Source organism: Accumulibacter sp. (assembly GCF_036625195.1).
In the GTDB taxonomy this organism is placed as follows: Bacteria; Pseudomonadota; Gammaproteobacteria; order Burkholderiales; family Rhodocyclaceae; genus Accumulibacter.
Genome location: NZ_JAZKUG010000001.1, coordinates 2,916,379 through 2,974,049, shown reverse-complemented (window position 1 = coordinate 2,974,049; position 57,671 = coordinate 2,916,379). Strand labels below are relative to the sequence as shown.

38 protein-coding genes and 2 pseudogenes (2 of these 40 only partly in view) are annotated in these 57,671 nt (G+C 66.3%); 16 read left to right on the top strand and 24 right to left on the bottom strand.

The genetic code is table 11. The features are described 5' to 3' along the window. The 5 genes from V5B60_RS13200 to ppk2 form a co-directional block, all read left to right on the top strand. A protein-coding gene (locus V5B60_RS13200; protein ID WP_332347492.1) for a VOC family protein crosses the window boundary here: on the top strand, nucleotides 1–279 show its 3' portion. It extends 195 nt beyond the left edge of the window; only the last 279 of its 474 coding nucleotides appear in the window; the start codon falls outside the window, past its left edge; the stop codon is at nucleotides 277–279. A 239-nt stretch (nucleotides 280–518) separates the two neighbouring features. Next, nucleotides 519–3,965 carry a bacteriohemerythrin gene (locus V5B60_RS13195; RefSeq protein ID WP_332347491.1) on the top strand — a complete coding sequence of 1,149 codons (3,447 nt, stop codon included), beginning with the start codon at nucleotides 519–521 and terminating at the stop codon, nucleotides 3,963–3,965. Then, a complete protein-coding gene (locus V5B60_RS13190) occupies nucleotides 3,962–6,373 on the top strand; it encodes a sensor histidine kinase (protein ID WP_332347490.1) in 2,412 nt (803 codons plus the stop codon). The genes V5B60_RS13195 and V5B60_RS13190 overlap by 4 nt, the downstream gene beginning before the upstream one ends. Beyond that, on the top strand, nucleotides 6,370–7,434 hold the full coding sequence (locus tag V5B60_RS13185) for an HD domain-containing phosphohydrolase (RefSeq protein ID WP_332347489.1): 1,065 nt from the start codon (nucleotides 6,370–6,372) through the stop codon (nucleotides 7,432–7,434). The genes V5B60_RS13190 and V5B60_RS13185 overlap by 4 nt, the downstream gene beginning before the upstream one ends. Before the next feature lie 275 nt (nucleotides 7,435–7,709). Continuing rightward, nucleotides 7,710–8,777, top strand: coding sequence for a polyphosphate kinase 2 (ppk2, locus tag V5B60_RS13180; RefSeq protein WP_434735331.1), 1,068 nt, complete (start codon nucleotides 7,710–7,712; stop codon nucleotides 8,775–8,777). 135 nt (nucleotides 8,778–8,912) lie between these two features. Here the strand turns inward: ppk2 and V5B60_RS13175 are convergent, their stop codons facing one another. Further along, nucleotides 8,913–9,338: a cache domain-containing protein gene (locus V5B60_RS13175; protein ID WP_434735378.1), complete on the bottom strand. Its 426-nt coding sequence runs from the start codon at nucleotides 9,336–9,338 to the stop codon at nucleotides 8,913–8,915. A 264-nt stretch (nucleotides 9,339–9,602) separates the two neighbouring features. Here V5B60_RS13175 and V5B60_RS13170 point away from each other — a divergent pair, with 264 nt between their 5' ends. Both V5B60_RS13170 and V5B60_RS13165 read left to right on the top strand, forming a co-directional pair. Next, nucleotides 9,603–10,037 (top strand): hypothetical protein, encoded by a 435-nt coding sequence (locus tag V5B60_RS13170; RefSeq protein WP_332345299.1) that lies wholly within the window; start codon nucleotides 9,603–9,605, stop codon nucleotides 10,035–10,037. After that, nucleotides 9,991–10,959 carry an ISKra4 family transposase gene (locus V5B60_RS13165; RefSeq protein WP_332345952.1) on the top strand — a complete coding sequence of 323 codons (969 nt, stop codon included), beginning with the start codon at nucleotides 9,991–9,993 and terminating at the stop codon, nucleotides 10,957–10,959. The genes V5B60_RS13170 and V5B60_RS13165 overlap by 47 nt, the downstream gene beginning before the upstream one ends. 94 nt (nucleotides 10,960–11,053) lie before the next feature. Here the strand turns inward: V5B60_RS13165 and V5B60_RS13160 are convergent, their stop codons facing one another. The 6 genes from V5B60_RS13160 to V5B60_RS13135 form a co-directional block, all read right to left on the bottom strand. Next, the gene (locus tag V5B60_RS13160; protein WP_332347487.1) at nucleotides 11,054–11,809 is read right to left on the bottom strand and encodes a helix-turn-helix domain-containing protein; all 756 of its coding nucleotides are present in this window, start codon (nucleotides 11,807–11,809) and stop codon (nucleotides 11,054–11,056) included. Nucleotides 11,810–11,920: 111 nt separating this feature from the next. Continuing rightward, complete coding sequence (locus V5B60_RS13155) at nucleotides 11,921–12,829, bottom strand: efflux RND transporter periplasmic adaptor subunit (protein WP_332347486.1); 909 nt, start codon at nucleotides 12,827–12,829, stop codon at nucleotides 11,921–11,923. 3 nt (nucleotides 12,830–12,832) lie between these two features. Continuing rightward, nucleotides 12,833–14,842: a preprotein translocase subunit SecA gene (locus tag V5B60_RS13150; protein WP_332347485.1), complete on the bottom strand. Its 2,010-nt coding sequence runs from the start codon at nucleotides 14,840–14,842 to the stop codon at nucleotides 12,833–12,835. Next, nucleotides 14,835–16,982 carry a PqqD family peptide modification chaperone gene (locus V5B60_RS13145; RefSeq protein WP_332347484.1) on the bottom strand — a complete coding sequence of 716 codons (2,148 nt, stop codon included), beginning with the start codon at nucleotides 16,980–16,982 and terminating at the stop codon, nucleotides 14,835–14,837. The genes V5B60_RS13150 and V5B60_RS13145 overlap by 8 nt, the downstream gene beginning before the upstream one ends. Before the next feature lie 9 nt (nucleotides 16,983–16,991). After that, nucleotides 16,992–18,851, bottom strand: a complete 1,860-nt coding sequence (locus tag V5B60_RS13140; RefSeq protein WP_332347483.1) for an efflux RND transporter periplasmic adaptor subunit — start codon at nucleotides 18,849–18,851, stop codon at nucleotides 16,992–16,994. A 111-nt stretch (nucleotides 18,852–18,962) separates the two neighbouring features. Further along, nucleotides 18,963–20,126: a helix-turn-helix transcriptional regulator gene (locus V5B60_RS13135; RefSeq protein WP_332347482.1), complete on the bottom strand. Its 1,164-nt coding sequence runs from the start codon at nucleotides 20,124–20,126 to the stop codon at nucleotides 18,963–18,965. Between the two features lie 238 nt (nucleotides 20,127–20,364). On the opposite strand from V5B60_RS13135, the gene V5B60_RS13130 reads away from it, so the two are divergent. Both V5B60_RS13130 and V5B60_RS22260 read left to right on the top strand, forming a co-directional pair. Then, on the top strand, nucleotides 20,365–20,907 hold the full coding sequence (locus tag V5B60_RS13130) for a hypothetical protein (RefSeq protein WP_332347481.1): 543 nt from the start codon (nucleotides 20,365–20,367) through the stop codon (nucleotides 20,905–20,907). Nucleotides 20,908–21,024: 117 nt separating this feature from the next. Continuing rightward, a pseudogene (locus V5B60_RS22260) lies at nucleotides 21,025–21,234 on the top strand (LEPR-XLL domain-containing protein); the annotation flags it as partial. Between the two features lie 476 nt (nucleotides 21,235–21,710). Here the strand turns inward: V5B60_RS22260 and V5B60_RS13125 are convergent. Then, entirely contained in the window at nucleotides 21,711–22,226 is a 516-nt protein-coding gene (locus tag V5B60_RS13125) for a hypothetical protein (RefSeq protein WP_332347480.1), read from the bottom strand. Between the two features lie 679 nt (nucleotides 22,227–22,905). Between V5B60_RS13125 and V5B60_RS13120 the strand changes: the two genes are divergently transcribed. Beyond that, nucleotides 22,906–34,953, top strand: a complete 12,048-nt coding sequence (locus V5B60_RS13120; protein WP_332347479.1) for an FG-GAP-like repeat-containing protein — start codon at nucleotides 22,906–22,908, stop codon at nucleotides 34,951–34,953. A 134-nt stretch (nucleotides 34,954–35,087) separates the two neighbouring features. Next, nucleotides 35,088–36,218 carry a TIGR03032 family protein gene (locus V5B60_RS13115; protein ID WP_332347478.1) on the top strand — a complete coding sequence of 377 codons (1,131 nt, stop codon included), beginning with the start codon at nucleotides 35,088–35,090 and terminating at the stop codon, nucleotides 36,216–36,218. A gap of 146 nt (nucleotides 36,219–36,364) precedes the next feature. Here the strand turns inward: V5B60_RS13115 and cysC are convergent. The 4 genes and pseudogenes from cysC to V5B60_RS13095 form a co-directional block, all read right to left on the bottom strand. Continuing rightward, nucleotides 36,365–36,916 (bottom strand): annotated as a pseudogene (gene cysC, locus V5B60_RS13110) (adenylyl-sulfate kinase); the annotation flags it as partial. Between the two features lie 96 nt (nucleotides 36,917–37,012). Next, nucleotides 37,013–37,801: an IS21-like element helper ATPase IstB gene (gene istB, locus V5B60_RS13105; protein WP_332347477.1), complete on the bottom strand. Its 789-nt coding sequence runs from the start codon at nucleotides 37,799–37,801 to the stop codon at nucleotides 37,013–37,015. Between the two features lie 173 nt (nucleotides 37,802–37,974). Beyond that, nucleotides 37,975–39,501, bottom strand: a complete 1,527-nt coding sequence (gene istA / locus V5B60_RS13100) for an IS21 family transposase (protein ID WP_434735377.1) — start codon at nucleotides 39,499–39,501, stop codon at nucleotides 37,975–37,977. A 424-nt stretch (nucleotides 39,502–39,925) separates the two neighbouring features. Beyond that, nucleotides 39,926–40,894 (bottom strand): Rpn family recombination-promoting nuclease/putative transposase, encoded by a 969-nt coding sequence (locus tag V5B60_RS13095; protein ID WP_332347475.1) that lies wholly within the window; start codon nucleotides 40,892–40,894, stop codon nucleotides 39,926–39,928. Between the two features lie 52 nt (nucleotides 40,895–40,946). On the opposite strand from V5B60_RS13095, the gene V5B60_RS13090 reads away from it, so the two are divergent. Together V5B60_RS13090 and V5B60_RS13085 are read left to right on the top strand one after the other, a co-directional pair. Then, nucleotides 40,947–41,252, top strand: coding sequence for an adenylyl-sulfate kinase (locus V5B60_RS13090; RefSeq protein WP_332347474.1), 306 nt, complete (start codon nucleotides 40,947–40,949; stop codon nucleotides 41,250–41,252). Between the two features lie 252 nt (nucleotides 41,253–41,504). Further along, the gene (locus tag V5B60_RS13085; protein WP_332347473.1) at nucleotides 41,505–41,930 is read left to right on the top strand and encodes a hypothetical protein; all 426 of its coding nucleotides are present in this window, start codon (nucleotides 41,505–41,507) and stop codon (nucleotides 41,928–41,930) included. 31 nt (nucleotides 41,931–41,961) lie between these two features. On the opposite strand, the gene V5B60_RS13080 is transcribed toward V5B60_RS13085, so the two are convergent. The 3 genes from V5B60_RS13080 to istA (V5B60_RS13070) are packed head-to-tail and all read right to left on the bottom strand — an operon-like array spanning nucleotide 41,962 to nucleotide 44,448. Further along, nucleotides 41,962–42,204, bottom strand: a complete 243-nt coding sequence (locus V5B60_RS13080; RefSeq protein WP_332346452.1) for a hypothetical protein — start codon at nucleotides 42,202–42,204, stop codon at nucleotides 41,962–41,964. After that, a complete protein-coding gene (istB, locus tag V5B60_RS13075; RefSeq protein WP_332347472.1) occupies nucleotides 42,201–42,962 on the bottom strand; it encodes an IS21-like element helper ATPase IstB in 762 nt (253 codons plus the stop codon). Before istB (V5B60_RS13075) ends, V5B60_RS13080 begins: the two co-directional genes overlap by 4 nt. Beyond that, nucleotides 42,949–44,448: an IS21 family transposase gene (gene istA / locus V5B60_RS13070; RefSeq protein WP_332346455.1), complete on the bottom strand. Its 1,500-nt coding sequence runs from the start codon at nucleotides 44,446–44,448 to the stop codon at nucleotides 42,949–42,951. The genes istB (V5B60_RS13075) and istA (V5B60_RS13070) overlap by 14 nt, the downstream gene beginning before the upstream one ends. Before the next feature lie 208 nt (nucleotides 44,449–44,656). Here istA (V5B60_RS13070) and V5B60_RS13065 point away from each other — a divergent pair, with 208 nt between their 5' ends. Then, nucleotides 44,657–44,908 carry a hypothetical protein gene (locus V5B60_RS13065; RefSeq protein WP_332347471.1) on the top strand — a complete coding sequence of 84 codons (252 nt, stop codon included), beginning with the start codon at nucleotides 44,657–44,659 and terminating at the stop codon, nucleotides 44,906–44,908. A 387-nt stretch (nucleotides 44,909–45,295) separates the two neighbouring features. Continuing rightward, nucleotides 45,296–46,330, top strand: a complete 1,035-nt coding sequence (locus V5B60_RS13060) for an ISKra4 family transposase (RefSeq protein WP_332347470.1) — start codon at nucleotides 45,296–45,298, stop codon at nucleotides 46,328–46,330. Nucleotides 46,331–46,800: 470 nt separating this feature from the next. Here V5B60_RS13060 and V5B60_RS13055 read toward each other — a convergent pair whose 3' ends face one another. The 8 genes from V5B60_RS13055 to hfq all read right to left on the bottom strand — a co-directional run bounded on the left by V5B60_RS13055 (nucleotide 46,801) and on the right by hfq (nucleotide 54,632). Further along, nucleotides 46,801–48,204, bottom strand: a complete 1,404-nt coding sequence (locus V5B60_RS13055) for a dihydrolipoyl dehydrogenase (protein WP_332347469.1) — start codon at nucleotides 48,202–48,204, stop codon at nucleotides 46,801–46,803. Nucleotides 48,205–48,278: 74 nt separating this feature from the next. Further along, complete coding sequence (locus V5B60_RS13050) at nucleotides 48,279–49,586, bottom strand: adenylosuccinate synthase (RefSeq protein ID WP_332347468.1); 1,308 nt, start codon at nucleotides 49,584–49,586, stop codon at nucleotides 48,279–48,281. Then, nucleotides 49,586–50,749, bottom strand: coding sequence for an ATP phosphoribosyltransferase regulatory subunit (locus tag V5B60_RS13045; RefSeq protein ID WP_332347467.1), 1,164 nt, complete (start codon nucleotides 50,747–50,749; stop codon nucleotides 49,586–49,588). Before V5B60_RS13045 ends, V5B60_RS13050 begins: the two co-directional genes overlap by 1 nt. Further along, entirely contained in the window at nucleotides 50,746–50,931 is a 186-nt protein-coding gene (locus V5B60_RS13040) for a DUF2065 domain-containing protein (RefSeq protein WP_034939233.1), read from the bottom strand. Before V5B60_RS13040 ends, V5B60_RS13045 begins: the two co-directional genes overlap by 4 nt. Beyond that, nucleotides 50,928–51,806, bottom strand: a complete 879-nt coding sequence (gene hflC, locus V5B60_RS13035) for a protease modulator HflC (protein ID WP_434735376.1) — start codon at nucleotides 51,804–51,806, stop codon at nucleotides 50,928–50,930. The genes V5B60_RS13040 and hflC overlap by 4 nt, the downstream gene beginning before the upstream one ends. 11 nt (nucleotides 51,807–51,817) lie before the next feature. After that, on the bottom strand, nucleotides 51,818–53,086 hold the full coding sequence (gene hflK / locus V5B60_RS13030; protein ID WP_332350557.1) for an FtsH protease activity modulator HflK: 1,269 nt from the start codon (nucleotides 53,084–53,086) through the stop codon (nucleotides 51,818–51,820). Nucleotides 53,087–53,106: 20 nt separating this feature from the next. Further along, complete coding sequence (hflX, locus tag V5B60_RS13025; protein WP_332347466.1) at nucleotides 53,107–54,285, bottom strand: GTPase HflX; 1,179 nt, start codon at nucleotides 54,283–54,285, stop codon at nucleotides 53,107–53,109. A gap of 110 nt (nucleotides 54,286–54,395) precedes the next feature. Then, nucleotides 54,396–54,632, bottom strand: coding sequence for an RNA chaperone Hfq (gene hfq, locus V5B60_RS13020; protein WP_332347465.1), 237 nt, complete (start codon nucleotides 54,630–54,632; stop codon nucleotides 54,396–54,398). A 186-nt stretch (nucleotides 54,633–54,818) separates the two neighbouring features. Here hfq and V5B60_RS13015 point away from each other — a divergent pair, with 186 nt between their 5' ends. Further along, complete coding sequence (locus tag V5B60_RS13015) at nucleotides 54,819–55,004, top strand: hypothetical protein (protein WP_332347464.1); 186 nt, start codon at nucleotides 54,819–54,821, stop codon at nucleotides 55,002–55,004. A gap of 62 nt (nucleotides 55,005–55,066) precedes the next feature. Here V5B60_RS13015 and V5B60_RS13010 read toward each other — a convergent pair whose 3' ends face one another. Continuing rightward, nucleotides 55,067–57,671, bottom strand: the 3' portion of a protein-coding gene (locus V5B60_RS13010; RefSeq protein ID WP_332347463.1) for a sensor domain-containing protein. Its footprint extends 464 nt past the window's final position; only the last 2,605 of its 3,069 coding nucleotides appear in the window; the start codon falls outside the window, past its right edge — the gene reads right to left on this strand; it ends in the stop codon at nucleotides 55,067–55,069.

The window sequence follows — 57,671 nt, the reverse complement described above, 5'->3', positions numbered from 1 at the left end:
ATGCAACCGGTCGACCCGGAGAAGAAACCGGCCGTCCACGCCACGCCGCTCAATCACGTTGGCCTGTGGATCGACGACCTGCCGAAAGCCGTCGAGTGGCTGACGGCGAACGGCGTCCGTTTCGCGCCGGGCGGAATCCGCAAGGGTGCCGCAGGCTTCGACATCACCTTCCTGCACCCGAAAGCCAGCGCCGAATTCCCGATCGCTGGTGAAGGCGTCCTGATCGAGCTGGTGCAGGCGCCACCTGAGGTCGTCGAGGCTTTCGCCCGCATCGCCTGAGCGACGCACGCGGCCGGCAGGCGCCTGCGCGGCAACTGCCGGCCGGCGGCAACGGACGACCGTCGCCGCCGCAGCGCTCGCCCGCCACTGCGCCGCCCAATCCCCGTCCCAATCCCAGCCCCCTTTCCCGTTCGCCAGCCGCCGTTCGCACGTCCTGCCGCACTGGCGCCCCACCAGATCCGACCACGACGCCAGCCAACCGACGGCTGCGCATCGGCGAGCCGAGCGCTCCTCCGGGAATGCAGCTCAAGTTTTCCTCGCGGCTGCCGTTGACCCGGACGTACCCTCCTGTCCTCATCCAGCCGATGACCCGCAGCGCCCTGCACGCCGTCGACTTCCTGCCGTGGAACGAGAGCTTCGAAACCGGGCTGCCAGCGGTCGACGCGCAGCACCGCCGCTTGGTGCGACTGATCAACGCCCTCGCCACGCATGTCGCCTTCCGAACGAACGTCCCGCAACTCGAGGCGATGTTCGACGAACTCGCCGCTTACGCACTCCACCACTTCGCGACCGAGGAGGCCGTCTGGCGGCAGCACCTCACCGACGACGAAGCCGAGGTCCGCCATCGACAGGTGCACGCCAGCTTCGTCGACGAGCTCGCGCGCCTGCGCGGGCGCTGGCAGACGAACCGGACCGCCGGCGTCGCCGAAGAGTCGATGGCCTTCCTCGCCCGCTGGCTGATCTCACACATCCTCGAGGACGACCGCTACATGGCGTGCCTGGTGGCGGCGCGGCGCTCCGGTCACGGCGGGGATGAAGCGCGGCGGCACGCGGACACGCAGATGGCACGGCACGCACGGGCGGTCGCCGACGTCGTCCTGTCGATCAGCGCGACGCCGGCCACCAACGCGATGCACCTGGTTTCCGAGGTCACCGAGCTGCGCCGCGTGCAGGCCGAACTGCAACGCGCCAGCGAGAACAATCGAGCCCTGCTGCGGGCGGCCAGCGACGGCGTCCATGTGCTTGACGGCGACGGCTGCATCGTCGAGGTCAGCGATTCCTTCTGCGCCATGCTCGGCTGTTCGCGCGACGAGGTCATCGGCAGCCACATTCACTGCTGGGATGTCCGTTGCAGCGATGCCGACGGGCTTGCCCTGCTGCGGCGCGAGCTCGCAAGTCCCTCGCGGCGCGTGCTGCAGACCCGCTATCGGCGCCAGGATGGCAACCTGATCGACGTCGAGGTGAGCGGGGAGCCGGCCACGATCGACGGCGAGCGCCTGCTCTTCTACTCGGCGCGCGACGTCGGCGATCGCAAGCGGGCGGAGAAAGCGCTTGCCGATGAACGCCAGCGCCTGGCCGATCAGCTCCGTTTCACCGACGGGCTTCTGAACACGATCCCCAACCCGGTCTTTTTCAAGGACGAGAACGGCCACTACCTGGGCTGCAACAGCGCCTTCGAGAGATACCTCGGCATCAGCCGTGCTGAGCTGATCGGCCGCTCGGCCCACGACATCGCTCCTGCCGCACTTGCCGACAGATATCTGGCGGCCGACCGTGCCCTGTTGGCGCAGCGCGGGACACAGACCTACCAGGCGACGGTTGCCCACGCCGATGGTTCGCTGCGCGATGTCATCTTCAACAAGGCGACGTTCAACCGCGTCGATGGCGCCCTCGGCGGACTGGTCGGCGTCATGCTCGACGTCACCGATCTCATGCAGATGAAAGCGGTGGTGCAGCAGCAGGCGGCGTTCACCAATTGCATCATCGACGCGATGGTCGACGGCATCGCCGTCTGCCATGAGATCGCGACGCCACCGCTGCTTCGTTTCACGGTCTGGAATCCGGTGATGGAGAAACTGACCGGCTACGGCATGGACGAAGCCAACGACCTGGGCTGGCAAGAGGTCCTGCGGGTGGACGGCGAACGACCGGAAGAAGCGCTGCGGCGTGCCGAACGCGTTCGCAGCGGCGAGCATCTGCGCGGCGAGGAGTGGACGATCCGCCACCGCGACGGCACGCAGCGGACGCTGCAGGTGCAAAGCACCTTCGTTACGCCGCCGAGCGGTGGCGTTCATCTGCTTCTGGTCCTGCGCGACGTCAGCGCGCGCAGGACCGCCGAGCAACTCGTGCGGCAGCAGCGGGATCTCGCGCAACGCTATCTGGACACGGTGCAGAGCCTGATGCTGGCGCTCGATGCCGACGGCCGGATCACGATGATCAACCGCGCCGGCCGCGAGTTGCTCGGCTATGCCGAAAGCGAGCTGCTCGGTCGCTGCTGGTTCAGCACCTGCCTGCCACAACCGCGGGGCATCGAGCAGGGCCTGCCGCTCTTCCGGCGCATCATCGCCGGTGCGGCCGACGCCGATCTGTCGTCCGAGGACAGCGTCCTCTGCCGCGACGGCTCGCAACGGCTGATCGGCTGGAAGACCGGCCCTCTGCTCGACGACGCCGGGCACATCGTCGGCACGCTCAGCTCCGGCGCCGACATTGGCGAGCGCAAGGCGATCGAAGCCGAACTCGAGCGCCATCGAGCCGATCTCGAAACCCTCGTCGCGCAGCGCACGGCCGAGCTGTCGCTGGCCAAGGACGCTGCCGAGAGCGCCAACCGGGCCAAATCGGATTTCCTGTCGAGCATGAGTCACGAACTGCGGACGCCGATGAACGCCATCATCGGCTTTGCCCAGATGCTCGAGTACGACGGTGACCTGAGCACCGACCAGCAGGACAGCGTGCACGAGATCCTCAAGGCGAGCCGCCACCTGCTCGATCTGATCAACGAAGTCCTCGACCTCGCGCGGATCGAGGCGGGACGAGTCGACCTGTCGCTCGAGACGACCGCCATCGCGGCCGTCGTCGATGATTGCCGACACCTCATCGAACCGCTGGCGCAGGCCCGTGGCATCGGGCTGACCATCGATGTCCCCGCCGCTGCGGCGGTGTGCGCCGACCGGGTGCGCCTCAAGCAGGCGATCCTCAACCTGCTGTCGAACGCAGTCAAGTACAACCGCGACAACGGCAGCATCCATATGGAGATCAACGAGCAAAGCACGGCGGCCGGACTGCGCCAGCGCATCAGCGTCACCGACAGCGGCGTCGGCATCGCTGCCGCGCGCCTCGCCGACGTCTTTCAGCCCTTCACCCGCCTGCAGGGCGAGGAAAGCGGGATCGAGGGAACGGGCATCGGCCTGACGATCACCAAGCGCCTGGTCGAACTGATGGGCGGCGAGATCGGCGCCGAAAGCGAGCCAGGCGTCGGCAGTCGCTTCTGGATCGAACTCCCCGCCGCGATCCTCGGTCGCCAGGACAGCGCCCAAGACGGCGGCGGCGTGCAGGAGGCAACACCGGCGGCCGGCGATGAACAGCGCGTCCTGTGCATCGACGACAACCCATCCAACCTCAAGCTGATGACCCAGATCCTCGGCCGCCACGGCAAGCTGCGCCTGCTCACCGCGCACGCACCGCAGCTGGGAGTCGAGCTGGCGCTGGCGCACCGGCCCGATCTCATCCTGCTCGACATCAACATGCCGGACATGGACGGCTACGAGGTCCTTGCCGTCCTGCAGGAGAACCCGGCCACCTGCCGCACACCGGTCATCGCCATCACCGCCAACGCCCTCGCCCGCGACGTCGAACGCGGCCGCGCGGCGGGCTTTCTCGACTATCTGACGAAGCCGATCGACATCGCCGCCTTCCTGCGCGTCGTCGACCAGGCGCTGGAGGATCAGCGATCGGCACGCCCGGAGTGAGTCCGGAAACGCCGCCGGAGGTCAGCGATGGGGTTGCGATGCGACCGGTCGTCTGGTCATTGAAGACGCGCATCACCACCCTGACGCTGGCGCTGTTCCTGCTCGCGATCTGGTCGCTGACCCTGTACGCCACGCGCAGCCTGCGCCAGGACATGACGCACCTGCTCGGCGAGCAGCAGTTCTCGACGACCTCGATCATCGCCGTGCAGCTCAATGCCGAACTCGATACGCGGCTGCAGGCCCTCATCCAGGTTGCCGGCGAGATTCCTCCTGCCCTGCTCGGCAAGCCGGCCGAGCTGCAGCGATTCCTCGAACAGCGTACGACCTTCCAGCAGCTGTTCAATGGCGGCACGCGCATCCGCGACGGCAATGCCCTGACGCTCGCCAGCGTTCCCTACCTGCCGCAGCAGATCGGCAGCAGTTACGCCGACCGCGACTACATGGTCGCCGCCCTCAGGGAAGGTCGGGCCAGCATCGGCCGGCCGGTCATCAGCCGATCGCTCGGTTCTCCGGCCATCGCTCTGGCGGCGCCCATCCGCGGCGCCGGCGGCGAGGTCATCGGCGCGCTGAGCGGGGTCATCGACCTCGGCCAGCCGAACTTCTTCGACCGCATCGTCGACCAGCGCTACGGCAGGACCGGCGGTTACCTGATCATCGCGCCACAGCACGCACTCATCGTCACCGGCACCGATCGCTCGCGCACCATGTCGCCGATGCCAGCGGCCGGCGTCAACCGCAACCACGACCGCTTCGTCGGCGGCTACGAGGGCTATGGTGTCGCGCTCAACTCACGTGGCGTCGAGGAACTGGCTGCAGCGAAGCGAATAGCGGTCGCCGGCTGGTTCCTGGTCAGCGTGCTGCCGACCAGCGAAGCCTTCGAGCCCATAGTCGCGCTGCAGAAACGGGTGCTGCTGGTGGCGCTGGTGCTCAGCCTGCTCGTCGGCACGCTCGGCTGGTGGTTCCTCAGCCGCATGTTGCGGCAGCAGTTTGCGCCGATGCTGGCCGCCTCGGCACTCCTTGCCGACATGTCGCACGCCGCCGGCCCGGTCCCGAAGCCCCTGCCGACGGCGGCTGCGGACGAGGTCGGGCAACTGATCCGCAGCTTCAACCTGCTGCTCGAATCGCTGGCGCAGCGCGAGGCCGCCCTGCAGGAGAGCGAGCAGCACTACCGTACGCTGGCCGACGGCGGTTCAGCACTGATCTGGACCTCTGGCAGCGACCGGCGGGCCAACTACTTCAACGAGCCATGGCTGCGCTTCAGCGGCCGCTCGCTGGCAGAGCAGGTCGCTGCCGGCTGGGCTGAGGGGATTCACCCGGAAGACCTCGATGCCTGTCGACGCAGCTACGACGAGCACTTCGAGAACCGCCAGCCGTTCCGCATGGAGTATCGTCTGCGTGCCGGCGATGGCGAGTACCACTGGATCGAGGATGCCGGCAATCCGCGCTTCGATCGTACCGGCGAATTCATCGGCTACATCGACTTCTGCCAGGACATCTCCGAGCGCAAACGCGCGTCAGACGAACTCGAACAGCACCGGCACCACCTCGAAGCGCTGGTCGCGGCGCGAACTGCCGCCTTGGCCGCGGCCAAGGAGGCTGCCGAGTCGGCCAATGCGGCGAAGACCGAGTTCCTCTCGCGCATGAGCCACGAACTACGGACACCACTGAACGCCATCCTCGGCTTCGGCCAGCTGCTCGCGATGCCTGGCGATACCCCGCTGTCGGCCGGGCAGAGCGACAGCGTGCAGGAGATTCTCCGTGCCGGCCACCACCTGCTCGAACAGGTCAACGAAGTGCTTGACCTGGCGCGAGTCGAAAGCGGCCGGATCGAGCTGACGCTCGCGGCGGTGCCCCTGGCACCGGTCGTTGCCGAGTGTGTGGCGCTCGTCCGGCCGCTTGCCGAGGCGCGCGGCATCCACATCGCCAGCGCGATCGACGACGTGGTACTGCTGGCCGACGGCAGCCGCCTGAAACAGGTGATCCTCAACCTGCTCTCGAATGCCATCAAGTTCAACAGCGAGCAGGGAACGATCGATATTGGCAGCGTGCGCCGCGGCGGCCGAGTGCAGGTCGCCGTTCGCGACAGTGGCCGTGGCATCGCCGGCGAGCATCTGCCGCGCCTGTTCCAGCCTTTCGAGCGACTGGTATCATCGTACGATGGTGTCGAGGGCACGGGCGTCGGGCTGGCGCTGACGCACAGGCTGCTGACGGCGATGGGAGGCACGATTCGCGTTGACAGTGAACTCGGCGTCGGCAGCACCTTCAGCTTCGAACTGCCGCTGGCGGACGCCAGCGACCAGACAGCTGTTGTCCCGGCGGACGATGTCACCGCCAGCCCGGACTCCCCGCAGCCGTCGCTGAGGCACCACGGGCCTGCGCTCGACACGACCAACCCGGAGGGAGCATGAACGAGCAACTGCGCAACCAGGCCCGCATCTTCATCATCGACGACGAACCGGCGAATCTGAAGCTGCTGGGCAAGATGCTCGGCAGCCGGAAATACCAGCAGCTGGTGGCCATCCAGGATCCGCGCCAGGTGCTCGAACGCTATCGCGCCGGACGCCCTGACCTGATCCTGCTCGACATCAACATGCCGCATCTCGACGGCTATCAGGTGATGGCCCAACTCAAGGCGCTCGACGACCCGCTGCTGCCACCGATCGTCATCCTCACTGCCCAGCACGGTCGCGAGACCCTGCTCAAGGCGCTCGCTGGCGGCGCGCGCGATTTCATCGGCAAGCCCTTCGACATGGCCGAACTCCTGATGCGCGTCAACAACCTGCTCGATGCCCACCTCGCACACCGCATGCTGCATGATCAAAAAGGCATTCTCGAAGAGATGGTGCGCATCCGCACCGATGAACTGACCCAGACCCGCCTGCAGGTGGTGCGGCGACTGGGTCGCGCGGCCGAATACCGCGACAACGAGACCGGCTACCACATCCTGCGCATGAGCGAGTACTCCGCCCTTCTCGCTCGCCGCCTCGGCTGGAGCGACGCGGCCAGCGACCTGATGCTCAACGCCAGCCCGATGCACGACATCGGCAAGATCGGCATCGCCGACGCCGTCCTGCTCAAGCCCGGCCAGCTCGATGCGGACGAAATGGCGATCATCCGCACCCATCCCGAGATCGGTGCCAGCATCCTCGCCGGCGACGAATCCGATCTTCTCCGCCTGGCCCGGACGATCGCACTCAGCCACCACGAGAAATGGGATGGCAGCGGCTACCCCGCCGGCCTCGCCGGCCTCGCCATCCCGCAGGCCGGACGCATCGTCGCCGTCGCCGACGTCTTCGACGCGCTGACCTCGCGCCGCCCGTACAAGAGAGCGTGGCCGGTCGACGAGGCGGTGGCCTGGGTCATCGGCAGCGCTGGCAGTCATTTCGATCCCGAGGTGATCGGCTGCTTCCAGGCACATCTGCCGGAGATCATCGCCATCCGCGATCAGCATCAGGAACCGCAGGACTGAGCGCAAGCGAAGCCATCGATGCAACACTTCCTTTGCCGCATGCTCATCATCCTTGATTTGAAAGTCGCGTCCGCGGCTGGCGTTCCGGCCACGGCACACGCACGGCGCACGCGCCTTTGGCAGGACGACCGATGCACCACACGTTTCGTGCAGAAAATCGTCCATTTCTGCGGATAAATGTACGATAATGTCGCCCGCGAACGTTTCGAGCGCAAACTTGCAGGCAATTGTGCCGGCACTGCACGAGTGCAGTCAGCCACATGGAGGAGGTGTCAATGAGTGAACTGAAACCGACCAACGAGGAAGCCGTGACCGCGACCGCGAGTCCGGTGGCGAGCGAGAGCGGCGGTCACGAGGTTGCGGTGCCCGCAGCTGCGGCCGCTCCGGCAAAGGCCACGGGCAAGGCTTCGGCACGCGCTGCCAAGGCTGCGGAGCAACCGGCGGAGAGCAAGCCGGCCAAGGCGAAGAGCCCGAAGAGCGCGAAGAGCGCGAATGCGAAACCCGACACCGCGGCTGGCTCATCGACGCCGACGGTCGGCCTGGGCGAAGTCGTACCCGTGCGCAAGCCGAAGATGGACGCCAAGACCTATGAGAAGGCGCTCTCCAAGCTGCAGATCGAGCTCGTCAAGCTGCAGGAGTGGATCAAGTTCAAGAAGCTCAAGGTGGTGGTGATCTTCGAAGGTCGCGATGCCGCAGGCAAGGGGGGCTGCATCAAGCGCATCACCGAGAGCCTGAGTCCGCGCGTCACGCGCGTCGCCGCACTGCCGGCGCCGACCGAGCGCGAGGCCACGTCCTGGTATTTCCAGCGTTACGTGCAACATCTTCCCGCCGGTGGCGAGATGGTCCTCTTCGACCGCAGCTGGTACAACCGGGCCGGTGTCGAGCGGGTCATGGGCTTCTGCACCGAAGAGGAGTACCGCGAGTTCCTGCGCACCTGCCCGGAATTCGAGAGAATGCTGGTGCGCAGCGGCATCATCCTGATCAAGTACTGGTTCTCGGTCAGCAACGAGGAGCAGGAGCGCCGCTTCCAGAAGCGCATCTTCCATCCGGAAAAGCACTGGAAGCTGAGCCCGATGGACCTGCAGTCGCGTGCCCGCTGGGTCGAGTACTCGAAGGCGAAGGATGCGATGTTCGCGCACACCGACATCAAACAGGCGCCGTGGTACGTGGTCAACGGCGACGACAAGATGCGTGCCCGCCTGAACGTCATGACGCACCTGCTGAACATGATCGACTACGAGGACCTGACGCCACAGCCGATCGTCCTGCCGCCTCGTCAGGACGAGGGTGGGTACGTCCGCCCGCCGCTCTCCGACCAGACCTTCATTCCCGAGATCTACTGACGGACACCGTGCGACAGCGCGTGTCACGCAGCCACGAGCAACAAGAAACCCCGCCGCAGCGGGGTTTTCTTGTTGGCCATTGCGACACAGGACGCGGCATCCGGAGATGCCCGTGCCGCGCCCTCCTCCGCTACGTTACTTGTAGTAGCCGACGGCGCACACCTGGTCGCCGATACGGGTGACGTAGGCGACCTTGACCACCGGATCGGTCTGACCCAGGCGCGGCCACATGTAGGTCACCTCGCTGATCGTCCCCTCCTTGGCGGCAGCATACACCTCCTCACCGAGCGGCTTGCCGGCCTTGTCCTTGAGCCCCTTCAGGCTCTGGCCGACGAGGGTCGGATGCGCCGTGAAATTGCCGTCGGGACCGCCGCAGTAGGGATACAGATCACGATCCTTGAACCCGCCCTCACCCTTGGTGAACATCACCAGCGCCTTCGCCTTGTCAGCCTTGACGGCAGCGGCGGCCTTGTCCAGCATGGCTTTCGCCTCGGCGGGCGTTCCGTACTCTGCGGCCAGGGTACTGCCGGCGAAACCCAGAAAAGCGGCGGCAGAAAGCATGGCCAGTTTCTTGCGTAGCATCGTAACCCTCCTTGTCAGGTTGTCACGCGGCGCCCCGGCCAACGACCTGTCCGAGTACCGCGTGCGAGAGGCAAGTCCCCCCGCGCGGCATGGTAGCGGAAAAATGCGGCTCAGGGGCGGCCGGGTGCAATCGGAAGTGCGACTGACGCCGGGGCGAGGTGGTTGGCGGTGGCATTCGGCACTAGACAATTGGGCGGAGGTGGGGTAAATAGTGATGGGTTACTTCACCTTGGAGCGAGACCCATGACAGAAAGGTGGTCGGAAATGGAGGGGCGACTCAAGCCGAGTCGGGGTTTGGAAGAGCGGTTTAGAGATCATCCCGAGCTCCAAGCCAAGATCGAGTCGTTGCTGGCGGTGGTCGAGAATGCGGCCGGCGATGTTGAGAAGGCGGCGGAGGCGGAGCGGCGGGTGACGGAGGAATTGCGGCAGTTGGGCAACGAAGCGTTGCACGGCTGGGCGCGACGGCAAGCGCAGCGGAAGGAAGAAGAGGTGGCGCAACAACCGGGCGTGCAGCGGAAGGAAAAAAAACGTCTATTGGCAGACCCGGTACGGACAGATCGAAGTAGCGGAGCAGGTCTTCCGGCAAGGGACGCGCGGGCCGGAGATCCGGCCATTCACGCGTTCGGCGGAGGTGGTCTGCCGGGGCTGCTCGGAGCCGCTGCAGCGAGCGATCGTTGATTTCGGGGCGGACGCGCCCGCGGCGCGCATTCCGCAGAAGCTGAAAGAGCACTACGGTATCGAGGTGTCCGCCAGTACGTGCTGGCCGATCGTCTTGCGGCATGCCGCGACGATCGACGAGCGCCCGAAAGCGGCGGCAAAAATCCCGGCACGAGACGGCGTAGAGCAGTTGATCGGCGAGATCGATGGGAGCATGATTCCCGTCGTGGAGACGGCCGAATCGGACGACCAGAGCGCGAAAGTGGACCGCCGCAAGACCCGCCGGGTGGGCTGGAGGGAAGCGCGTTTGAGTCTGGTCCATGCGCCGGGCTCCGTCACCCCGGTGTTCGGCGCCACCGTGGGCCCGCCCGACCAGGTCGGAGAGACGCTGTTGCGCACGGCGGTTCAGGCCGGACTGGGGCGTAAGACCAAGGTCCATGCGGTCAGCGACGGCGCCGCATGGATTGCGGATCAGGTGAGTGAGCAATTCGGACTGCAAGGCCACTTTCTCGTCGATTTCTACCATGTCTGTGACTACCTGACGGCCGCAGGGGACACGATCGCCGGCACGGCGGCGAGGGCTTGGCTGGAAACGCAGAAGGATCGGCTGAAACAGAACCGCCTCCAGGACGTCGTCGAGGAACTGCAGCGATTCGTCGAGGACGACACCGTTCCCGATGCCAACGCCCCGGTGCGCGCGGCGCATCGCTATCTCACCAATCGCCCGGGACAGTTCAACTATCAAGACGCGCTCGTGGCCGGGCTGCCAATAGGGTCCGGCGAAATCGAAAGCGCACACCGTTACGTCATCCAGGACCGTCTCAAGCGGGCCGGCGCTTGGTGGAAACTGAAAAACGCCAAGCACATGCTGGCGCTGCGTGTCTGCCGCGCCAACCAGGAGTGGGACCGCTATTGGCAGTCCACACGTCAACAGGCCGCCTGATCCACAGTCGCACTTCCGATTGCACCCGGGGCGGCCGGCATCGCTCGCGCCGCCGCGCGGTGGCGGCCCGCCCAGCCCCTGCCGCTCCCCTGCATCACGCCGTGCCTTGGTCGTTCGGCTTGCCGGCGCGCCGCGCATGTCGCGCGCGCAAGGCCATCGCCATCTCGAAAGCGGCTTGCGTGAAGCTCAGGATCTCGGCGAACTCCTCGTCGCTCAGCGCGCGCGCCTCATCATTGCTGCGATAGAGATTGACGAACTGATGTTCGCGCACGGTCTGCAGCACCAGCCTGCCGACACCCAGTGCCTCGAGGGTCTGCCACAGCTCGGGGTTCGATGCCCGCGTGAAGCGCATGACGAAACCAACCGGGTCGTTGCGGCCAAATACCGCCGCCAGGCGCAGGATCAATTCGAAGGACAGGGCCAGGCGCCCATTCTCGATCGCCTCGATCAGCGTCGGATCCTTGAGGTCGATCGCCTGGCCGACTTCGGCGATCGTCAGCCCGGCCGTCTCGCGCACGGCGCGCAGTGCCGCGCCCGTCTTCGCCCACGCAGCGGTATCGCCGACGCCGGGCAGCACGGCGCGCACCACCTCGCTCGCGGCATCGATCGGATGGCCCTCCTGCAATGCCCGACCGACCTTGCCGGCAGTCTGCAGCGCCCGACCGGCAACGACCGTCGCCGAACTGAGGTCGAGCAACCTGCCGGCCATGGCGCGCACCTGGTCGACGATTCCGGGTTCGCTCGCTGGCGGCGCGGCAGGCACCGCCTCCTCCGGCGCCGTCTTCGGTGTGCTTCGCTTGCCAGCCGATCCAGCCTTGCGTCTTCCTGGTGATGCGGGCGGGGTACTCATGGTGATCGTCTCCTGATGGGCTGCCGGCCGGAATGCCGGCATCGCGGACATGGACAACCGCTACAGTACAGGCGGCAAGGCAGCAGGGGCAAGCGGCATCGCCGCAGCGAACTACAGAGACCTCGCCGGCGACGTCGCCCTCGCCGGCGGCGTCGCCGGTTGACGCGCGGCCCCGGCGCCGGCCGCAGCACCGGCCGGGCGACCGCCGACACCGGCGATGCTCGCCTTGCACTTGATCCCGGCCGGCAGCTTCAGTCCCGGATTGGCCATCTCGAGGCGGACGCCGAAGGTGCCGCTGGCGGCGTCGTGGACGCGGTCGATGACCGTGACCTTGGCCGCATGGCGGCCGCCGACCGGCGCCTCGGGCAGCACCTCGACGGTCTGGCCGAGCGCCAGCTTGCCGAATCCCTCGATCGGCATCAGCACCTCGACGAACAGCGTGCCGATGTCGGCCAGGCGCAGGATCGGCTTGCGCAGGTCACGGTTGTCGGCCAGTTCGCCGGCGCTCAGCAGCCGGTCGACGACGATGCCGTCGACCGGGCTCTTGACCGTCCGCAGGCGCAGTTGTTCGGACAGGCGGCGATGCTCGATCTCGGCCAACCGGCGGTCGTCGCGCGCCTCGACCAGCTCGGACTCGGCGAGCCGCTTCTCGGTCAGCGCCTCGTCGCGGTCGTGCAGCGAGATGAACGACTGCCCGGCGAGCTTCTCGCGCCGGTTGTACTTGGCGGTCGAGAACTCGACCCGGCTCTCGGCCGTGCGGACGCGGCCCTGCATCGTCGACCGGTAGCGGGCGGCCTCGGTCGCCGCCCGTTCGACGCCCGAATCGAGCGTCACCAGCACCTGCCCGGCCTTCACCATGTCGCCGCGATCGACCCAGATCTTCTCGATCAGACCCTCGCTCGCCGCCCGCACCTCGACCGTCCGGCTCGGCTCGATGATGCAGTCGAACTCGCCGGCCAGCGCCGGCGCGGTCAGGAACGTCAGCAGCACGCTGCCACCGACCCGCAGTCCCCTCTTCATCGCCTACTCCCCTCTTCCGGCAAAGGCCAGAGATTGCTCCACCCGCTGGTCCTGCTCCATCGTCTGCCGCCGGATGCGCGCATTCTGCCGCTCGGCGGCGCCCTGCGCCAGGCGCCGCAGCAGCCGCCCGAGCGCCGGCGGCAAGACGCCGTCCGCCGCCGCGCGCGCGCGCAGCCAGCCGAGCCATGGCGCGGCATGGGCGACGAACAGCTCGTCGTCGAGCGCGACGATCGCCTCGCACGATCCCGGGTCGCCCTGTCGGCCGGCGCGGCCGAACAGCTGCCGGTCGATGCGCGCCGCGTCATGGAACTCCGACAGGATGACGTGCAGGCCGCCGGCCGCACGCACTTCGTCACTGAGCACGATGTCGGTCCCGCGCCCCGCCATGTTGGTCGCGACGGTAATCCGCCCGGGCGTCCCCGCCTGCCGGATGATCTCGGCCTCGTGCGCGTCCTGGCGCGCATTGAGCACCTCGTGCGGCAGCCCGGCCGCCAGCAGCCGCTGACTCGCGACCTCGGAGGCCGCCACCGAGCGGGTGCCGATCAGCACCGCCCGCCCACCGGCGCGCATCTCGCCGGCGCGCGCGACGACCGCCGCCCAGCGCTGCTCGCCGTCGCAATACACGCGCTGCCCGAGGTGACGGCGGATCATCGGCTCGTTGGTCGGGATGGGGACGACGTCGAGCGCATACACCGAACGCATTTCCGGCGCCACCTCGGTCGCCGTTCCGGTCATCCCGGCAAGGCAGAGGTAGCGGCGGAAGAAGCGCTGGTAAGTGATGCGCGAGATCGTGTCGCGCCGTTTCGAGAGGTCGAGCCCTTCCTTGACCTCGAGCATCTGGTGCAGGCCGCGTTCCCAGGAACGGTCGGGCAGCACGCGGCCGGTGTACTCATCGACGATCTGCAGCTTGCCGTCGGCGATCAGGTAGTGGCGGTCGAGCTGGAACAGGTGCCGCGCCGACAGCGCCTGCTCGACGAGTTCCTCGCGTGCGCGCGCGATGGCCCACAGGCCGGGCAGACCGCGGGCGAAGTCGGCGACCGCGCCGCGGCCGGCCTCGCTCAGTTCGATGCTGCGCTCGTGGCGGCGCAGCCGGTAGTGCTCCTTCGCCGCCAGACCCGCAGCGAGCGCCAGCGCCTGCTCGTAGAGCGCCCGTCCCTGCGGGTCTTCGCTGTCGCTCGAGATGATCAGCGGCGTGCGCGCCTCGTCGATCAGCACGCTGTCGGCCTCGTCGACGATGGCGTAGAACAGCCCGCGCAGCAACGCCGGCGCCGCGGCGCCGTGCCGCGCGCCGGCCAGCCAGCCGTCGACGAGGGCGCGACTGGCGCTGCGGCGGCGCTTCTGGCTGATGCGGTCGCGCAGGTAGTCGAACACCAGATCCTTGTTGACGCAGTAGCTGACGTCGCAGGCGTAAGCGGCGACGCGCTCGTCACGCTCCTGCCCGGGGACGACGAGGCCGACACGCAGGCCGAAGAAACGATAGACCGGTGCCAGCAGCTCGGCATCGCGCCTTGCCAGGTAGTCGTTGACGGTGATCACATGCACCGGCGCGCCGGCCAAGGCGACGGTCACCGCCGGCAGCACGGCGGTCAGCGTCTTCCCCTCGCCGGTCTGCATCTCGGCCAGCTTGCCGTACAGCAGCGCCTGCCCGCCGAGGAGCTGCACGGGATAGTGACGCAGGCCGAGCAGCCGCGTGCATACCTCGCGCACGAGCGCGAAACACTCGACGACCGCCGCCTCGCCGAGACCATCGCTCGCCAGCGGCAGGCGGACGGCGGCGGCGCGGCGGCCAAGTTCGCCGTCGTCGAGCGCGGCCAGCTCGTCGCCCAAGGCCTCGACGCGTGCCACGAACCGCCGCCCGCGCTGCCGGCGCAGCGACGCGCCGCGCGGCGCCCAGCGCCCGCCGAGACGACCGAGCAGGCGATCGAAACGGTTGTCGCGCAGGTCGCCGCGCTCGGGGTACAGCCCGGGGGCGAAGGCATGCACCTGCCAGCCGGCGAGCAGCGCCCTAGACATCGAAGCGCGCCAGGAAGAGTTGCCGCAGCCGGCGTCCCCACTGCCGCGCGAGCGGCTCGGCGTGGTGGTGGAAACGAACGAAGACGCGGGTGCCGATCTCCGGGCTGCCGACTTCCGGCGGCAGTTCGAGGTCGAACTGGAACAGCCGTTGCAGCGTCTTGAGGCCATCCGGGTCGCGCGGGTCGGTGGCGTGCGGGCCGCCGCCGGCGAGCGACAGCGCCTTGCTCGGCAGCTGCTCGTGACCGCCCGGGACTTCGCGCAGGAGCTGCGCCGGATAGGTGCGGTCGAGGCGATCGGCGAGCTTGACCTCGACCTGCGTGCGCCGTTCGCGAACGAGCGCGATGTCGTCCTGGCCGACGACCACCCGGACCAGTCGCGGCGGGCCGCTGACGATGTAGCCGAGCAGCTCGCCCTGGCGGACGAAGCGCCCCGGCAGATCCTGCGCGCGCGCGAGCTTCAGCCGGCCGGGCAGACCGGCGACGACGAGCAGGGCGTCCAGTTTCTCCTCGGCGCGCGCCAGCGTCACCCGCTCGCGCTGCAGGTCTTCCTGGATCGCCGCCGCCTGCGCGCGATCGTCGAACATCAGTGCGGCGTACTGCACCGCGTACTGGCGCAGGCGCGCCCGGCTCTCGGCGGCCTGCGCGTCGAGCGCCGGATCGGCCGTCGCCAGCAGCGGGTCGCCGCTGCCGACCACTTCGTCGGGGGCGACGAACAGGTGCTCGACGAAGCCGTTGGCGGCAGCACGCACCTCGGCGTTCTCGGGCACCCAGACGACGCCTTCGGCATGGGTGCGCAGCGGCAGCGGCACGCCGAGGACGAAGAACAGCAGCAGCGCCAGCCCGCCAAAGGTGATGAGACGGGCACGGGTGCGCGTGCGCTGCACTTCCGGGCTCGACAGCACATACGACAGCCCCTTGGCGAGCGGCCGCAGGAACATCGTCGCCGCCGCCCAGATCGCCAGCACGACGCCGATGAAGAAGAACTCGCCGGCGATGAAGAGGATGATCGCGATCATCACCAGCGTGCGGTAGACGAACGACGCGGCGCCGTAGAAGAGGAACCAGCGGCGCTCGCCCGGGCTCGCCAGCGGCCGCTCGAGGTGGGTGATGCCAAGGAGGTAGCGCTTGCCGAGCCACTGCCAGTACTGGTTCGAGCGGTTGCCGAGGTTGGGAATCTCGATCAGGTCGGCGAGCACGTAATAGCCGTCGTAGCGCAGCAGCGGATTGCCGTTGAAGAGCAGCGTCGAGGCGCCGGCGACGAGGACGACGTTGAAGGCGATCGAGCGCAGCAGGCCGGGTTCGACGACGACCCAGAGGAGCATCGCGATGCCGGCGAGGAAGAGTTCGACGAGGATGCCGGCAGCGCCGACCAGCGCCCGTCGCCATTTGCTGCGAAAGGCGCCGGCGGCGCTGGCCTCGACATAGGGGATCGGCGCCAGCACGAGCAGCATGATGCCCATCTCGTGCACTTCGCCACCGCCGGCCTTGACCGCATAGCCATGCCCGAGTTCGTGCAGGCCTTTGAGCAGCGGGTAGATCAGCCAGAGCAGCACGAGGTTGTGGGTGGCCAGCAGTTGGTCGCTGAGGTTGGCGGTCAGTTCGTGCCAGTGCACGCCGGCGAGGACGATCGCCGGCAGGACGACGAGCAGCCAGAGGACGATGCCGGGGCGTCCGGCGAGCGGCTGCAGAAGCGGCCAGGTGCGCGCCAGGAAGGCGTCGGGGTCCCACAGCGGAATGCGGATCGACATCGGGTTGATGACGCTCTGCAGGAGTTTCTGGCGTTTCTGCTTGCGCCCGCGTTCGCCGAGTTCGTCGACGTCGGGCGGCAGGTCGGCCTGCAGCAGGTCGCCGGCGTGCAGTTGCGCGAGCAGCCGGATCACCTCGTCCTGCGTCGGCGCGTCGGCACCGGCCTCGGCCGCGACCTGGTGCCAGATGGCGTCGATCGTCCGCTGCCCGTCGAGCAGGCGGACGACGCGATAGGCACCGGGGCTGAAGCGGTGCAGCTTGCCGGCGGCGGAGTCGTGCAGGACATACCACGGCTGGCCGCGGAAGCGCTGCCGCTGCACGCGCGCGTGTGCGCGCAGCGCGGGCCGCAAGCCGGCGACGCGGTACCACGAGGCGCTGAGGAAGGGGCCCGCCATGCGCGCCGCCTACGGCAGCCAGGTCCAGGCCTGCAGGCGCAGCCAGTCGCTCAGGCGGTGCGTCCAGATCCAGGCGTAGCTCTGTTCGCCGGCGTCGATCTTGCCGACGCCTTCCATTCCCGGGCGCAGCTTGAGGTCGCTGCGTGCCAGCTGCGCTTCGACGCGGAAGACGTTCTTGCCGTCCTCGGCCTCGGCGGTGGCGATGTTGTGCACTTCGAAGTCGAGCACTTCGCCGGCCATGCCGGCAAGCACGAGGCGACCGCTCTGGCCGACGCGCACATCGCGGATGTCGCGATCCTCGACCTTGAGGATGACTCGCCAGGCGTCGAGCGGCGCGATCTCGAAGAGCAGCTTGCCCTGCTCGACCGGCGAGCCGAGGAGCTGGCTGAGATCGCCGGAGACGACGATGCCGTCGAACGGGGCGACGATGCTGGCGCGCGCGAGCTTTTCCTCGACCAGCGCGAGCTGTGACTCGGCCTGCTGCATCTGCGCCAGTGCGACGTTGGCGTTCGCCCGCTCGTGCTTGGCGAGGGCATCGCGGTAGCGTCCTTCGTGCTGCCCGCGTTCGGAGCGCCAGCGCTGCCGTTCGACGAGGAGGTCGCGCTCGTCGAGGGTCGCCAGCACCTGCCCCTGGCGGACGATGAAGCCGGCGCGCACGGGTGCCTCGCGCAGGAAGCCGTCGAAGGGGGCGACGGCGGCGCGCTGCACTTCGCCTTCGACGACGGCACGGGCATTGACGCGGTAGTCGCCGTCGAGGAAGACGATGCCGAGAAGAACGAGGGCGGCGGCCGCGAGCGCGACGCGCAGGCCGGGCCGCCGGCGGTCGCCAAGGTGGCGCCAGGTGTCGCGCAGGCGGTACGCGAGGCGACCGGCGAACCAGCGCTGCAGTTCGATGCGGCTGGCGAGCAGCGGGGCGAGCAGCGTGCCGACCGCCTCGCAGGTGCGCACTTCGTCGCCGGCGAAGGGCGTCGCCCGCTCGAAGCTGAGGACCGCGATGCCGAGCCCCCGGTGTTCGAGGACGACCGAGCAGACGGCGCGCGGGCCGGCGAGGTCGCGATGGGCGATGGCGATGCCGCCTTCCCCCTCGTCGAGCGGCGGCTGGACGATGCTGCGCCGCTGGTCGAGCGCCTCGTCCATGGCGTTCTCGAGCGCGGCGACGAACTGGCTCTTCTTCTCGAAGAAGGCGGAGTGCGAGAGGGCGAGCAGGCGCGCCTGGCCGCGACGGTCGACGCCGAGCGCGACGCGGTCGCAGGCGAAGCGGCTGGCGAGGTCGTTGACCACGGCCAGAGCGAGATCCGGCAGGCGTTCGTGTTCGGCGGCGACGGCGAGGACGTCGAGCGCGCTGCGCGCGCGCTCGACGCTTGCGCCGTCGGCGAGATTCTGCCGGCGCAGGAACAGCGTCTCGATCCAGCCGATGCCCCAGTGCAGCTGCCGCAGGACGTGTTGAAGCGCTTCATCGGGTCGCTCGGCGAGGTCGACGATGACGGCACCGTGCAGGCGTCCTTCGAGTTCGACCGGGTAGGCGATGACGACGAGCGCGCCCGGCTGTCCGCGCAGCACCTTGCCCTGGCGTTCGCCGAGGCACTGCTCGGCGGCCGGCGCGAGGTAGCCGACGTCGGTCTGCGCCGACGGCCAGACAGCGGCCGGGACGAAGGTGCCGCCGCCCTGCTCGAGCAGCAGCAGTGCAGCATGCACCTGCGAAACCTGCAGGCACTGCAGCGCCAGCCAGCTGGTGCAGAAGTCGGCGGCGGTCTGCGCCGAGGCGAAGGCGGACCAGGCAGCACCGGCGTCCGCCCGCCCGGACGCGTCACCGGGGCTCGGTGGCTGCGGCGAACCGTGCGTGCTGGATGAACCGGAGATCGAGGTCAAGACGGATTTTCCTGATCGGAACGGCGAGTGCGACGCCAAACTCAGACTATTTTAGCCAAGCTCCGGCCTGCCGCCACAAAGGCAAGCAGAAAACGACTCGCGCCGGCAGGGTCAGCTTCGTGCAGGAGGCCTGCCGACAGGCGGCTCGCCGCGGCCTGGCAGCACTTCCCCTTCCAGGCCAAGGACCCTGACGACCAACTCCTGCCGGTTGCCGACACCGATCTTGCGATAGGCTTCACGCAGATGGCTCTTGACGGTCTCTTCGCTGATGCAAAGCGCGCGGGCCACCTCGGCGTTGGCCAAGCCGCTGAGCACGCCGTGGACCGTGATCGTCGACTCGCGGCGCGAGAGCCCGTATTTCTCGAGACGGGTGAGGACGTCGACGCGCCGCTGGAAAGGCACCACGCCGACAATCAGCAGTTTCGCACCGAGACACTGTGCGTCCCGCCAGTTCCTCACCATTGTCGCACCGGACCGGCCGCTGACGGCGTGCATGAAGCCCGCCTCCGAGGCGTCGTACTCGACACTGGTCAGCAGACTGGCGGCACGCCACGGCAGGCGGCCGACACGGTAACGCCGCAGATCAAGGCACACCACTCCCGGGCCCTTCGGCGGCAACGCGGCGAAGATCAGGGACGCCGTACCGTCGACGGCGATACGTCGTGCCGCCGCATTCATGAACAGGACCTGGCCGCGATCGTCGAAAGCCAGCAAGCCGACTGCTTCCCTTTGTGCTGGATCGGCCAACAGGCGCCGTATGCCGAGCGCACGCCCGAGATGCGGAGCAATGCTGTCGAGGGTTGCCAGCTCGTCTGCCGTGAAATCGCCCCGGTGTCCGGACCGGTGAACGCTGAAGGCCGCCAGTGGCTGCCCGTTGAACCCGCAAACTGCCGCCAGTGCATGCCGGTACGGCACCATCGCCATGAAATCCGCGAACTCCGAACGCGCGAGTTCTCGCGCACCGGCCAGATCGGACAGGCGGACCGTCCGATTGAGGTCGAAGGACGCAGGGCCGCGCAGGACATAGGGGTCGAGCGCCGCGTAATGCTCCAGGTAGGGTGAGGAATTTTCTGCCGGGCAATCGAAACAGAGGGCTTCCTGCAGTTCGAAACAGGCCGGATCGATCGGCAACAGAACCCCGCTCGAAAACACGAACACCCGTCGCAACTCTTCGAACAGGGCAGCCAGCATCTGCTGGCGATCCTCGATCTCATACACCAGGTTCACAATTTCAAGCAGCCGCTCGTGGCGATCGATCCCGCCGTTGACGCCCATTCGCACCCTCCCCGGAAGAAGTTCTGCTCGCCTGCGGCACGCACTATAGCGATGCTCGTCGCTGCAGCAAAGCCCGAATCATCCCTTTGGGTGATTCATTGCCGGGTACGGAAGTGATAGGTTCCCTCCGCGAGGGGAGGGATGCCAACACGAAGATGGCTCCGCGTCGCTCCGGACAGACGCCATTGCGCGACGTCTGCCGCAATTCATCGACACCGCAAGGGGAGGAATCAGAATCATGAGGTTCAGACTGCAGTTCCTAACGTGGCTGCTGCCACTGGTTGCCCTGCTGTCCGGCGCGCCGGTGCACGCGCTCACCCTTCACTACCAGGCCGTCGACCTACCCGACAGCATCGCCGGATCCGACCTGTGGCGTTACGACTACCAGCTCAGCGGCAGCGTCGGCAGCTTCGAAAGCGTCAATCTCCTCTACTCGCCCATGAGCTACTCCCATCTCGACCTCAAGGCGGCGTTGGACAGCAGCCGCTGGTCCAGCCTCCTCATCGAGCCGGATCCGGCCCTGCCCGCTGACGGCATCCTCAGCCTCACCGCTGTCGCACCGCAGGGCGCCAGCGAGCAGACGGATTTCGTGCTCGAATTCATCTGGCTCGGCAGCGGCACCCCCGGCGACCAGCCGTTCGATCTTCTCGACGACTCCTTCAACGTCATCGCCAGCGGCTCCACCGTGCCGTTCGGCGCGCCGGCAATTCCCGAGCCGGCCAGCCTGCCACTCTTGGTCGGAGCGCTCGGCTGGCTCGCCTGGCAAGGCCGCCGCCGCTGACGGTCGCTTCTGCCCGCCTGCCGGCAAGCCTGTCGCCGATTTCCTGCCGCCAAGGCGCGGCGCCCCCGATTTTGTCGATCGCGGTCGCGACTGACCGCAGCACCGAGGAGTCGAGTCATGAGCCAGTCTCGCCACGGATCCAGCGGCGGACGCCGCATCAGCGCACTGCTTTTTTCTCTTCTCAGTCGCGTCAGCGGCTGGCTCGATGCCTGGCGGAGCCGCCGCCAGGCCCGTTGCGCCGGCGCGGCAGCCGCGCCGGCCACATCGCGCCTGCAGTTCGAGGCGCTCGAGCCGCGACTCCTGCTCTCGGCCGACCTCGTCGCCGGCAGCCTCAGCCACAACGCTTTCGACCCGGTGCTGCCGGGTGATCCGGTCAGCGCCCTGTTCGAGGTCCATCGCCCGGACAGCGAAACCCTTTCGAGCCCGATCCGGATTCAGCTCTACGCGTCGACCGACAGCAGCCTGGATGCCGCCGACACCCCGCTCGGCCAGGCCGACGTCCCCGCGAGCCAGTTGCAACCCGGCGCCAACACGATCAGCCTCAGCCTCGACAGCCGTGCCGTTGCCGAGCCCGGACGCTACGCTCTGATCGGCGTCATCGACCCGGACGACACGATCGGCGAAAGCGACGAAAGCAACAACCAGGCCATCGCCACCCAGGACTTCAACCTCGCGTTCCGCGTCGGCGAGCTTCCCGGCCGCAACCCGGTACCAGCGATCGAATTTGCCGACGCCGACGGTACCCGCGTCACGCTGGCGATCAGCGGCCCCGGAATCGCCGACATCAGCACGGACGGCACCGGCTACCGGCTGACGATCACCGGCAGCAACGCGAGCACGCGGGTCGAGCTGACGGGTAGCGCCGGCGATGGACGGGTCGTTCTCTCCGGCATCACGGCGACCAGCCCGCTCGGCAGCCTGAACGCGGCGATCGCCAGCCTCGACGGTGCCGCCACCTTTGGCGCCGTCAGCAGCCTCGTCCTCGGCGACATCGCAGCCGGCGCACGCCTTGACGGCAACAGCCTCGCCAGCCTCAGCGTGACCCGCGACGCACTTGGCGACCTGCGCCTCGCGGGCATCGGCGTCAGTGGCTTTGTCCTCGGCTCGGCGCAGGTCGGCGGCGCGATTGGCGGCCTGTGGTCGATCAGCGGCCGGGGCAACAGCGTCAGTGCGCAGAGCACGCGCGCCGACTGGCGCGCCAACTTCAGCGCGCCACTGACGCAGCTCGCGGTACGCGGCAACGCCTCCGGCCAGTTCGCCGCCAGCGCGCTGCAGATCCTGCAGGTCGGCGGCAGCGTCAAGGGAATGAACGTGCGCATCGGTGCCAACCTCGGCAGCGATGCCGTGCTCGGCGGCAGCGGCGACGCCGCCGACCGCTTCGGCCCGGGCACGCTGGCGCGCCTGCGCATCGGCGGCGACATCGAGGACAGTACGATCGTCGTCGGCATCGACCCGCGCAATGGCACCTATCTCGACGGCGACGACCAGCAGCTCGGAGCGCCGACGCAACGCATCCAGGAACTGCTCGTCGGCGGCCAGCTCAAGGGGACGACGCAGATCGTCGCGCCGGCATTCCCGGCGAGCGTGCGCGTCGGCGGCGCGACGGTCAACCCGGCGAACCTCACGCAGCTCACCACCACTCCCCCCGATACCATCGCGCCTGCACTCAGCGCCGACCTCGCGCGCGACACCGGCGCCAACGCGGGCGACCGACTGACCAACGACCCGACGATCCACGGACAGGCCACCGACGCCGGCGGCGTGCGCCGCCTGCTCGTCGCGCTCGACTCCACTTCGCCGACGCTGCTCGACGTCAGCCAGGCGTTGCAGGTGGACGGACGTTTCGTCCTTTCGGACGCGCTGCTCGACATGCTCGCTGGCGGTCGGCTTGCCGACGGCGCACAAGCGATCCGGCTGGTCGCCGAAGATGCCACGGGCAACCGTTCCGCCGCGGCAACCGTCTCGTTCACGCTCGACCGCGACGTCGCGACACCAGTGGTGCAACTCGCCCTCGACAGCGGCCGCGACGACCACGACCGCATCACCCAGACGGGCACGCTGAACATCGTCGGCAGCGAAGCCGGCGCGAGCATCGAGTACAGCATCGACGCCGGCGCAAGCTGGTCACCAGACTTCACCGCCGTCGAAGGCGACAACAGCGTCGCCGTGCGCCAGACCGACCTCGCTGGCAACGTTTCATCGTCCGGAACGTTGACCTTCGTTCTCGACACCATCGCCCCCGCCGCTCCGGGTATCGACCTGCTCGCCACCAGCGACAGCGGCCTGCTCACCGACGACAACCTTACCCACGACAGCACGCCGACACTGGCGCTCACCAGCGAAGCCGGCGCGGCCATCACCCTGAGTCGCGGCGGCAGCGTCGTCGCGAGTTCGCTGGTCGGCCCACAGGCCGATTTCACTTCCGAAGTCCTCGCCGACGGCGAAGCCCGTTTCTTCGCCATCAGCGAAGACCTGGCCGGCAACCGGAGCCTTGCCGGCGAACTCGCGATCACCATCGACACCCTTGCCCCGACGCTCACGGTTGCGCTGGCCAACGACACCGGCGCGCAGGATGGCATCACCCGCGACCCGACGATCAGCGGCAACGCTGGCGATCCGCTCGCGCTGACCGCCTTCAGCGGCAGCTTCGGGACCGACCTTGCGAGCTTCACCAACCTGCTTGACCTGGTACAGCCCGATGGCAGCTTCACGATCGACGCTGCCCGGCTGGCGACGGTCCTCGGCGATACGCTCACCGATGGCGCGCACACGTTGCGGCTCGTCGCCGTCGACGCCGCCGGCAACTGTTCCCCTATCGTCGAACGCGCTTTCATCCTCGACACCGCCGCGCCGGCCTTCGTCGGTTTCGGCCTCAGCGTCAGCGATGCAAGCAACGCCGCGCTCGACGAAACCTCGGCCGGTACCGCACAGATCACGGGCCATGCAGAAGCCGGGGCGGCGATCCGCCTCGGCACGCAGAACATCGAGGTGCTCGCCGGTGCTGGCGGCGCCTTCGTCATGCCCGGCGTCTCGCTTGCGCCCGGCGCCAATGCACTGACGCTGACCGCTACTGACGCGGCGGGCAACGCGACGACCTTGCTGCGCACACTCACGCGTACCGCTGCCGTGCAGTCGGATGCCGTGCTCGAGTGGAACGAGATCGCGCTGCACGCGGTGCAACTCGATGTCACCGACCCGCCGGTCGCCACGCGCACGCTGGCGATGGTCAGCCTCGCCCAGTACGACGCCCTTGCCGCGATCGATGGCACGCCGGCGTACCTGGTGAGCCGCTCGGTCAGCGGCCCGGTGTCGGCGCCGGCCGCGGTCGCGGTTGCCGCGCACCGCGTCCTGTCGCAGACCTACGCGGCGCAAAAGGCCGTCTTCGATGGTGCGCTCGCCGCTGGTCTTGCCGCCATCGCCGACGGCGAGGCCAAGGACCGGGGAATCGCGCTCGGTCTCGCCGTCGCGGACGCAGTGGTCGCGCTGCGCGCCAACGACGGATCAGAAGACTTCGTTGCCTACGACGGCAGCACGGCAATCGGCTCCTGGCGGCCGACCGGCCCGATGTTCGACGTCGCCGACGATCCGCAGTGGGGAACCGTGCAGCCGTTTGCCTTGCGTTCCCCCGACCAGTACCGCCCGGTGGCGCCACCGGCACTCGACACCGCCGCATACGCCACTGCTGTCGAAGAGGTGAAGCGGCTCGGCAGCGCCAGCAGCAGCGAGCGCACCGCCGACCAGACCGAGCAGGCACTGTTCTGGGCCGACGGCAAGGGCAGCTACACGCCGCCCGGCCACTGGAACCAGATCGCCGAGGAAGTGGCGCGTGCGCAGGGCAACAGCCTGGCCGCCAACGCGCGCCTCTTCGCGCAGCTCAACGTCGCCCTCGCCGACGCGGCGATCGCCTGCTGGGACGCGAAATACGCCTACGGCCTGTGGCGCCCCGAGACGGCGATCCAGAACGCCGACCTCGACAACAATGCCGCGACCACCCTCGACAGCGCGTGGCGCCCGCTGTTGCTGACGCCGGCGCATCCCGAGTACGTTTCCGGCCATTCGAGCTTCAGCATGGCTGCGGCCACGGTTCTCGCGGCCAACTTTGGCGACGCGACCGCCTTCACCACGACGAGCCCGACGCTTCCCGGCGTCACGCGCAGCTTCAGCAGCTTCACAGAGGCGGCGCAGGAAGCCGGTCGCAGCCGCATCCATGGCGGCATCCACTACGAATTCACCAACCAGGCTGGCCAGCAACTCGGCACGCAGGTCGGCAATGCGGTGCTCGCGCGCTTCGCGCTGGCGAGCGATACGCAGGCGCCGGCGATCGTTCTTGGCGACGCTCCGGCGGCGACGAACACCAATCTCACGCTGCACGGACAGGTGTTCGACAACCTCTCCGGAGTCGCCACGGCACAGTTCCAGATCGACGGCGGTGCGCTGGAGGCGCTCGTCCTCGATGCGAGCGGCGGCTTCACGATCACCACGGCGCTGGCGACCGACGGCAGCGCCGACGCCGCGCACACGATCAGGATCGTCGCCAGCGATGCGGCCGGCAACGCCAACGCCGGCGTGACGCGCGGCTTCGTGCTCGACACGACGCCGCCGACGCTGGTACTGAACAGCCTCGCCGACGGCGATACGCTGGGCGCGGCGAGCCGGCTGACCGGCACGGCGGACGCCACCGGCAGCGCGCTGACGCAACTCAGCTACCGCATCGACGGTGGCACCAGCCGCAGCCTGATCTTCGACGGCAGCGGTACGTTCGACGAATCGCTCGCCCATGGCGATCTGGATGTCGGCAATCACACGCTGTTGCTGACGGCCCGCGACGCCGCGGGGAACGTCGCAACGCTGTCGCGCACGCTGACGGTCAACGCGCTCGCGCCACTGGCAGTGACCAGCCTGACGCCGACCGACGGCGCGGACGACGTCGGCGTCACGGTGCGGCCGCAAGTTCGCTTCTCGCGCGCTGTGAACGTCGCGACACTGACCGCCGACTCGTTCTACGCCACCGGCCCCGATGGCAGCAAGCTCGCGGCAACGATCGTACCGGGCACCGACGGGACGTTCGCCTGGCTGTTCTTCACCAACCCGATGCCAGGCGCTTCGCGGGTGACGCTGCATGTCGACGGATCGAGGATTCGCGGCGCGGGCGACGGCAGCTTCCTTGACGCCGACGGCGATGGCACGGCGGGCGGCACGCTGGAGCAGAGCTTCACGACGGTGAGCCGCTCGGCGGTTATCGGGACGACGCTGGTCGGCAAGGTCGTCGATCCCGGCCCCGATCTGGAGCCGATGAGCTTCGACGACATCCGCCGTGGCCCCGACGGCGTCATTCACACGTCCGACGACGTCTTCCTGCTGCCAATTGCGCATGCCAAGGTCTATATCCTCGGACAGGAGAGCCAGTTCGTCTACACCGATGCGGACGGCAACTTCGAGCTGACCGACACTCCGGCCGGCACGGTCAAGGTCGCGGTCGATGGCCGCACGGCGACGAATGCCCCTGCCGGTGTCTTTTTCCCGGAAATGGTCATCGATGTCGACCTGCATCCGGGTGTCGCGAACACGGTAATGGGCGGCATGGGATCGGCCGAGGAGCGCCGCGCCAACCTCGACCGGCGGGAGATCTACCTCCCGCGCATTCCGACCAACGCGCTGCAGCCCGTGAGCGACACCGCGCGGACGGTGATCACACTGACCGATGCCGCTTCGGCCCCGCAGCTCACCGCGCAGGAGCGCGCCGCGCTGACGCTGACCGTCAAGCCGGGCAGCGCGATCGGGGAAGACGGCCGGGTGCTGCAGAACGTGCAGATCGGCATGGCCACGGTACCGCCGGAACTTGTCCGCGACATGCTGCCACCCGGGGTGCTGCAGCATACTTTCGACATCACGATCCAGGCGCCTGGGGTGGCGACGTTCGCCGAGCCGGTGCAGATCACGTTCCCGAACGTGTTCGACGCAGCGCCCGGGACGAAGCTCAATCTCCTTAGCTTCGACCACACGACCGGGAGGTTGGTGATGAACGGCACGGGAACGGTGTCAACGGATGGCCTGATGGTGGTGTCCGATCCGGACTCCGGCATTCGGGCGCCCGGGTGGCACGGCGTAGCACCTCCGGGTGGAAGCAACGGAACCTCATCGGGCGGCAGCAGCGGAACGTCAGGTGGCGGGGGCGGCGGCGGGGGCGGGGGCGGCGGCGGGGGCGGCGGCGGGGGGCCAACGCCGCAGCACAGTACAAAGAGTGATGGTGTCCGTACGGGTAGTACGGGTGCTTCTGGTACCACCCCTGGTCCCGTTCCGGTCCCCGGTCCTGGTCCCGGACCGGGGACCGGAACGGGGGGGCGTTCGCTCCTACCCTCACCGCCTGCCACAGGGAAGTTGCGGATCCAGATCGACATTGACGGGCCCCTCGCCAAGTTCATGAAGGCAGACCCGGGGAGTCTGTCGCTGCACGATCAAGACTTCTACTTGGTACCTGGCGCAAAAGCATCCTTCTCTTTTAGCCCACAGTCATACGACGAGATGTTTGCCGCCGGTGGCTTCGCAGGCCTTAATCGCGACATTCTCTATGGCGCCCACGTCAAGGTGACACAGACGCGGTATGACGCAAAGGGCAACTCGACCGGGATTGATGTCTCCCACTACTACTACTATCGCTGGGTAGCCGTGGTAGATGCTGAGCAAGCGAAAAACTTGTCGGGAAATACGGCAGCGTTTTTCCGCACGAACGTCGACGGGGTTTCGCGCACCAAAGAGGTTGACCTCGACCTCCCGAACCTGGTGGTCACGACCTTCGACGGCGGCAAGTCATCTGGCTTCGATCTCGGGGGGACTTATCAGGGCCAGCGGCGCGCAACGTGGAAGTTCGATCCGGGCCAACCCGGTCGAAAACAGGAGAAAATCGTCGTCACGGTGACAGACCAAAACAACCCAAGCGCCAAGGTTTTCCCTGTGGGCGAGATATTCGCCATTGGCACAGCAACAGCGAACACGACAATCGGCACCAATGAGGCTGGCTTCACGGTAGCCTTGGATGCTGTTCTCAAGAAGTTGAAATACGCGGTTGGGCCTGGCCCCGACGGGGTGCCGGGAAAAGCGGGAGACGACGACAAAGATGGTGATACGGACGAGTTTGATGAATATTTGTTCAAGGGATCAGACGATGTTGCCAATGAAGTTGTTTATGACCCTGATGGAACCGGTCTTGTGGATGTCGACTTGCATGGTCGGTCCGAGACGGTAATTGAACCAATTCCCTTCTCTCTTGGATTCGTCAAGGTCGCAAGCGCAAATTTCAGGAATGCTTTTAAAGCGTTCCTTCCGGGTGCCGTGTGGACGATGGCCGATCTGGATACGATGGCAAGAGCCATGACAAGCAAGGTGGAAGACGACTTCAAGAACCTTTCAACGCACTACAAGGTCGACTCAGCCGCAAGCGCGGATGTCATTGTTAACTGGGAGCCTCATATTTATGATGGTCGGGTTGGTGCTTACGTCAGTGGGACGGCAAATGGAGACCCGGGGCCCAATGGCCTCGATCGGCTGAAGGCATTAATCACTGATGCACGGATCGGAGAGGCAGCGAAACAGTACGCACTGGCGGAAGCGCTGAATTCGATCGTACAGGATAGAAGCCCGCGCGTGGCTGTTTCAATGAAAATTCCTTGGATATCAAGCGCCAGTTTCCCGGAGATGATCGCGAAATCTGTCAGCCACGAGGTAGCTCATACGTTTGGTCTGAATGAGGCTTATTTAGTCGGCGATCCTGTGGTCAATCAGGCACCGAATGACATCATGAGAAGCAGCCGCATGGATGATCCCGACTTGGCTTTTTCGCCAATTAACGAGAATCTGCTGAGAGCGGCACTCGGTCTGCAGGTGAGTGGTGACTTGCCGTTAACTAACGAGTTGCTCCTCTACCGCACAAATTTCAACCTGCCTGATAGCCCAGTGGGGATTCAGCTTGAGGGGACCGGACCGTCAACACCGGAACTGAGCGTTCTTGCCATAGACCGAAGTGTCCTTTCCGGCTTCCAGGTCGATCTGGACATGAGTGCTGCGGATGGACATGGGGGAGCAGCTTCCCAACTTACGCTGAGCTTGATCAACACTGGGCACCAGCCACTGGATCTTTCGGCGGTCGCGCTCGAAGACGGCGCCCGCGGGTTCAAACTGGTGGGTCGTGCTCTAACCGGCGCGACGCTTGCAGTGGGCGAAACGTCGGTCCTCGAAGTGGCCTTTGATCCGACTGACGAAGGCTGGGCATCGGATACCTTGCTGATCCGATCCAATGCCTCCATTGATCCGGAGTATCGCGTCGGACTGAAAGCGCTGGGGATTCGCCCCGACGCCACCGCCAAGCTCGGCATGACTGGGTCCAATAACCTGGGCGGGGGAGAGATGGCCGGGCCTCGGACGGAAAGCCCCGCGCTCGCCAGAATCACGAACGACGGTGCAGCACCTTTGCAGATAACCGCCATTCGTCTGGCCGACGGCTCACAGGGTTTCAGTCTGCTTGGCGTACCGGCAGACCTGACCGCCCACCCCATCAGTCTCGCGTATGGGGAGGGCTTCGACATAGGGGCTGCCTTTGCAGCCAACAAGCTTGGCCTTGTGCGTGATACCGTTGAGATTGCCACGAACGATCCAGCACGCAGCCTGATCCGAGTAGGCCTGACCGCCACTGGCATCGACGGGTACCCACGACCGACTTGGGGCAGCGATCAGGTGCTGATGGAGTTGGACGACGGGACCACGTCGATACCGCAGCGAATCCGCAGCGATTCAGACGGCCAGTTCAGCTTCTTCATGGCACCGGATGCGCCTTACCACATCGCCGTTTTTGATCCGGACAGCGGCCTGATCGCTCATGGATACGGCACGACGGCAGCTTCCGGCGGATTCCGTGATGTGGCTGCCAGTCTGGCCTTTACCGCCAGCACTGAAGCCGACAGCGACTTCGACGGCCTCCCCGACGACATCGAGTTCGCTATCGGTACGTCCTCTTCGACTGCGGACTCGGATCGTGATGGGCTCAGCGACTTCGCTGAAACCGAGATGGACAGCGACCCTCTCGATGGCCGCAGCCTGCCTGCCGGGCTGCTCGCCGTGACGCGGCTGCAGGGCGAGGCCAAGGCAGTCGTTCTTGCCGGCCACACGGACGGCGCAAGAGGTCAGATCGCCTACGTCGCGACCGGCACCTACGGCCTCGCGATAGTTGATGCGCCCAACATGCTCAGACCAATCGTCAGCGGACAACTCAACCTGCCAGGAGACGCCCGCGACCTGTCGCTCGATTCGCTTCAGGGTCTCGCAGCGGTGGCAACCGGAGTATCCCTCGAAGTCCTTGACGTGTCGAACCCGGCTGCGCCCCGAGTGGTGAGCTCGATCCCGGTACCTGCTGGACAGGTCGAAGTCGTCGATGGCGTGGCCTACATCGCAGTAGGCAGCGCGATTGAGTCCTACAATCTGCTCACTGGCGAGCGCCTGGACTCGATACCCTCGGGTGCTGGCGATATCGTCAGCCTGACAACGGATCGCAACTTCCTTTTCGTCGCCGATTCCGGCCAGCATCTGGCTGCGGTTGACATCAGCGGCGAAACGATGCGCCCAGTTGGAGCGATTGACCTGCCGGCAAGTTCGGGCAAGGTGTTCGTCGGCGGTGGTATCGCGTACATCGGTGGTGGTGCGTCCGGTGGATTCGTCACGGTAGATGTCTCGAACCCGGCCGCCATGCTGCTGCTGAGCGGCGTAGACGAAACTTTGGTCGCGGGTGATGCGGTCGTCGCAACCGGGTCCGGTGACGCGCTGGCCCTGGGAGTGAGTCAAGGCGAACCGGTACTGCACCTGGTGGACGTGCGCTATCCGACGCGAACCGATCGGATCGTCGATCGGTTCCGCCTACCGTCTTCGGCGTACTCGGCAGCGGTCGGCTCAGGGCTCGCCTTCGTCGCCGGCGGCACGACCGGGTTGGTGGTCGTCAATCACCGTCCGTTCGACACGGCCGGGCAGCAGCCCATCGTGACGGCAAGCGCCCCCGGCGCCGACATCGATCCGGCAACTGACGGGACGCAGGTGCTCGAAGGGACGACGCTTGATCTGGACGTGGTGGTCCAGGACGATCGCCAGATCGCCCGAGTCGAGCTGCTGGTCGATGGCCAGGTCGTCGTCAGCGACGTGTCGTATCCGTGGCCGGGCAGCGTCGTGCTGCCAACGATCCAGGGAACCGACGACATGGTCCGCATCCAGCTCCGTGCCGTCGACACTGGTGGCAACGTCGGACTCTCTGGCCCCATCGAACTGCAACTGGTGCGCGACACGGTTGCACCGCTTCTCGTCCGCAGCAACGTGCCCGACGGCATCGTCAAGGGGACGACCTTCCGCGTCGCGACACTGGAGTTTTCCGAGGCGCTCGACCCGCGAACGGTCACGCCCACGACCGTATTGCTGAGCGATTCGTCAGGCACCGTGATCGCTGCGCAGGACATGCGCCTTCGGCGCGACGGAGTCGAGCTGCAGGTGACCTATCCAGCACTGGCCGAAGGCGCCTACCAGCTTCGGCTCGTAGCCCCGGCGATCACCGATCGCGCCGGCAACCCGCTCGGCTCGGCCGAGTTGGTCTCGAGTTTCACCGTCGGTCAGACGCACACGGTCGAATGGATCGGGAGCAGTTCCCGCCTTTGGGACGATCCGGCGAACTGGAGCAGCGGGGCGTTGCCCGGCTCAGGCGATGATGTCGTGATTGACGTTCCGCCCGGGAGGCTCATCTATCATCATGCCGGCGCGACGACCATCCGATCGCTGAGAGCAAACGGCGACCTGCAGATTTCCGGCGGCAGCTTCGAAATCCTGGCCGACTCGTCGATCAGCGGTGCCTTCAAGCTGACCGGCGGCACACTCTCTGGAGCGGGTACGCTCACGCTTGCCGGAACCGGGAACCAATGGGATGCCGGCGCCATGACTGGCGGCGGCACTACGCGGGTCGCCCCCGGAGCGGACCTGCTTGTCACCGGTTTGCTCGGAGACCTAGCCCTGGCCGATCGCACGCTTCTCAACGAGGGCTCGGTCGTCGTAGATCGCGGCCATTCCGGGGAAGTGGTGATGCACTCGAGTGGCGCTGCAGTGATTCAGAACCTGGGCACTTTCGAGTTCGCCGGAAAGGCGCGTATCCTGGGCGCAGGCAGCGGGAGCACCAGCGGGGCCTTCGTCGTGGCACAAGGAGCCACCCTCTCGCTGCTCGGACGCCACCGCCTCAACTCGACAGCCAGTGCCTCCGGTGGCGGCAGAATCCACTTGGATTCGTCGAGTCGCGTGACCATGGCGGGCGGCCACTTCGATCTCACTGTCGCGCTGACAGATGGCGCCGAGCTATCTATCGAAGCACCGACGACCATCCGTTTCCTCGAGATGACCGGCGGCTCGATTTCCGGCGTCGGGCCGCTGACTCTGGCGCTGCCGCAGAGCGAGCTTCTCGGCGGCACGATCACGGTGCCGCTGGTGGAGCCACTGGATACCGTCCGGCCCACGATCATCCGCAGCAGTGTCGCCAATGGCGGGAACTACAGGGTCGGCCTGGATCGCATCACGCTGGAGTTTTCCGAGCCGATGCGTCCCGACCGCCTGGTGCCGAGCAATTTTTTCCTGCTGGATGAAGCCGGAACGCGCATCGATCCGATATCCCTGTCGATCGGTGCGCGCTTCAGATCGCTGACGCTGGAGGTGCCCGGTCTGGCCGCCGGCCGCTATCGGCTCGTCGCCGCTGGCGACATGATGGAGGATCATCGCGCGGGCAATGCTTTGGCCAATGGCGACTTGACGATCGCCAGTTTCAGCGCGCTGTCGCGGTTCTTCGACGAGTCTTCTTCGTACCGTACAGGTGATGAGGCTCGTTCCGAAGTCATCGGTGACGTCGACGGCGACGGCGATCTCGACATCGTCACGGCAAACAACGGATCAGTCTCTGTCTTTCTGAACCGGGGCGACGGAAGCTTTGCACCGGGGACCGATTACGCCCTTCCGGCGGGCCGTTACCTTTTGCGGTATTGGGGTGCAAATCCGGTGGCGCTCGGCGACGTCGACGGCGATGGGGATTTGGACATCGTGGCGAAGAGCTCATCCTACGGGTCCTCATCGGCCTCGGTCTTGCTGAACCAAGGCAACGGAAGCTTCGCCCCACGGTTCGACTACGTCCTACCAGGTGGTACGGATTCGGTGGCGCTGGGGGACGTCGACGGCGATGGAGATCTGGACATCGTCACGCCAAGCTACGACTCGGCGTTGGTCCTGCTGAACCAAGGCGACGGAGCCTTTGCGCCACCAGTTGATCACGCCTTGCCGCACGGTGGAAAGTCGGTGGCACTCGGTGATGTCGATCGGGATGGCGACCTGGACATTGTCACCTCTGGTGCGACCTACGCCAACTACGCTGCGTCGATCCTCTTCAACGGAGGCGACGGGAGCTTTGGAGCGCCAGTGGACTACCCTGCGCTTGAGCTTGGCGCGAACTCGGTGACGCTGGGGGACGTCGATAGCGATGGCGACTTGGACATCGTCACGGCTACCAGGGGTTCGCTCTACGTGACAACACCTACCTCGTCCGCATCGGTCTTGCTCAACAACGGTGACGGCAGTTTTGCGCCGCCGATCGATTACGCCTTACCCTTGGGGGCACGATCCGTGGCACTCGGCGATCTTGACGGTGATGGCGACTTGGACATTGCCACCGCGAACTACTATGAGTCCCAACGCTACCCTCGCGCAGCGTCCTTGTCCGTCCTGCTAGGCAACGGCGATGGTAGCTTTGCGCCGCCGGAAGACTCCGCTCTGCCGCGCGGGGAGCACTCGGTCGCGTTGGCCGATGTAAACGGTGATGGCAAGTTGGATCTCGTTACGGCGAACAGGAACTTCTCCGCCTCGGTCTGGCTGGGCAACGGCGATGGCAGTTTCGCGCCGCGGCTTTACAGCTTGCCGGGCGATTCGTCTCAGTTCGCGATCGGCAGCGTCGTGCTCGGCGACGTAGACGGCGACGGCGACCAAGATATCGTCACGGCGCAATACTGGTCGTTCCAGAGTGGATACCCCGGCGAATCGTCCTCCTCGGTTTTCCTGAGCAACGGCGACGGCAGTTTTGCGGCACGGAGGGATTACACCTTGCCGGGGTTGGCGCTGTCGGTGGCGTTGGGCGACGTTGACGGCGATGGCAATCTCGACATCGTCACTGCGAACTGGGGCACGCCGCCGAGCACACGGCCCTCCTTCTCCGTGCTGCTCGGCAAGGGCGACGGCACCTTCACGGGGCCGGTGAATACCCCCAACCCCGGGTTGTCGGGTTCGGTGACTCTCGGTGACGTTGACGGCGACGGCGACCTCGACATGGTAACGGAGTACCGATCACGTCACTCCTCTGGCGTTTCTACTGCGTTTTTGCTGGGTAACGGCGACGGGAGCTTTGCGGCACCGTTGCTCTTCCCCTCCTCCGGGTCAGTGAGGGCGCTGCGTGACCTGGACGACGACGGCGACTTGGACCTTCTTGCGAACAGTTCCGCCTCATCTTCGTCCATCGCAGTCTCTCTCGGCTACGGCGACGGAAGCTTTGCGGCGCCGGTGGATTACGCCCTGCCGGGTTCATCGGGGTTTTCGGTGGCGCTGGGGGATGTCGACAGCGACGGCGACCTCGACGTCGTCACGAGACGATATGGCTCATCCTCGAGTGGTTCCTCGGCTTCGGTCTTGCTGAACCAAGGCGACGCGAGCTTCGGCCCGCGGATCGATTACGCCCTGCCAAGCGACGGGCCTGCCGTGGCGCTCGGCGACGTCGACCGCGATGGCGATCTGGACATCCTCGCGGCAAATCGCTACGCCTCCGCGTCGGTCCTCCTCGGCAACGGGGACGGTACCTTTGCGACGCAAGGCGACCACTCTCTGCCATGGAGCCCACGTGCAGGTTCAATGGCGCTTGGAGACATCGACGGCGATGGCGACCCGGACATCGTTGCAATGTCGCCGGACAACTGGTTATTGTCGGTGCAGCTGAACCGTCTGGATTGAGTGACCATGGCAACCACTTTCGCGTCCCGCGGTCGATTGCGGTCACCATCAAGCGATCCGACGGCCACTACCGCGTGCAGCTCTGGCGAGGACGCGCCGCAACTTGTTGACCACGTGCGCGCATGGATCATCACATGAACAATCCGACCGTTGCCGGGGAAGAGACGGAGCAACCGTCAGCCGCTGACGCCAGGCCGGCGAACCCGTTCCGGTACGTCGTCTCGCCGGGCTTCGCCGGCACCCTTGAGCGTCTCAGAGGCACGCTGCTGCTGACCACCTACCAGGCCGGCAAGCTCATGGCCGTACGCGCGCACACAGGCCGGGTGTCGACCCTGCTGCGCACCTTCGATCGTCCGATGGGCCTGGCGCTGACTGGCGACAAGCTCGCGCTGGGTACCCGCAACGCCGTCTGGTTCCTGCGCAATGCTCGCGACATCGCTCCTCAGCTCGATCCGCCAGGCGCCTTCGACGCCTGCTTCACTCCGCGGCAATGTCACATCACGGGCGACATCCTGGGCCACGAGATGAGCTGGGGATACTCGCCGGAAGCCGGCGTCGGCGAAACTCCGCCGGATGCTCCACCGACCGAGCTGTGGGTGGTCAACACCCGATTCTCGTGCTTGTGCACGCTGCACCCCGACTACAGCTTCATCCCCCGCTGGCGCCCGTCCTTCGTCTCCGCCCTCGCCGCCGAAGACCGCTGCCACCTCAACGGGCTGGCCATGGTTGATGGTCAGCCACGCTTCGTCACCGCCCTCGGGCGCACCGACACGCCGCGGGGCTGGAAGCCCGGCAAGGCCGACGGCGGCGTGCTGATCGACGTGCCAACGAACGAAATCGTCGCCGATGGCTTCGCGATGCCGCACTCGCCACGCTGGCATGCCGGCAGGCTGTGGGTGCTGGACTCGGGCCAGGGCGAGCTGCAGGTGGTTGACCCGAAGACCGGGCAACGCGACACCGTCGTCCGGCTGCCGGGTTACACGCGAGGCCTGGTGATGCACGAGGGCTACGCCTTCGTCGGCCTCTCCCGGATCCGCGAAAAGGCAGAATTCGGCGGCCTGCCGATCGAGACCAGCGGCGAGCCGCTGCAGTGCGGCATCTGGATTGTCGACCTGCGCCGCGGCGTGGCCGTCGAGTTCATGGCCTTCGAGGCGGGCTGCGATGAAGTTTTCGCGGTGGAGGTGCTGCCCGGCATCCGCTGGCCGGCGATCATCGGTTTCAAGCAGGAAACCATCGATGGCATTTTCATCGTGCCACCCACCTGAAAGCGTGCGTACCGGAAACAACCCGTGCCGCGCGACTACGGCCGGCATGATCTCGCGAGCCCACCAACATCTCGCACGCATGAACCCGGAAACCTCCGCCAAGCCGAGTTGAAGGCCGAGCACGGACCATCTGGGTAGGGAACGGCCTATTCTTCAGCCGGAGCATGCCGGCCAATGCGTCCGACGAGCTGCCCCACCGCCTCCGCAAGCGTAAGCTGCCCCATGTCGAGGGTCAGATCGGCGGCCAGCGGCGCCTCGTACGGTGACGAGATGCCGGTGAATTCAGCGAGTTCGCCGCGGCGCGCGCGCGCGTACATTCCCTTGGGATCGCGCGCCTCGCAAACCGCCAGAGAGGTGGCGACGTGCACCTCGAGAAAACGTGCTTCGCCGATAATCGCCCGCGCCGCGGCGCGATCCGCTCGCCAAGGCGAGATGAACGCGGTGATCACGATCAGCCCGGCGTCGTTCATCAGGCGCGCCACTTCCGCAATCCGGCGAATGTTCTCGCAACGGTCTGCCGGCGAGAATCTGAGGTCGCTGTTCAAGCCGTGCCGAACGTTGTCGCCGTCGAGTACGTAACAAGCCCGACCACCCTCGTGCAGCTCACGCTCCAGAGCGAAGGCGAGTGTCGACTTGCCTGCGGCGCTCAAGCCCGTCAGCCAGATGGTCAGTGCCCGCTGTCCGAGCAAGCGCTCGCGGTGGGCACGCGACTGTCATTGATCGCCGTTATGGAGCCACCGATGATCGGCGTAATGGAGCCAGTTTGAAGAGTTAAAAACGGGCTAACTCGGGGCTTAAAGGGTGGCGGATTTTACCTGTTTTTGCGGTGCTGATTTTGGTGCCGTTGGCGCCAATTTTGGTGAGCGGTACGACTCACCATCGAGGGTCAGGCAATAGGCGTTATGGCGCAGGCGATCGAGGGTCGCGGAGGCGAGCAGGCGGTTGGCGGGAAAGGCCTGATCCCACTCGGAGAAATCAAGATTGCTGGTGACGATGGTCGCCGCGCGCTCGTAGCGTTCTGCGATGAGGTCATGGAAATCCTCGTCGGCGGAGGCGCGGAGCGGTTTGAGTCCAAAGTCGTCGACGATCAAAAGTGGAACCCGTGAGAGCGTGGCGATCTTGCGCTCGACGGTGCCGACGGCGCGAGCCGTCGTCAGGGTGGCACACAGCTGAGCCTGGGTAGTGAACAGGACGTCGACGCCCTGACGCACGGCGCAATGGCCGAGCGCTTGCGCCAGGTGGCTCTTGCCCGTGCCGCACGGTCCGACGATGAGGACGGGCGCCTTCTCCTGCAGATAGCGCCCGGTGGCCAGATCATGGATCAAGGCCCGGTTTAGATTTGGCAAGCGCGCGAAGTCGAAACCTTCGAGCGACTTCCCGGAGCGGAACGCGGCGCGGCGCAGCCGCAAGGCGAATTTCGTCTGGTCGCGACGCGCGACCTCATCGTGGATCAAGAGGGACAGGAATTCGGTATAAGCCAATTTCGATTCAATGGCTTGGCGATTTCTCGCCTCGAGCGAACCGAGGATGCCGGAGAGGCGCAACTGCTTGAGATGGGGAGCAAGTTCAGGGATGGGATTCACGATCAGTCCTTCAGGTTGACATAGGCCGGAGGGCCTGGAATTCCCGCGGCCGGGGGTCAAGGTCGGGCAACGCCCGGCGCAGCGAAACCTTGACGCCCGGACGCGGGAGATACGCTTCGCCGTGGCTGAAGACGGCAGAGTGCCGGATTCAGCCATGGAGAACAGCGCGGCGCTCACTGCACCGTGGTCGATGCCGCAAACAAACTGGCGGCATTGCGGGCAAAGCGCCCCGAATGCGGAGTGGGCTCGGGCGCGGTTGCCGCCCAGGTGTCGGCCCGCAAGTCATGACCGCCGGCCAGAATCGTCTTCACCGTGCGGTAGAAGGGCGACTCATGCGCCAGGGCCCGGGCGCACGCGGCGTCCAGGCGGGTGGCGGGGTAGGATTTCTGCAAATGCAGCACGCCTTGTGCCGCACGCAGTCGTTCAACGATGCGGTCGGCGAGCAGACGCTCGATCAACGCGGCGCAGGCCGGCCCAACCCGTACTGCCTGCTCCACGCACCACGCTCGGTCATGGGCAAAGAAGGCTCGGGCGTCGGGCGGCAGATGATCCTTGACGGTCCGCCGCTCACCGGCCTTGAACGCTCGGGCATGCGCGGCGACGGGCTTGAACTCATGATAAATCGTCACCATGCCGTCGCTGGCCTTGAACCAGAGACGCTTGCCGACCAAGGTGAACGAGACGGAATAGTAGGCGCGCTCGAACTGGATATGGCAGTCGGGGTGAACGGTCGCCTGCGACCAGACGCCGAGGTCCGGCGCCACGTCGGGAAGCGGCAGAAGGACCGCACGCTCAAGCGCGAAGAGATCGATCGGCGCCTCGCCGGTGGTGCCATGCCGGCGGGTGCCGGCTTCGTCCATGACCCAGGCTTTGGCTTGGCGATTGAGATCGGCCAGATCGAGGAAGGTCTTGAGCGGCAGAAAGTTGCCCTTGAGGTATTTCACCCCCGACTCGACGATGCCTTTTTTTTGCGGATCATGTGGCGGGCAGGCATCGATCTTGAAGCCGTAGCCCTCGGCGCAATCGGCATACGAGCGTTGAACCTGCGGGTCATGGATGCACGCCTTGATGATGGCGCACTTGGCGTTGTCGATGATGAGTCGTGCCGGAACGGCGGCGAACCATTCGAAGGCGCGACGATGACAGCCGAGCCAGGTCGCCACCGTCTGGTCCCAAACAAACTCGACGTACTGGTGCCGCGAGAAGCAAAGCGTCATGACGAAGGCCCAGGTGCGGCGTGGCCCACCGGCCGGGTGCTCCAGGAACGGGCCGGCACCGAAATCGACCTGGGCCGCTTCGCCGGGGGCGAAGCTCAGGCGGACGGTGGTCTGTGGCGGGATCGCCCGTTTCAACGTGCCGAGCATCCGGCGTACCGCCGAGTAGCTGCCGGTATAGTCGTGTTCGCGCTTGAGCACCGTGTGAATGACGACGCCGGAAACGCCTTGACCCAGCCAAGCCGCGATGCGTTCTCGATGCGCTTCGAGACTGGAAACGGTGGTGGCCGCGCGCCTGGCGGGCGCCAGCCCTTCGGCAATCGTCGCATCGTCGGGGGCGGCCAAGTCGCCGGCGAGCCAACCGCGTGCGCTGGCCAGGGTTCGTAGACTGGCTGCTGTCCGCCGCCCCATGAGGCCACTTCGGGAAATGTCGCGATCAGAGTCGCCTTGCCGCATACGCAGCAGGGCTTGTCGATAGTGGTGCATTTCGATCTTCCTTTTACTCATCACTTCCCTCGGAAAAAAGTCGCCGAGGGTAGCGTTGAATCGGTGAAATCCGAAATGCCCGTTGCTTACTTCTTCAGGGCCCGTGGCCCCAATACGCCGATCATCGTGTGGATCCCATATGCCGATCATGGCCTGGCTCCATTACGCCGATCATGCGCTGGACCCTATACGCCGATCCTCAAGTGGCTCCAATGTGCCGATCGCTGACACGCGACACCTGGCCGTCGTGCCAGACGACTTCGTGCGGGAGCAGCGGGAGTGAGGGTTTGGCAGACATCCGGTGAGTCGCTACGGCGACGCCCGTTCGCCGGGCGGCGACTACGACAGCATGCGCGAACCAAGTCCGCGAGTCATGCTACGAAGAAGCGACGATGGCAGTAGAGTTTCGGTGACAGCAACCCGTTCAGGGCTTGGTCGACCCGAAGAGATCATCCAGACTTCCGGCATCGAGAACCTGATCGAGCCAGCTGTCGATCTGCTCGACGGAGGCGCGAGAGATCTCCTGCAGGACCTCCGCGGGGATCGAACCGAAGCGTCTTCGCAACAGCTTCTGCAGCGCCAGCGCCTCACCCTCTGCCCTGCCCTCGGCCTTGCCCTCGGCCTTGCCCTCGGCCTTGTAGGCATCCGCCCATTCTTCCAGTCGTTCGGCCAACATGACGTTCAGCTCCTGTAGATCATCGACCCGAGGCAAGACGATACGGTATTCCGCTCTGCGCATCAACGTCGCCCGGATCCAGAGGGCGAACGTCCGACGCAGGTCCGGCCGGTCCGCCAGCCATTCGGCCAGCAGGCTCAGAAGGCCGCCGATCGCCTGCGGCGATGCCGGATGTTCGATCCGGAATACCGCTGCGACGAGGTTGCGCAGCGACGCGAGTTCCTGCTCGCCATAGGCATTCTCGTCGATCAGCAGGTACTTCAGCCGCGGCTTGAACTGCTCGACCAGCCCGGGAACCGGCGGGATCAGTTCATGGACATCGGTCACCGCCGACCACCGCCGGCTGCCGTTGTACAGCACGATCGGCAGGAGTGGCGGCAGGCGCCCATCGGCGAGCACTTCGCCCCGCCTGATCAGGTCCTGATAGAGCAGCCCGACATAGACCATCATGCGCAGCGCCATGTACTGGTTGACGCCGCTCTGGAACTCGATCAGCAGGTACAGGTAGACCCATTCGCCGCCAACCCGGACCCGCCAGACGATGTCGTCCGCGCGGTTGCTGAAGTCTTCGGTGACGTAGCTGCCGGGTACTCTCTCGAGCGTGCCGTAGTCGAGCCCATGCAGCCACTCGTCCGGCACGAAGCCGAGAATCAGGTCGCGCACCAGTTCCGGACTGGAAAAGAGGAGCTTGTAGCCCGTGTCGTGCGCGTTGACCATGGCCGAATGGTAGCAGGGCAAGGCGCGTCAGAACATCCCGCCCGGGCCGATCGTGATTACTGCGTTCATCTCGGCTTGGCGAGCGGATCGCGCCGCGGCGCCGGCGATCATCGGCGCAGCACGTTTTCGCGAGGTGCATGTCGCCACCTCGCTGGCGGTTTGCGAGGCGCGCGATCCCAAGGGGATGTACGCACGCGCGCCGCCGCGAACCCGCCGAACTCACCGGCATCGACTGTTTCCGGTACGGACGGTTTCAGACGGGTGGCACGACAATAATGCCATCGATGGCCTCCTGCCTGAAACCGATGGTCTCTGGCCAGCGGATTCGTGTCGGCGTGTGGGAACACATCGCGGCTGACAACCCCCGGGCGGCAGCCAGGATGGATGAGCCTCTCAGCGAAGCGCTCGTCAGGCCGGCTGGATGCCCGATGCTGGGTCGGCCGGGGAAAGCACCGGGCACCTGCGAACTGATCGCGCATGAGAGCCCTCGGGTGCAATCGGAAGTGCGACTGACGCCGGGGCGAGGTGGTTGGCGGTGGCATTCGGCACTAGACAATTGGGCGGAGGTGGGGTAAATAGTGGTGGGTTACTTCACCTTGGAGCGAGACCCATGACAGAAAGGTGGTCGGAAATGGAGGGGCGACTCAAGCCGAGTCGGGGTTTGGAAGAGCGGTTTAGAGATCATCCCGAGCTCCAAGCCAAGATCGAGTCGTTGCTGGCGGTGGTCGAGAATGCGGCCGGCGATGTTGAGAAGGCGGCGGAGGCGGAGCGGCGGGTGACGGAGGAATTGCGGCAGTTGGGCAACGAAGCGTTGCACGGCTGGGCGCGACGGCAAGCGCAGCGGAAGGAAGAAGAGGTGGCGCGACAACCGGGCGTGCAGCGGAAGGAAAAAAAACGTCTATTGGCAGACCCGGTACGGACAGATCGAAGTAGCGGAGCAGGTCTGTTAGTGGCTGCGAAGAACCGCGGATATCTGGCGCGCAAAGATGGCGAAGAATGGTTGACTGTTGAGGTCGACATAAAAAGGGGCCGCTGAGGCCCCTTGAAGTCTGAGCGACCGGCGATGTTCAGAATGGGGGTTCGTCAGGCCAGTCGTCGGCTGTGCTGTGGTTACCGGGAAGTGTTTCGCCCGGACCGGTGCGTTCATCTCGCAGCAGATCGAGGAGCGCGAGGTCGTAGTGGGCCCAGATGCGGTCACGCAGATCTTCGAGCAGTTCGACGACGGCCAGCGCCTGCTCCGGGGTCCAGTCGGCACAGATCAGGAAATCGAGCCCAGCGCCCAGTCCGGAAGGCAGGTGATAAGGCTTCATGCGGCAGCCCCGACGGTGGATCGACGTTTCTGGGTGCGCTGCTCCGTCCGTTCCTGCGCCTCCTTGCGCCGATAGGATTCCCCCTTGATGGCGACGATCTCGGCGTGATGAACGAGACGATCGATCAGGGCGACGGTACAGGCCGCATTGGGGAAGACCTCCGACCACTCGGAGAACGAACGGTTGGTCGTGATCAGCGTGCTGCGGCACTCGTGGCGCCGGTTGACCAGCTCGAAGAGCAGATCGGCGTGGCGGTTCGAATACGACAGATAGCCGACCTCGTCGATCACCAGCAGCGCCGGCGCCGCATAATGACGCAGTCGCCGGCGCAGAGCCGAATCGCTGTCGATCGCTGCCAGGTCGCCGAGGAGCTGACCGGCGGTGGTGAACAGCACCGTATGCCCGGACAGGACGGCCCGGTGTGCGATGTTACGGGCGATCGTCGACTTGCCCAGCCCACTCGCCCCGACCAGAATGGCATTGCTCGCGCTCTTCAGGAACTCCAGGCTCATCAACTCGCTGATCGCTGTCCGATCGCACTGCTCCGGCCAGTCCCAATCGAAATCCGCGAGCGGCTTGAAGCGACCGATGTGCGCCTCGGCGAGACGGCGCTCCAGACTGCGCCGGGCCCGTTCGGTCTCCTCCCAAGTCAGCAAGGGCTCGACCCAAGCGCACTCGGCCAGCTCCGACCAATGCGCCAGCAAGCCGTGCAGATGCAAGGCTTCCGCCCGTTTGCGCAAGGCCTCACTCGGGATCATCGGTCGCCCCCGTCAGCCGGTCGTAGGGTTCCAGCCGATGCGGCCGGACCGGCGTATCGCGGCGCTGCAGGTGCTCGGGCAAGGGGATCTCGACCGGTGGCGGCCGGTCGGTCGCTTCGCGCCGGCGCTCCAGCGCCAGGCGCACCGCATTCAGGTGCGGCACCTGACGGGCCAAGGCCTCCTCGATGCCCGCCCGCAACTCGCTTGCACCGTAGCGATCGAGCAGACGCAACAGCGCCGCCGTGATCGTTCCCAGATTCGCCCCCCGGCCGGCCGCCTGGACGAGCAACTCCCGGCTTTCCGGTACCGCCCGCGTCAGCCGGTCGGTCCCCCGGTGCAGACTCGCTTGGTGCTTCTGTTCGACCAGCGTCGCGATATGGGCGGGATCCTCGATGCACTGCCCCCGGTCATAACTGCGCCGGTGCGTCGCCAGTAGCGTCGGCCCATCGACGATGCGCACTCGCAGCGGGTCGGCGACCACCGTCAGCGTCTGCTGCACCTGCTCCGGCGGCACCGAATAGTCATTCAGGTCGAAGCGCACATAGGGCGTCTTGCCGACCTTCACCGCCACCTGCTCATCGGTCGGATACGCATGCTCCGGCAGCGCCAGCAGATGGGCGGCTTCCAGCGCGAAGGCTTCGCGCACGCTCAGCGAAGGGTCCTCGGGGCAACGCCGGTCCGCCGCCTCTCCCGAACACCAAGCTTCCGCCCGTGCATTGAGGTCCGCCAGATCCAGGAAGCTGCGACCGGCGAAGAAGGCTTCGCGAACATAGCGAATGGCCCTTTCCACGCGCCCCTTCTCATTGCCCCGCGCGATCGCCACCGGGCGAGGCTCGTAGCGATAATGACCGGCGAACTGCAGTAGGGTGGGATTGAAACGGATCGCCTGCCCTTGTCGCTCGAGGACGGCGCTCTTGAGGTTGTCGTACAGCAGCACTCTCGGCAGACCCCTCCAGGCGTCAAACGCTCCGACATGGCCGCGCAGGAAGTTCTCCATGCGCGCATCGAGAAAGAAGCGCAGATAGATCATGCGCGACCACGCCAGCACCATCACGAAAGCCAGCAGTGCCCGGCGAGCGCGGCCGATTTCCAGGTGGCCGAAGTGCCCCCAATCGACCTGTGCCTGTTCGCCGGGCAGCGTCGAGAGCCGCAGGTAGGCTTCCGCCTTCGGTCGCGGACGATGCAAGGCGACCAGATGACGAAAGTGATCGGGACCGCCGGAGTAGCCGCGTTCCTTGACCATGACGTACAGCCGCCTGGCCGTCAGGGTCGGAAACTGCGCCAGGGTCGCGTGGATCAAGGGCAGGTAGGGGTCGATGCGGGAAGGCCGCGGCGCGATGCCGGTGCGTGGCAGACCCGCCTGCGTCAGGACACGCCGGACGGTGCCATGATGGACGCCCAGCTGGCTGGCGATGGTGCCGATGCGCCAGCGCTCGGCATGGTAGTAGCGCAGAATCTGCGCTTGCGTATCAGTGGAAATGCTCAACTCGGGTTCCTCTTCGATCAGGTGAGATAGCGGATGGAACCCGGCAGCTGCCCAGGAAGCCCTGCCTGAGCCAGCCCGAACAGCGCATCCCGCAGAAATGGCAGCGCACCGTCCGGGAAGGGGCGGTCGAACCGACTGCCGCCGGTTCCGGGCCCACTGCCGAGTTCGCCGGCAGTAAATCATCTGGTGCCGGTGGCATAGAACCCTGATGCGTCACATTCTGCTGACGCAGCCGGTAACGGCGGTTTCTTTCGGCATGCTTGAGGCGGCCATTCCGGCTCTTCTGGTAACGGCGGCCGGCTGCCTGGAGGGAAGCGCGGCGGGCCGCCTCGGCGCAGCCAGCAGCACAGTAGATCTGGCCCCGGTCGCAGCGGCTGCAGACGACGACCTGGGTGCGGCAGCAATGGCACAGGAAGAGTCGGCCGGTGGCTTCCATTGGCGGTTCCCGTCACGCCAATGAGCTATCGACAGGAAGACGCCGCTCGTGAAATACTCTCCCTGCACCCGTGCCCAGCACGGTGTGGGGCACGACATCGGCGTGGACTTTGCGGGTTTGGCCGGTGTCGTGCCCGTTCTCCTTGGCGGGTCCTTTTTACCGCATCGCGAGCGGGCTTATCATCCCCGCCTGCAACCCTTGGCCGCATCCGCGGCAGGTTTCCCCGATGGCCGCCGCGCGGCAGGAGGGCGCGTCTCCAGTCGCCCTTCGGGCTCCTTCCGACGCGCCCTCCTGCCGCACCATCGGTCGCCCAGCCGCCCCGAAACCCCAATCCGTCTCGACCATGGACCATCCCTCCCCGGTCACATCCTCGACCGCTCGCAGCCAGTTATCGGCGCTTCTTGACCACCATTGACACAGGTCTTCCGGCAAGGGACGCGCGGGCCGGAGATCCGGCCATTCACGCGTTCGGCGGAGGTGGTCTGCCGGGGCTGCTCGGAGCCGCTGCAGCGAGCGATCGTTGATTTCGGGGCGGACGCGCCCGCGGCGCGCATTCCGCAGAAGCTGAAAGAGCACTACGGTATCGAGGTGTCCGCCAGTACGTGCTGGCCGATCGTCTTGCGGCATGCCGCGACGATCGACGAGCGCCCGAAAGCGGCGGCAAAAATCCCGGCACGAGACGGCGTAGAGCAGTTGATCGGCGAGATCGATGGGAGCATGATTCCCGTCGTGGAGACGGCCGAATCGGACGACCAGAGCGCGAAAGTGGACCGCCGCAAGACCCGCCGGGTGGGCTGGAGGGAAGCGCGTTTGAGTCTGGTCCATGCGCCGGGCTCCGTCACCCCGGTGTTCGGCGCCACCGTGGGCCCGCCCGACCAGGTCGGAGAGACGCTGTTGCGCACGGCGGTTCAGGCCGGACTGGGGCGTAAGACCAAGGTCCATGCGGTCAGCGACGGCGCCGCATGGATTGCGGATCAGGTGAGTGAGCAATTCGGACTGCAAGGCCACTTTCTCGTCGATTTCTACCATGTCTGTGACTACCTGACGGCCGCAGGGGACACGATCGCCGGCACGGCGGCGAGGGCTTGGCTGGAAACGCAGAAGGATCGGCTGAAACAGAACCGCCTCCAGGACGTCGTCGAGGAACTGCAGCGATTCGTCGAGGACGACACCGTTCCCGATGCCAACGCCCCGGTGCGCGCGGCGCATCGCTATCTCACCAATCGCCCGGGGCAGTTCAACTATCAAGACGCGCTCGTGGCCGGGCTGCCAATAGGGTCCGGCGAAATCGAAAGCGCACACCGTTACCTCATCCAGGACCGTCTCAAGCGGGCCGGCGCTTGGTGGAAACTGAAAAACGCCAAGCACATGCTGGCGCTGCGTGTCTGCCGCGCCAACCAGGAGTGGGACCGCTATTGGCAGTCCACACGTCAACAGGCCGCCTGATCCACAGTCGCACTTCCGATTGCACCCAGAGCCCTCGCCTGGTCTGCGAGCTCGAGCGGGAAACGATATGGGTCTTGTCGCTGGTCCACAGATCCCGGGAATGGCCGCCACGGCGTGACTGAAAAGGACATCCGTGCCTGGGCAACCTGATCCCGACATCCATTCCGACCGAATGGCCCGCGGCCAGCGCGCAGGCCCCGCGTGCAGCAAGGCGATCTCGAAGAGTCGCTTGTGCTGCTTCTGCACCACAGGCCTCGAGGCGTCCGAAGTCCAGCACAAGCGTGTGCGGCCAAGTCCCGGTGCGACGATTGTTTTTGATTCGGCGCCAATGCCGGCGGGCACCAGCAGCGATGGCCGGGGCTTCACCGTTCAACCCGCGTGCGGCATCCGCGGGACCACCGGATTCGATCGACGCTTCTTCGCCGTGGCCCGACCGCCGGCGGGCCACGGCGGGACCGCGAAACGACCGACTAGGTCCGCACCAAGCCAACCGGCAGGCCGTCGGAAAACATCTCGGCGATCTCCTTCAGCGCAGTCTGCAGCAGTTCCTCGACGACCGGATGATAGAACGGCAACTGCAACAGACTTTGCGCCGTCTCGCCGCGCTGGATGGCCCAGGCCAGCAGATGGGCAATGTGTTCGCCGCCGGTCGCCACCATGGCAGCGCCGAGCAGCTTGCCGTCACGCGCATCAGCATAGACGCGCAGCAGGCTGTCTTCCCCTCCGAGGATTCTGGCGCGCCCGTTGCTGTCCCCGCCCGCGCTGCCGATAACGATGGATTGCGCGTCCAACTGGTCGAGTCGTGCACCGACGGCGGCCACATCCGGATCCGAGAAAGCCATGCCGAGCGGCACCTTGCGCCGGAACCTGGTGATGTCGCTGCGCGCCGCGTTGTAACCGGCGATCGCGCCCTCGTCGGCTGCCTCGTGCATCAGCGGCCGGTCGCCAGTGGCGTCACCGGCGATGAACACGGGCAAGGCGCCGATCTGCATCGTCGCCGGATCGAACTTCGGCAAGCCGCGTCCGTCGACCTCGATGCCTGCCGCCGCGAGGTTCAGGCCGTCGACATTCGGCCTCCGTCCGAGCGCGGCAAGCAACAGATCGACGCGGGCCACGCGCTCACCGGAGCACATCAGCACCTCGTCCCCGCTGGTCGACACCGACACTTCGCGGCCCAGCCAGATGGTGATTTCGCGCATGAAGCGGCCAACTGCTCGCTCGCCGATCACTGGGTCGACGATGCCGGCCACCGTATTCGCCACATCGGCGCCAATCACTTCGACGCCAAGGCGTGACAACGCCAGTCCCATTTCCAGCCCGATCGCCCCGAGGCCGAGCACGCCAACGCGCTTGGGCAAGACCGGCAACTCGAAGAGCTGCTCGGTCGTCAGCGTTCGTTCAGCCACTGTCGCCAGCCAAGCCGGCACAACCGGACGCGAACCGGTGGCGATGACCACAGCCCCGGCGCGGACGATCTGGACATTCTCCCCAAGACTTACTTCGAGCACGCCCGCTTCGCGAAAACGCGCCGGGCCCTCGAGCAGAAAGTCTCCGGCCATCGAACGCGCCGCCTTTTCCGGCCGGCTGGCGAACTGGTCACGCTGCTCACGCAGTGCAGCCCACAGTCGGGCCGTATCGAGACTGAGCGCATCGAGGCCATCGACTCCTGCAATCTCCTTGCGCGCAGCCCACAGGCGGCCGGCATGCAGTGCCACCTTCGACGGCATGCAACCGACCCGGGCACAGGTGGTGCCGAGCGGGCCGTGATCGATCAGCACGAAGGAGCGGCCCGCCTGGCGGACTTCGCGCATCGCGTACAGGCCGGCGCTACCGGCACCGATGATGGCAACGTCGGTTCGAATTTCAGGTTTCATGGCAATCCGCTTCCATCGACGAGGGACGGCGACGGCTTCGCGGCTTGGCAGAAGCGGCGCTCGAACCGCTGCGATCAGGCCAGCGGGTGGCGGCGGACGATGGTTTCACGACGCTCGGGACCGGTCGAGACGATGTCGATCGGCACGCCGCAGAGCTCCTCGATCCGCTCGAGATAGGCCCGTGCCGTCGTCGGCAGGGCATCGATCGTCGCTGCGCCGACCGTCGACGCCGACCAGCCGGGCATGCTCTCGAGGATCGGCTGGCAGTTGGCGACTTCGTCGGCGCCCATCGGCAACAGCTCGACGCGCTTGCCGCCGAGGGCATAGGCGGTGCAGATGCGCAGTTCGTCGAGGCCGTCGAGGACATCGAGCTTGGTGATGCACAGGCCGCTGACACCGTTGATCTGGATCGAGCGCCGCAGCGCGGCCAGGTCGATCCAGCCGCAGCGCCGTTTGCGTCCGGTGACGGTACCGACCTCGCGGCCTCTCTGCGACATCTGGTGACCGGGCTGTCCCACGCTTTCGATGTCGAGCTCGCTCGGGAAGGGGCCGCTGCCGACACGCGTGCAGTAGGCCTTGGTGATGCCGAGAACGTAATGCAGCATCCCGGGCCCGATTCCGGAGCCGGCCGCCGCCTGCCCGGCAACGCAGTTGGACGAGGTGACGAAGGGGTAGGTACCGTGGTCGATGTCGAGCAGCGCTCCCTGCGCGCCCTCGAACAGGAGGTTCTTGCCCGCCTGGTTGAGTGCGTGCAGAGCCGCCGAGACGTCTCTGACGAGCGGCTTGATCTCTTCGGCGTCGGCCAGAACCCGCGCCAGGACGCTGTCGCAATCGACAGCGGCAGCGTTCAGATAGCGGGTCAGCACGAAGTTGTGATAGTCGAGGTTCTCCCGCAGCTTGTCCGCCAGACGGTCCGGGAAGAAGAGGTCATAGACGCGCAGTGCACGCCGCGCGACCTTGTCTTCGTACGCCGGACCGATCCCCTTGCCAGTGGTACCGATTCGCAGGTCGGCGCAGCGGGCGGCTTCGCGCGCGTTGTCGAGCGCCGCGTGATAGCCGAGGATTAGCGGGCAGCCGGGGCTGATCCGCAGGCGCGAGCGGACGTCGATGCCGCCAGCCTCGAGCAGGCCAATCTCGCTCAGCAGGTGATGGATGTCGAGCACGACGCCGTTGCCAATGAAACACTCGACGCCTTGGCGGACGATCCCCGACGGCACCAGGTTGAGCTTGTAGACCTGTTCGCCGACGACCAGCGTGTGGCCGGCGTTGTGGCCGCCCTGAAAACGGACGACGCCGCCCGCATGATCGGTGAGCCAGTCGACGATCTTGCCCTTTCCCTCGTCGCCCCATTGCGTTCCCACCACCACCACGTTCCTGGCCATCAGACTGATCCGTCCCCATCGATGTTCGCGAGCAACCACTGCCCGTCATGCTCCACCAGCCGCCGGTCGCACGCTGGTCCCTCGCTGCCGTTCTCGCCCGGCAGCAATTCGACAACCACTGCACCCTCTGCGCGCAGCGCGGCGATCGCCTGCGCCAGGGTGCTGCCTGCCGCCGCGCACGGGGCGAGGATCGCGCCCGGCTGAGGCGAGCTTGCCCGCAGCCGGGCCAGCTCGCGCAGGTCGAGCGAGAAACCGGTCGCCGGCCGCGCTCGGCCAAAGACACTGCCGACGCCGTCGTAACGGCCGCCACGGGCGATCGCCGTCGAGTAGCCCGGGCAATAGGCGGCGAAGACGACACCATTGTGATAGTGGTACCCTCGCAGGTCGGCGAGATCGAAGGAAAGTGGCAGATCGGGGAGCGAGACCTGCAATTCCTGCAGCGTCGCCAACGCGGCGACGATCCCCGGCAAGGGGGGCAGTTCCCGCCTCGCGCGAGCCAGGATGTCGACGTCGCCGTAGAGTTCCGGCAGCACGAGCAGTGCGCTGCGCCAGGGCTCGTCGAGACGGCGGCAGGTGTCGGCCAGACCGGGCAGATCCTTGCCCTGCAGCAACAGCAGCAGGGTCGCTTCGAGTTCGCCGTCGACACAGGCGGCTGCGGCCAGGGCGCGAAAGACGGCGACATGGCCAAGGTCGATGCGCGCCGCGCTGACCTCGGCCGCGGCCAGCGTGGCGGCCATCAGCCGAATGACCTCACGGTCGGCAGCGACGCCGGCGTGACCGTAGAGCTCGGCCCCGAGCTGTATCGGCTCGCGGCTGGCACCGAGCGCCGCGGGCAGCGTGTGCAGCACGCTGTCGCAATAGCACAGGCGGGTGACACCCTGCCGGTTGAGCAGATGGGCGTCGATCCGCGCCACCTGCGGCGTCATGTCGGCCCGCACGCCGAGGGTGCGGCCGGAGAGCTGATCGACGAGCTTGAAGGTGCGCAACCGCAGATCCTGGCCGGAGCCGGTGAGCAGCGACTCGAGATGCTCGAGCAACGGCGGCAGGACCAGTTCGTAGCCATGCACGCGAAACAGGTCGAGCAGCCGGCGGCGCATGGTCTCGATGCGCGCGGCCTCGGCCGGCAGGGCGTCGGCGATGTGCTCGGGCAGCAGCCAGTTCATCGGAAGATCATCAACAGCACCAGCCCGACGAGCATCGAGGTCAGCCCGACGAAACGGATCTGCCCATCGCTGAAGCGGATGAGGCGACGGAAGGTCTCGCGCCAGGTGGATGGGGCGACGAAGGGTAGCAGTCCCTCGACCACCAGCATCAGGGCCAGCGCCAGCAGCAGGTTGTCGATCATTTGCCGGCTTTGTCGCCGCCGCGGCCCATGCTCTTCATGTACTTGAAGAAATCCGAATTCGGCTCGACGACGATCACGTCGTTCTTGCCCTTGAAGCTGTTGCGGTAGGCTTCGAGACTGCGATAGAAAGCGTAGAAGTCGGGATGGTTCTCGAAGGCCTGGGCGTAGATCGCGGTCGCTCGGGCATCGCCCTCACCCTTCATCTTCTGCGCATCGCGATAGGCTTCGGCAACGATCACCTCGCGCTGCTTGTCGGCGTCGGCACGAATCTTCTCCGCTTCGGCAAAGCCCTGTGAACGCAGTTCGTTGGCCACCCGCTTGCGCTCGGCGTCCATCCGGCGGTAGACCGAATCGCTGACGTCGCTCGGCAGTTCGACCCGCTTGACGCGCACGTCGACGATCTGGACGCCGATCTTGCGTGCGTCGAGGTCGGCCTTCTCGCGCATCTGCTCCATGATCTTGTTGCGCTCACCCGAAACGACATCATGCACGGTCCGCTTGCCGAACTCCTCGCGCAGGCCGGCATTGACGGTCTGTGACAAGCGCGTCTTGGCACGCCCCTCGTCGCCGGCCACCGAGATGTAGTAGAGCTTGGGATCGACGATGCGCCACTTCGTGAAGGAGTCGACCAGGACGTTCTTCTTTTCCGAAGTGATGAAACGCTCCGGCTCGGGATTGTCGAGCGTCAGGATGCGACGGTCGAAGTAGCGCACGTTCTGGATCAGTGGCCACTTGAAGTACAGTCCGGGCTCCTCGATCACTTCGCGAATCTCGCCGAGCTGGAAGACGATCGCGCTTTGCCGCTGGTCGACCGTGAAGATGGTCGCACCGAGCAGGACGAGGACCGCAACGAACGTGCCGACGATGAAGTTCATTCCGCCTTTCATCAGCGGGCCTCCCGATCACGCTGACGCAGCGTCTCGCGCGAACGCGTATCGCCCTTCTCGACGACCTGCGGCGGCACTTCGTTGGACACCGCAGGCGACGGCCGCGATGGCTGCGGCGCTTCCGGAGCGCCGCCGGCAGGCGCCGCCGCCACTGCTCCGGCCGCCTGCATCAGTTTGTCGAGCGGCAGGTAGAGCAGATTGCCCTGCCCCTTGGCATCCACCAACACCTTGCTGGTGTTCGAATAGACCTGCTGCATGGTTTCGAGATACATCCGGCTGCGTGTCACCTCCGGTGCCTTGGCATACTCGCTGACGATCTGCCGGAAGCGGCTGGCATCACCCTCGGCGCTGAGGGTGACGCGCTTCTGGTAACCCTCCGCTTCCTCGAGCAGCCTCGCTGCCGTGCCGCGAGCCTTCGGAATCACGTCGTTGGCGTAGGCCTGGCCCTCGTTCTTCTGCCGCTCGCGGTCCTGCGACGCCTTGACCGCATCGTCGAACGCCGCTTGCACCTGTTCCGGCGGCTGTGCGTTCTGCATCGTCACCTTGGAAATCAGGATGCCGGTCTGGTAACGATCGAGGATCTCCTGCATCAGCTTCGCCGCCACCGCGGCAATCTGCTCGCGCCCCTCGTAGAGCACGAAATCCATCCGGTTCTTGCCGACGATCTCGCGGATGGCCGTTTCCGCCACCTGCATGACGGAGTCGTCGGGATTGCGATTGTTGAAGACGTAGTCGACCGGATCGTTGAGGAACCACTGAACCGCAAACTGGATGTTGATGATGTTCTCGTCGTCGGTGAGCATCAGTGCTTCCTTGAGCACCTTGTTCTTCTCACTGCCACGGTAGCCGATCTCGACCGTGCGCACGCCGGAAACGTTGACCAGTTCATGCGACTGGATCGGATACGGCAGCCGCCAACGCAGGCCGGGGTCGGTACTCTCCTTGTAGCGACCGAACTGCAGCACCAGCCCGCGCTGCGAGGCGTCCACGATGTAGAAACCACTCGCCAGCCAGACGACGACGACGAGCGCCAGCAGCAGACCGATGCCACCACCGAGAAAACGCGGGTTGAATTGTACCGGCGGCCGATCGCCACCCCGATCACCGCCGCGATCGCCACCACCGCCGCGCTTGCCGTCGAATATCCCCGACAGGCGGCGATTGAGGTCGCGCCACAACTGCTCGAGGTCCGGTGGCCCTTGGTTGGGGCGACGGCCGCCGCCATCATCACCGCCGCGGTTGCCCCACTGCGGGTCATTCAGCGACATCAACACGCCAAGGCTAGAAATCATGGGGAACCATCCGAATCAAGATGCTTATCCACAGCCTGCAGGACCGCCGCACCAGAAGCGCCCCGGCTGGTCCCGCCCGTCTTCAACAGAGCGATCTCGGCCAGCGCTGCGCGCAGCAGGGGCAGCCCCTGACCGCCGATGGCGCTGACGCGAACGCGCCGGATTCTACCATACTCGTCCCGCTCGACCGAAGGCGGCAGGCCGGTGAGATCAAGCTTGTTGAGCACCATCAGTTGCGGCACGCCAGCCGCCCCGATCTCGACCAGCACCTGGTTGACGTCCGCCACCTGGTCGTCGCGCGCCGGACTCGCCGAGTCGACGACGTGCAACAACAGGTCCGCCTCCGCCGTTGCCTCGAGTGTCGCATGGAAGGCCGCAACCAGCGAATGCGGCAGCTTGCGGATGAAACCGACGGTATCCGAAAGAACGATGTGCCCTGCCTCAGGCAACCAGAGCTTGCGTGTCGTCGTGTCGAGCGTGGCGAACAACTGGTCTGCGGCATAGACGCCGGCATGCGTCAACGCATTGAACAGGGTCGACTTGCCGGCGTTGGTATAGCCGACGAGCGAGACATTCAGCAGTTCGCCGCGTGCCCGCGCCTTGCGCTGCACCCCGCGTTGGCGCTCGAGGCGGGCCAGGCGTCCCTTGAGCGTGCGCACGCGGATGCCGAGCAGGCGGCGGTCGGTCTCGAGCTGCGTCTCACCCGGGCCGCGCAGGCCGATGCCGCCCGTCTGCCGCTCGAGGTGGGTCCAGCCACGCACCAGACGGGTTGCCAGATGCTCGAGCTGCGCCAGTTCGACTTGCAGCTTGCCCTCGGAACTCTTCGCCCGCTGCGCGAAGATGTCGAGAATGAGGCTGGTCCGGTCGATGACGCGGCACTGCAACGCCCGCTCCAGGTTGCGCTCCTGGGCAGCACTCAGTTCATGGTTGAAGATCACCAGTTCGGCCGCATGCGCCGCCAGCTCGGCTGCGATCGCCTCGACCTTGCCCTTGCCGGCATAGGTCGCCGCATCGGGAGCATGTCGGCGACCCTGCACGACCGCGCACACTTCGGCACCTGCCGACCTCGCCAGCAGACAGACTTCTTCGATCTGCTCGGCGAGATCATCGCCGCCGAAGTCGAGCTGAACGATGATCGCGCGCTCGACGCCGGACCGGCGTTCAGCTCCCGCCATTGTGGTGCGCCGACGTCAACAGGCGGGCACTGCCAGGCATTCCCCGTCCGGTCGCACGCGCACGGCGACGCGCAGCCGGATGGCTGCGTGCCAGCACGACGACAGACCGCTCACCCCTCGTCGGTCTCGTGCTGCAGGGTGATCGGCCGCGACGGCACGACCGTCGAGATGGCGTGCTTGTACACCATCTGGGTGACCGAGTTCTTGAGCAGGACGACATACTGATCGAAGGAATCGATCTGTCCCTGCAATTTGATGCCGTTTACGAGGTAAATCGAAACCGGTACGCGCTCGCGCCGCAGCGTGTTGAGAAACGGGTCTTGTAGGAGTTGCCCTTTGTTTGTCATCCTTGAAGCTCCATCCTGATGGGGTTTGCGTTGTTGAGGTTCGAGAATAATTGATTTTCTCGCCGCATGCCAGCGCGGGCGAGACAATCGATGACGCGGCGCCGCCGGCCTGGGCTTTCAGCACTTCCTTTGCGGCACGGTCACGGGTAGCATGACTGCCACTCAACCACCCGCGAGGCAATGCGCATGGACCTGGAAACCATCGACTGGGGTGCCGTCGCCCTCGGCATCAGTGTCGCTGCCGGACTGCTGTGGGGCCTGGTTTTCTTTCTGCGGCAGAACCGAAAGGATCTCGAAAGCCTCAATCGGACGCTGCGCGACGAGAGCGACGAGAGCGACCAGGCCGGGGACAACCCGCCAGGTTCGACCTGAAAACCACACGCCCGAGCCAGTCGGCCGCCAACCGTCAGCGACGCCCGCAGCAGGGTACCGGATCAGTGGCGCTCGAGGAAGGCCTCGAAGTCGGCCAGCGGCAACGGCCGGCTGAACAGATAGCCTTGATAGGCGTGACAGCCGTGCCCCGCCAGGACGTCGCGCTGGGCGACCGTCTCGACACCCTCGGCGATCACCTCCAGGCCGAGGCTGTGCGCCAGCGCGACGACCGTGCGTGCGATCGCCTCGTCATTGGCGTCGCTGAGCAGATCGCGGACGAATGACTGGTCGATCTTCAACTGGTCGAGCGGCAACCGCTTGAGGTACGACAGCGACGAGTAGCCGGTGCCGAAGTCGTCGAGCGAGAAGCCGACTCCGCGCGCCTTCAACGCAGCCATCTTGGCGATGATGTCCTGCACGTTGTCGAGCAGCATGCTCTCGGTGAGTTCCAACTTGAGGTTGCGGGGACTGGCACCAGCCGCGTCGAGAGCGGCCAGCACCTGGTCGACGAAGTTCGGCTGCCGCAACTGGCGTGCGCTGACGTTGACCGAAAGCGAAAATTGCGACAGGCCTGCCCTTGCCGACCAGACTGCGATCTGAGCACAGGCGGTCTGCAGGACCCACTGGCCCAGAGGAAGGATCAACCCGGTTTCTTCGGCGATGGGGATGAACTCGCCCGGCGAGACCAGGCCGCGCTGCGCGTGTTGCCAGCGCAGCAGCGCCTCGGCGCCGAGCAGCCGGCCATCCAGGCCGACCTGCGGCTGATAACAGAGGAAGAACTCGCCCGCCTGCAGCGCCTGCCGCAGATCCCGCTCGAGTGCAGCGCGTGCGCTGACCACCGCCTGCATCCGGGGATCGAAGAAGCGCAGGGTGTTGCGTCCCATCGCCTTGGCCTCGTACATCGCCAGATCGGCCCTCTTCATCAGTTCGTCGATGTCATCCTGTTGTCCGTCGAAGAGCGTCACGCCGACACTCGGCGTGTTGTGGTACTCGTGCTCGCCGAGATCGTACGGCCGGTTGAGAACGGCGAGGATCTTTTCGCCAACGATCCGGCACTGGCTTGCCGCATCCTCCTTCCGCGCTCCGAGGTCCTCTAGCATGACCACGAACTCGTCGCCCCCCAGACGGGCAACGGTATCGCGTTCCCGCACACAGTCGCTCAGCCGGCGGGCAACCTGCTGCAGCAGGAGGTCCCCCTTTTGGTGGCCGAGCGTGTCGTTGAGCGTCTTGAAGTTGTCGAGGTCGATGAACAGCAGGGCGCCCTGTCGATTCCGACGCGCGCTTGCCGCCATGGCGATGCGCAGGCGGTCATGCAACAGGCGCCGGTTCGGCAGGCTGGTCAGCGCATCGTAGAAGGCGAGTTGCTTGATCTCCTCCTGCGTCGCCTTGCGCAGTGTGATGTCGGTGAGCATCGAGACGTAATGGGTGACCCGGCCGTGGCTGTCGTTAACCGCCGAAATCGTCAGCCACTCGGGATAGATCTCGTCATTCTTGCGCCGGTTCCAGATCTCGCCCTGCCAGGCGCCGGTACGCGCCAGACTCTCGCGCATGGCCGCGTAGAAGAGCGCGTCGTGACGGCCCGAACGCAGGAGTCTGGGCGTCTGCCCGACTGCTTCGGCGGCACTGTAGCCGGTGATGGTGGTGAAGGCCTGGTTGACGCGCAGGATGATCCCGTCGGCGTCGGTGATGAACATCCCCTGCTCCGACTCGAATGCGGTAGCGGCGATCCGCTCCCACTGCTCGGCCTGGCGACGATCGGTGATGTCATGTGACACGACGACGATGCGTCGTGGCTGCCCCTGCTGATCCCGGATCACCCGGCCGACGGAGTGCATGTGCCTGACGCCGCCATCCCGCCGCAGCAGCCGGTACTCGATCGCCTGCCCGGCACCGCTGCGCACCGTCTGGCGAAAGACCTCCTGCACCCGCTCCCTGTCGTCGGGATGGATGTCGGCAAAGGAGTCGGTGCCGGGAAGTTCGCTGGTGTCACCAAAGAACTGCCGGTACGAAGGACTGTTGTAGAGCCGGCGCCCCTGCAGGTCGAGGACGGCGATGTGCTCGCCGATGCTCTCCGAAATCAGCTGAAAGAACTCCTTCTGCTCACGCAGCGATGCTTCCAGCTCCTTCCTCTCGGTGATGTCCTGGGTCGTCCCGAGGCTGCGCACCGCCCGGCCATCCGCGCCAAACTCTACTTCCGCCCGCTGCGCCACCCAGCGCACGCCGCCGTCGGTGATGATGCGCAACTCGCTGTCGAAGGGCTCCCCACGAAGTGCCGCCTCGGTGTACTGCTGCAGGCTGCCACGATCATCCGGATGTACCAGCTTCATGAACCCGGCCAAGCTACCGGTCGAGCCCTCCGGCACGCCAAAGATGCGACAGGCCTCTGCCGACAGGCGAATCGTGCCGCTCGACAAGTCGTAGATCCAGCTGCCGACATGCGCCACCCGCTGTGCCCGACGCAGTTCGGCGGCGTTCGCCAGCAGTTCGGCGCTGCGTTGCTCGAGATCCTGGCCGAGGCGCCGCACGTCGGCGATCCGCCTCTGGTACGCGCGGCGGAGGAAGCGGATCAGCAGCAGCGCGACGACGATCGCCGCCAGCTGGATCAGGGCAAGCATCATTGCCGGCGTCGGTGGCTGAGGTGGCAACCAGTGCAGCAGCTCAGCCAGC

Bases quoted from the DNA above. Each gene is read 5' to 3' on its own strand.
- V5B60_RS13195 (WP_332347491.1), top strand. From the start codon at position 519: ATGCAGCTCAAGTTTTCCTCGCGGCTGCCGTTGACCCGGACGTACCCT.
- V5B60_RS13185 (WP_332347489.1), top strand. From the start codon at position 6,370: ATGAACGAGCAACTGCGCAACCAGGCCCGCATCTTCATCATCGACGAC.
- ppk2 (WP_434735331.1), top strand. From the start codon at position 7,710: ATGAGTGAACTGAAACCGACCAACGAGGAAGCCGTGACCGCGACCGCG.
- V5B60_RS13175 (WP_434735378.1), bottom strand. From the start codon at position 9,338: ATGCTTTCTGCCGCCGCTTTTCTGGGTTTCGCCGGCAGTACCCTGGCC.
- V5B60_RS13170 (WP_332345299.1), top strand. From the start codon at position 9,603: ATGACAGAAAGGTGGTCGGAAATGGAGGGGCGACTCAAGCCGAGTCGG.
- V5B60_RS13160 (WP_332347487.1), bottom strand. From the start codon at position 11,809: ATGAGTACCCCGCCCGCATCACCAGGAAGACGCAAGGCTGGATCGGCT.
- V5B60_RS13155 (WP_332347486.1), bottom strand. From the start codon at position 12,829: ATGAAGAGGGGACTGCGGGTCGGTGGCAGCGTGCTGCTGACGTTCCTG.
- V5B60_RS13150 (WP_332347485.1), bottom strand. From the start codon at position 14,842: ATGTCTAGGGCGCTGCTCGCCGGCTGGCAGGTGCATGCCTTCGCCCCC.
- V5B60_RS13145 (WP_332347484.1), bottom strand. From the start codon at position 16,982: ATGGCGGGCCCCTTCCTCAGCGCCTCGTGGTACCGCGTCGCCGGCTTG.
- V5B60_RS13135 (WP_332347482.1), bottom strand. From the start codon at position 20,126: ATGGGCGTCAACGGCGGGATCGATCGCCACGAGCGGCTGCTTGAAATT.
- V5B60_RS13130 (WP_332347481.1), top strand. From the start codon at position 20,365: ATGAGGTTCAGACTGCAGTTCCTAACGTGGCTGCTGCCACTGGTTGCC.
- V5B60_RS13125 (WP_332347480.1), bottom strand. From the start codon at position 22,226: ATGCGCACGTTCATTCCCTTGACGCTGCCGCCGACCTGCAGGATCTGC.
- V5B60_RS13115 (WP_332347478.1), top strand. From the start codon at position 35,088: ATGAACAATCCGACCGTTGCCGGGGAAGAGACGGAGCAACCGTCAGCC.
- istA (WP_434735377.1), bottom strand. From the start codon at position 39,501: ATGCACCACTATCGACAAGCCCTGCTGCGTATGCGGCAAGGCGACTCT.
- V5B60_RS13095 (WP_332347475.1), bottom strand. From the start codon at position 40,894: ATGGTCAACGCGCACGACACGGGCTACAAGCTCCTCTTTTCCAGTCCG.
- V5B60_RS13085 (WP_332347473.1), top strand. From the start codon at position 41,505: ATGACAGAAAGGTGGTCGGAAATGGAGGGGCGACTCAAGCCGAGTCGG.
- V5B60_RS13080 (WP_332346452.1), bottom strand. From the start codon at position 42,204: ATGAAGCCTTATCACCTGCCTTCCGGACTGGGCGCTGGGCTCGATTTC.
- istB (WP_332347472.1), bottom strand. From the start codon at position 42,962: ATGATCCCGAGTGAGGCCTTGCGCAAACGGGCGGAAGCCTTGCATCTG.
- V5B60_RS13065 (WP_332347471.1), top strand. From the start codon at position 44,657: ATGCGTCACATTCTGCTGACGCAGCCGGTAACGGCGGTTTCTTTCGGC.
- V5B60_RS13055 (WP_332347469.1), bottom strand. From the start codon at position 48,204: ATGAAACCTGAAATTCGAACCGACGTTGCCATCATCGGTGCCGGTAGC.
- V5B60_RS13050 (WP_332347468.1), bottom strand. From the start codon at position 49,586: ATGGCCAGGAACGTGGTGGTGGTGGGAACGCAATGGGGCGACGAGGGA.
- V5B60_RS13045 (WP_332347467.1), bottom strand. From the start codon at position 50,749: ATGAACTGGCTGCTGCCCGAGCACATCGCCGACGCCCTGCCGGCCGAG.
- V5B60_RS13040 (WP_034939233.1), bottom strand. From the start codon at position 50,931: ATGATCGACAACCTGCTGCTGGCGCTGGCCCTGATGCTGGTGGTCGAG.
- hflC (WP_434735376.1), bottom strand. From the start codon at position 51,806: ATGAACTTCATCGTCGGCACGTTCGTTGCGGTCCTCGTCCTGCTCGGT.
- hflK (WP_332350557.1), bottom strand. From the start codon at position 53,086: ATGTCGCTGAATGACCCGCAGTGGGGCAACCGCGGCGGTGATGATGGC.
- hflX (WP_332347466.1), bottom strand. From the start codon at position 54,285: ATGGCGGGAGCTGAACGCCGGTCCGGCGTCGAGCGCGCGATCATCGTT.
- hfq (WP_332347465.1), bottom strand. From the start codon at position 54,632: ATGACAAACAAAGGGCAACTCCTACAAGACCCGTTTCTCAACACGCTG.
- V5B60_RS13015 (WP_332347464.1), top strand. From the start codon at position 54,819: ATGGACCTGGAAACCATCGACTGGGGTGCCGTCGCCCTCGGCATCAGT.